Source organism: Sulfitobacter sp. JL08 (assembly GCF_003352045.1).
Classification (GTDB): domain Bacteria; phylum Pseudomonadota; class Alphaproteobacteria; order Rhodobacterales; family Rhodobacteraceae; genus JL08.
This window is the reverse complement of the sequence record NZ_CP025815.1, coordinates 3,016,211-3,072,398: the sequence shown is the minus strand read 5'-3', so window position 1 is coordinate 3,072,398 and position 56,188 is coordinate 3,016,211. Positions and strand designations below refer to the sequence as shown.

At 57.9% G+C, this 56,188-nt stretch carries 58 protein-coding genes and 1 tRNA gene (2 of these 59 cut by a window edge); 31 read left to right on the top strand and 28 right to left on the bottom strand.

Annotated features, from left to right (window positions below):
• Positions 1–1,414 carry the 3' portion of a phosphoenolpyruvate--protein phosphotransferase gene (gene ptsP / locus C1J05_RS15135; RefSeq protein ID WP_114870981.1) on the top strand. The gene continues 830 nt to the left of window position 1, outside the view, so the window shows 1,414 of its 2,244 coding nt (coding positions 831–2,244); its start codon lies off the left edge, out of view; its stop codon occupies positions 1,412–1,414.
• Between the two features lie 85 nt (positions 1,415–1,499).
• Here the strand turns inward: ptsP and C1J05_RS15130 are convergent, their stop codons facing one another.
• Together C1J05_RS15130 and C1J05_RS15125 are read right to left on the bottom strand one after the other, a co-directional pair.
• Positions 1,500–2,015, bottom strand: a complete 516-nt coding sequence (locus C1J05_RS15130; RefSeq protein WP_114870980.1) for a GNAT family N-acetyltransferase — start codon at positions 2,013–2,015, stop codon at positions 1,500–1,502.
• 45 nt (positions 2,016–2,060) lie between these two features.
• Positions 2,061–2,864 (bottom strand): phytanoyl-CoA dioxygenase family protein, encoded by an 804-nt coding sequence (locus tag C1J05_RS15125; RefSeq protein ID WP_114870979.1) that lies wholly within the window; start codon positions 2,862–2,864, stop codon positions 2,061–2,063.
• Between the two features lie 380 nt (positions 2,865–3,244).
• Here C1J05_RS15125 and C1J05_RS15120 point away from each other — a divergent pair, with 380 nt between their 5' ends.
• The 6 genes from C1J05_RS15120 to C1J05_RS15095 all read left to right on the top strand — a co-directional run bounded on the left by C1J05_RS15120 (position 3,245) and on the right by C1J05_RS15095 (position 9,640).
• Positions 3,245–4,252: an ornithine cyclodeaminase family protein gene (locus C1J05_RS15120; protein WP_254684616.1), complete on the top strand. Its 1,008-nt coding sequence runs from the start codon at positions 3,245–3,247 to the stop codon at positions 4,250–4,252.
• Positions 4,252–5,730, top strand: coding sequence for an aromatic amino acid ammonia-lyase (locus C1J05_RS15115; RefSeq protein WP_114870978.1), 1,479 nt, complete (start codon positions 4,252–4,254; stop codon positions 5,728–5,730). Before C1J05_RS15120 ends, C1J05_RS15115 begins: the two co-directional genes overlap by 1 nt.
• 80 nt (positions 5,731–5,810) lie before the next feature.
• Positions 5,811–6,674, top strand: a complete 864-nt coding sequence (locus C1J05_RS15110; protein WP_114870977.1) for an FAD binding domain-containing protein — start codon at positions 5,811–5,813, stop codon at positions 6,672–6,674.
• A complete protein-coding gene (locus C1J05_RS15105; protein WP_114870976.1) occupies positions 6,671–7,147 on the top strand; it encodes a (2Fe-2S)-binding protein in 477 nt (158 codons plus the stop codon). The genes C1J05_RS15110 and C1J05_RS15105 overlap by 4 nt, the downstream gene beginning before the upstream one ends.
• A 1-nt stretch (position 7,148) precedes the next feature.
• Complete coding sequence (locus C1J05_RS15100; RefSeq protein WP_114870975.1) at positions 7,149–9,392, top strand: xanthine dehydrogenase family protein molybdopterin-binding subunit; 2,244 nt, start codon at positions 7,149–7,151, stop codon at positions 9,390–9,392.
• A gap of 2 nt (positions 9,393–9,394) precedes the next feature.
• Complete coding sequence (locus C1J05_RS15095; protein ID WP_114870974.1) at positions 9,395–9,640, top strand: MoaD/ThiS family protein; 246 nt, start codon at positions 9,395–9,397, stop codon at positions 9,638–9,640.
• 14 nt (positions 9,641–9,654) lie between these two features.
• On the opposite strand, the gene C1J05_RS15090 is transcribed toward C1J05_RS15095, so the two are convergent.
• Positions 9,655–10,659 (bottom strand): DMT family transporter, encoded by a 1,005-nt coding sequence (locus C1J05_RS15090; RefSeq protein ID WP_254684615.1) that lies wholly within the window; start codon positions 10,657–10,659, stop codon positions 9,655–9,657.
• A gap of 234 nt (positions 10,660–10,893) precedes the next feature.
• On the opposite strand from C1J05_RS15090, the gene C1J05_RS15085 reads away from it, so the two are divergent.
• Entirely contained in the window at positions 10,894–11,475 is a 582-nt protein-coding gene (locus C1J05_RS15085; RefSeq protein ID WP_114870973.1) for a hypothetical protein, read from the top strand.
• Position 11,476: 1 nt separating this feature from the next.
• Here C1J05_RS15085 and C1J05_RS15080 read toward each other — a convergent pair whose 3' ends face one another.
• The 11 genes from C1J05_RS15080 to C1J05_RS15020 form a co-directional block, all read right to left on the bottom strand.
• Entirely contained in the window at positions 11,477–12,205 is a 729-nt protein-coding gene (locus C1J05_RS15080) for a helix-turn-helix domain-containing protein (RefSeq protein ID WP_114870972.1), read from the bottom strand.
• A 1,220-nt stretch (positions 12,206–13,425) separates the two neighbouring features.
• Positions 13,426–14,151 (bottom strand): aspartate/glutamate racemase family protein, encoded by a 726-nt coding sequence (locus tag C1J05_RS15065; protein WP_114870969.1) that lies wholly within the window; start codon positions 14,149–14,151, stop codon positions 13,426–13,428.
• Positions 14,148–15,590 (bottom strand): amidohydrolase family protein, encoded by a 1,443-nt coding sequence (locus tag C1J05_RS15060; RefSeq protein WP_114870968.1) that lies wholly within the window; start codon positions 15,588–15,590, stop codon positions 14,148–14,150. Before C1J05_RS15060 ends, C1J05_RS15065 begins: the two co-directional genes overlap by 4 nt.
• The gene (locus C1J05_RS15055; RefSeq protein ID WP_114870967.1) at positions 15,587–17,074 is read right to left on the bottom strand and encodes an amidohydrolase family protein; all 1,488 of its coding nucleotides are present in this window, start codon (positions 17,072–17,074) and stop codon (positions 15,587–15,589) included. The genes C1J05_RS15060 and C1J05_RS15055 overlap by 4 nt, the downstream gene beginning before the upstream one ends.
• On the bottom strand, positions 17,071–18,273 hold the full coding sequence (locus C1J05_RS15050; protein ID WP_114870966.1) for an amidohydrolase family protein: 1,203 nt from the start codon (positions 18,271–18,273) through the stop codon (positions 17,071–17,073). The genes C1J05_RS15055 and C1J05_RS15050 overlap by 4 nt, the downstream gene beginning before the upstream one ends.
• Positions 18,266–18,892, bottom strand: coding sequence for a flavin reductase family protein (locus C1J05_RS15045; protein ID WP_114870965.1), 627 nt, complete (start codon positions 18,890–18,892; stop codon positions 18,266–18,268). The genes C1J05_RS15050 and C1J05_RS15045 overlap by 8 nt, the downstream gene beginning before the upstream one ends.
• A complete protein-coding gene (locus tag C1J05_RS15040; RefSeq protein ID WP_205388968.1) occupies positions 18,892–19,944 on the bottom strand; it encodes an ABC transporter ATP-binding protein in 1,053 nt (350 codons plus the stop codon). The genes C1J05_RS15045 and C1J05_RS15040 overlap by 1 nt, the downstream gene beginning before the upstream one ends.
• Positions 19,941–20,924: an ABC transporter ATP-binding protein gene (locus C1J05_RS15035; protein WP_114870963.1), complete on the bottom strand. Its 984-nt coding sequence runs from the start codon at positions 20,922–20,924 to the stop codon at positions 19,941–19,943. Before C1J05_RS15035 ends, C1J05_RS15040 begins: the two co-directional genes overlap by 4 nt.
• A 14-nt stretch (positions 20,925–20,938) precedes the next feature.
• Positions 20,939–21,871, bottom strand: coding sequence for an ABC transporter permease (locus C1J05_RS15030; protein WP_205388964.1), 933 nt, complete (start codon positions 21,869–21,871; stop codon positions 20,939–20,941).
• A 2-nt stretch (positions 21,872–21,873) separates the two neighbouring features.
• Positions 21,874–22,839, bottom strand: coding sequence for an ABC transporter permease (locus C1J05_RS15025; RefSeq protein WP_114870962.1), 966 nt, complete (start codon positions 22,837–22,839; stop codon positions 21,874–21,876).
• Positions 22,840–22,945: 106 nt separating this feature from the next.
• The gene (locus C1J05_RS15020; protein ID WP_254684614.1) at positions 22,946–24,286 is read right to left on the bottom strand and encodes an ABC transporter substrate-binding protein; all 1,341 of its coding nucleotides are present in this window, start codon (positions 24,284–24,286) and stop codon (positions 22,946–22,948) included.
• Positions 24,287–24,724: 438 nt separating this feature from the next.
• Between C1J05_RS15020 and C1J05_RS15015 the strand changes: the two genes are divergently transcribed.
• On the top strand, positions 24,725–25,456 hold the full coding sequence (locus tag C1J05_RS15015; RefSeq protein WP_114870960.1) for a GntR family transcriptional regulator: 732 nt from the start codon (positions 24,725–24,727) through the stop codon (positions 25,454–25,456).
• Here C1J05_RS15015 and C1J05_RS15010 read toward each other — a convergent pair.
• Positions 25,453–26,325 (bottom strand): LysR family transcriptional regulator, encoded by an 873-nt coding sequence (locus tag C1J05_RS15010; protein ID WP_114870959.1) that lies wholly within the window; start codon positions 26,323–26,325, stop codon positions 25,453–25,455. The two genes, C1J05_RS15015 and C1J05_RS15010, sit on opposite strands and share 4 nt — an antisense overlap.
• Before the next feature lie 93 nt (positions 26,326–26,418).
• Here C1J05_RS15010 and C1J05_RS15005 point away from each other — a divergent pair, with 93 nt between their 5' ends.
• From C1J05_RS15005 to C1J05_RS21570, 5 genes are all read left to right on the top strand, one after another.
• Entirely contained in the window at positions 26,419–26,901 is a 483-nt protein-coding gene (locus C1J05_RS15005; protein ID WP_114870958.1) for a c-type cytochrome, read from the top strand.
• A 298-nt stretch (positions 26,902–27,199) separates the two neighbouring features.
• Entirely contained in the window at positions 27,200–27,844 is a 645-nt protein-coding gene (locus C1J05_RS15000) for a hypothetical protein (RefSeq protein WP_114870957.1), read from the top strand.
• A gap of 303 nt (positions 27,845–28,147) precedes the next feature.
• Positions 28,148–28,690 (top strand): hypothetical protein, encoded by a 543-nt coding sequence (locus C1J05_RS14995; RefSeq protein WP_162798103.1) that lies wholly within the window; start codon positions 28,148–28,150, stop codon positions 28,688–28,690.
• 185 nt (positions 28,691–28,875) lie between these two features.
• The gene (locus C1J05_RS14990; protein ID WP_162798102.1) at positions 28,876–29,487 is read left to right on the top strand and encodes a TIGR02466 family protein; all 612 of its coding nucleotides are present in this window, start codon (positions 28,876–28,878) and stop codon (positions 29,485–29,487) included.
• A 264-nt stretch (positions 29,488–29,751) separates the two neighbouring features.
• Positions 29,752–30,168 carry a hypothetical protein gene (locus C1J05_RS21570; RefSeq protein WP_205388962.1) on the top strand — a complete coding sequence of 139 codons (417 nt, stop codon included), beginning with the start codon at positions 29,752–29,754 and terminating at the stop codon, positions 30,166–30,168.
• 289 nt (positions 30,169–30,457) lie between these two features.
• Here C1J05_RS21570 and C1J05_RS14985 read toward each other — a convergent pair whose 3' ends face one another.
• On the bottom strand, positions 30,458–31,102 hold the full coding sequence (locus tag C1J05_RS14985; RefSeq protein ID WP_114870954.1) for a response regulator: 645 nt from the start codon (positions 31,100–31,102) through the stop codon (positions 30,458–30,460).
• On the bottom strand, positions 31,099–32,670 hold the full coding sequence (locus C1J05_RS14980; RefSeq protein ID WP_114870953.1) for a sensor histidine kinase: 1,572 nt from the start codon (positions 32,668–32,670) through the stop codon (positions 31,099–31,101). The genes C1J05_RS14985 and C1J05_RS14980 overlap by 4 nt, the downstream gene beginning before the upstream one ends.
• 368 nt (positions 32,671–33,038) lie before the next feature.
• On the opposite strand from C1J05_RS14980, the gene C1J05_RS14975 reads away from it, so the two are divergent.
• Entirely contained in the window at positions 33,039–33,407 is a 369-nt protein-coding gene (locus C1J05_RS14975) for a cyclic nucleotide-binding domain-containing protein (protein WP_114870952.1), read from the top strand.
• A gap of 161 nt (positions 33,408–33,568) precedes the next feature.
• Here the strand turns inward: C1J05_RS14975 and C1J05_RS14970 are convergent, their stop codons facing one another.
• Entirely contained in the window at positions 33,569–34,033 is a 465-nt protein-coding gene (locus C1J05_RS14970; RefSeq protein WP_162798100.1) for a hypothetical protein, read from the bottom strand.
• 410 nt (positions 34,034–34,443) lie between these two features.
• On the opposite strand from C1J05_RS14970, the gene C1J05_RS14965 reads away from it, so the two are divergent.
• From C1J05_RS14965 to C1J05_RS22020, 7 genes are all read left to right on the top strand, one after another.
• On the top strand, positions 34,444–34,920 hold the full coding sequence (locus C1J05_RS14965) for a hypothetical protein (RefSeq protein WP_114870950.1): 477 nt from the start codon (positions 34,444–34,446) through the stop codon (positions 34,918–34,920).
• Positions 34,921–35,028: 108 nt separating this feature from the next.
• Positions 35,029–35,274 (top strand): hypothetical protein, encoded by a 246-nt coding sequence (locus C1J05_RS21565; RefSeq protein WP_162798099.1) that lies wholly within the window; start codon positions 35,029–35,031, stop codon positions 35,272–35,274.
• Positions 35,275–35,440: 166 nt separating this feature from the next.
• Positions 35,441–36,232, top strand: a complete 792-nt coding sequence (locus tag C1J05_RS14960) for a hypothetical protein (RefSeq protein ID WP_162798098.1) — start codon at positions 35,441–35,443, stop codon at positions 36,230–36,232.
• Positions 36,225–36,548, top strand: a complete 324-nt coding sequence (locus tag C1J05_RS14955) for a hypothetical protein (RefSeq protein ID WP_114870948.1) — start codon at positions 36,225–36,227, stop codon at positions 36,546–36,548. The genes C1J05_RS14960 and C1J05_RS14955 overlap by 8 nt, the downstream gene beginning before the upstream one ends.
• Complete coding sequence (locus C1J05_RS14950; RefSeq protein ID WP_114870947.1) at positions 36,545–37,132, top strand: hypothetical protein; 588 nt, start codon at positions 36,545–36,547, stop codon at positions 37,130–37,132. The genes C1J05_RS14955 and C1J05_RS14950 overlap by 4 nt, the downstream gene beginning before the upstream one ends.
• A complete protein-coding gene (locus C1J05_RS14945) occupies positions 37,129–37,743 on the top strand; it encodes a hypothetical protein (protein WP_114870946.1) in 615 nt (204 codons plus the stop codon). The genes C1J05_RS14950 and C1J05_RS14945 overlap by 4 nt, the downstream gene beginning before the upstream one ends.
• Positions 37,740–37,874, top strand: coding sequence for a hypothetical protein (locus tag C1J05_RS22020; protein WP_302622778.1), 135 nt, complete (start codon positions 37,740–37,742; stop codon positions 37,872–37,874). Before C1J05_RS14945 ends, C1J05_RS22020 begins: the two co-directional genes overlap by 4 nt.
• Positions 37,875–38,118: 244 nt before the next feature.
• Here C1J05_RS22020 and C1J05_RS14940 read toward each other — a convergent pair whose 3' ends face one another.
• Together C1J05_RS14940 and C1J05_RS14935 are read right to left on the bottom strand one after the other, a co-directional pair.
• On the bottom strand, positions 38,119–38,934 hold the full coding sequence (locus tag C1J05_RS14940) for a tyrosine-type recombinase/integrase (RefSeq protein WP_114870945.1): 816 nt from the start codon (positions 38,932–38,934) through the stop codon (positions 38,119–38,121).
• Positions 38,901–38,974 (bottom strand) — tRNA-Cys (locus C1J05_RS14935). The genes C1J05_RS14940 and C1J05_RS14935 overlap by 34 nt, the downstream gene beginning before the upstream one ends.
• 154 nt (positions 38,975–39,128) lie before the next feature.
• Between C1J05_RS14935 and C1J05_RS14930 the strand changes: the two genes are divergently transcribed.
• The 3 genes from C1J05_RS14930 (at position 39,129) to C1J05_RS14920 (ending at position 42,557) form a co-directional block, all read left to right on the top strand.
• Positions 39,129–39,782: a protein-L-isoaspartate O-methyltransferase family protein gene (locus C1J05_RS14930; protein WP_114870944.1), complete on the top strand. Its 654-nt coding sequence runs from the start codon at positions 39,129–39,131 to the stop codon at positions 39,780–39,782.
• Between the two features lie 112 nt (positions 39,783–39,894).
• Positions 39,895–41,295, top strand: a complete 1,401-nt coding sequence (locus tag C1J05_RS14925; RefSeq protein WP_254684613.1) for a TolC family outer membrane protein — start codon at positions 39,895–39,897, stop codon at positions 41,293–41,295.
• Between the two features lie 74 nt (positions 41,296–41,369).
• On the top strand, positions 41,370–42,557 hold the full coding sequence (locus tag C1J05_RS14920) for a hypothetical protein (RefSeq protein ID WP_114870942.1): 1,188 nt from the start codon (positions 41,370–41,372) through the stop codon (positions 42,555–42,557).
• 12 nt (positions 42,558–42,569) lie between these two features.
• On the opposite strand, the gene C1J05_RS14915 is transcribed toward C1J05_RS14920, so the two are convergent.
• Positions 42,570–44,033, bottom strand: coding sequence for a cobyric acid synthase (locus tag C1J05_RS14915; RefSeq protein WP_114870941.1), 1,464 nt, complete (start codon positions 44,031–44,033; stop codon positions 42,570–42,572).
• Positions 44,034–44,109: 76 nt separating this feature from the next.
• Positions 44,110–44,430 (bottom strand): DUF6280 family protein, encoded by a 321-nt coding sequence (locus tag C1J05_RS14910; protein ID WP_008228933.1) that lies wholly within the window; start codon positions 44,428–44,430, stop codon positions 44,110–44,112.
• Between the two features lie 218 nt (positions 44,431–44,648).
• Between C1J05_RS14910 and efp the strand changes: the two genes are divergently transcribed.
• A complete protein-coding gene (efp, locus tag C1J05_RS14905; protein ID WP_114870940.1) occupies positions 44,649–45,212 on the top strand; it encodes an elongation factor P in 564 nt (187 codons plus the stop codon).
• Between the two features lie 64 nt (positions 45,213–45,276).
• Here the strand turns inward: efp and C1J05_RS14900 are convergent, their stop codons facing one another.
• The gene (locus C1J05_RS14900) at positions 45,277–45,711 is read right to left on the bottom strand and encodes an Lrp/AsnC family transcriptional regulator (protein WP_114870939.1); all 435 of its coding nucleotides are present in this window, start codon (positions 45,709–45,711) and stop codon (positions 45,277–45,279) included.
• Between the two features lie 105 nt (positions 45,712–45,816).
• Here C1J05_RS14900 and C1J05_RS14895 point away from each other — a divergent pair, with 105 nt between their 5' ends.
• The 3 genes from C1J05_RS14895 (at position 45,817) to C1J05_RS14885 (ending at position 50,383) form a co-directional block, all read left to right on the top strand.
• Positions 45,817–46,950: a type III PLP-dependent enzyme gene (locus C1J05_RS14895; protein ID WP_114870938.1), complete on the top strand. Its 1,134-nt coding sequence runs from the start codon at positions 45,817–45,819 to the stop codon at positions 46,948–46,950.
• Between the two features lie 75 nt (positions 46,951–47,025).
• On the top strand, positions 47,026–49,323 hold the full coding sequence (locus C1J05_RS14890; RefSeq protein WP_114870937.1) for a xanthine dehydrogenase family protein molybdopterin-binding subunit: 2,298 nt from the start codon (positions 47,026–47,028) through the stop codon (positions 49,321–49,323).
• Positions 49,301–50,383 carry a DUF2235 domain-containing protein gene (locus tag C1J05_RS14885; RefSeq protein WP_114870936.1) on the top strand — a complete coding sequence of 361 codons (1,083 nt, stop codon included), beginning with the start codon at positions 49,301–49,303 and terminating at the stop codon, positions 50,381–50,383. The genes C1J05_RS14890 and C1J05_RS14885 overlap by 23 nt, the downstream gene beginning before the upstream one ends.
• Here C1J05_RS14885 and C1J05_RS14880 read toward each other — a convergent pair.
• The 3 genes from C1J05_RS14880 to metF all read right to left on the bottom strand — a co-directional run bounded on the left by C1J05_RS14880 (position 50,380) and on the right by metF (position 52,900).
• Positions 50,380–51,435: an AbrB family transcriptional regulator gene (locus C1J05_RS14880; RefSeq protein WP_114870935.1), complete on the bottom strand. Its 1,056-nt coding sequence runs from the start codon at positions 51,433–51,435 to the stop codon at positions 50,380–50,382. The genes C1J05_RS14885 and C1J05_RS14880 overlap by 4 nt on opposite strands.
• 41 nt (positions 51,436–51,476) lie before the next feature.
• Positions 51,477–51,962 (bottom strand): PaaI family thioesterase, encoded by a 486-nt coding sequence (locus C1J05_RS14875; RefSeq protein WP_114870934.1) that lies wholly within the window; start codon positions 51,960–51,962, stop codon positions 51,477–51,479.
• 62 nt (positions 51,963–52,024) lie between these two features.
• The gene (gene metF, locus C1J05_RS14870; protein WP_114870933.1) at positions 52,025–52,900 is read right to left on the bottom strand and encodes a methylenetetrahydrofolate reductase [NAD(P)H]; all 876 of its coding nucleotides are present in this window, start codon (positions 52,898–52,900) and stop codon (positions 52,025–52,027) included.
• A gap of 96 nt (positions 52,901–52,996) precedes the next feature.
• Between metF and C1J05_RS14865 the strand changes: the two genes are divergently transcribed.
• Positions 52,997–53,902, top strand: a complete 906-nt coding sequence (locus C1J05_RS14865) for a LysR family transcriptional regulator (protein ID WP_114870932.1) — start codon at positions 52,997–52,999, stop codon at positions 53,900–53,902.
• Here C1J05_RS14865 and C1J05_RS14860 read toward each other — a convergent pair.
• Positions 53,899–54,939: an NADP-dependent oxidoreductase gene (locus C1J05_RS14860; protein ID WP_114872349.1), complete on the bottom strand. Its 1,041-nt coding sequence runs from the start codon at positions 54,937–54,939 to the stop codon at positions 53,899–53,901. The two genes, C1J05_RS14865 and C1J05_RS14860, sit on opposite strands and share 4 nt — an antisense overlap.
• Before the next feature lie 169 nt (positions 54,940–55,108).
• Between C1J05_RS14860 and C1J05_RS14855 the strand changes: the two genes are divergently transcribed.
• Positions 55,109–55,894 (top strand): inositol monophosphatase family protein, encoded by a 786-nt coding sequence (locus C1J05_RS14855; protein ID WP_114870931.1) that lies wholly within the window; start codon positions 55,109–55,111, stop codon positions 55,892–55,894.
• 21 nt (positions 55,895–55,915) lie between these two features.
• Here C1J05_RS14855 and C1J05_RS14850 read toward each other — a convergent pair whose 3' ends face one another.
• Positions 55,916–56,188, bottom strand: the end of a protein-coding gene (locus C1J05_RS14850; RefSeq protein ID WP_114870930.1) for a rhomboid family intramembrane serine protease. 471 nt of this gene lie beyond the right edge of the window; the window shows 273 of its 744 coding nt (coding positions 472–744); its start codon lies beyond the right edge, outside the window; the stop codon is at positions 55,916–55,918.

The following is a 56,188-nucleotide window of genomic DNA, read 5'->3' as shown; positions in this document are numbered from 1 at the left end:
GGCGGCGGTGGAAAAGGAACAATCGCTGGCGCGCAGCCGCATCGGACAGGCGCAGGATAGCTATCTGCGCGAACGGCTGAGCGATCTGGATGATCTGAGCAACCGGTTGCTGCGCATCCTGACAGGGCAGGGCAGCGAAACCGGCGCGGAAATGCCGGCTGATCCGATCCTGATCGCCCGCAATATCGGTCCGGCAGAGTTGCTGGATTACGGCCGGTCGCTGCGCGGGATCGTACTGGAAGAGGGATCCGTGGGCAGCCACGCGGCGATTGTCGCACGGGCGCTGGCCATCCCGTTGGTGGTGCGGGCGGGCCGGATCATCAGCGAAGCGCTGAACGGCGATCATGTCATGGTCGACGGGGATCAGGGTGTTGTGCATCTGCGCCCCGATGACAGCGTTGTCACCGCGTTTCGCGACAAGATCGCGATGCAGGCGGATGCGCTGGAACGCTATGCATCGATCCGCGACAAGCCTGCGGAAACCAGATGCGGTGCCGTGATCGGGATGCATATGAATGCCGGCCTGATGGCGGACTTGCCATCGCTGGACGGGTCGGGCGCCGAAGGTGTGGGCCTGTTCCGGACGGAATTGCAGTTTCTGGTGCGCAACAAGATGCCCACCAGAACCGAACTGGCCGCGCTTTATGCGCGGGTTCTGGATGCCGCGCACGGCAAACGGGTGGTGTTTCGCACGCTGGATATCGGATCGGACAAGGTCCTGCCCTATATGAAACCGACGGACGAACCCAACCCCGCGCTGGGCTGGCGTGCGATCCGTGTGGGGCTGGACAAGCCGGGGATCATGCGGATGCAGTTGCAGGCGCTGTTGCGCGCGGCCAACGGGCGCCCGCTGACCGTCATGTTCCCGTTTGTGGCGCAGTTCGAAGAATACCGCGCCGCGCGGGCAGAGGTGGACAAGACCATTGCGCGCGAAAAACGGCTGGGCCATGTGCTGCCGGAAACCATTGAAATCGGGGCGATGCTGGAAACCCCGTCACTGGCGTTCGCGCCGCAGAAGTTTTTTGATGAGGTCGAATTCCTGTCGATCGGCGGCAACGATTTGAAACAGTTTTTCTTTGCCGCGGATCGTGAAAACGAACGGGTACGGCGGCGCTATGATACGCTGAACGTCAGTTTCCTGAGCCTGATCGAAAAGATCGTGGAGCGCTGCGCTATCTCGAACACGCCGCTGTCGTTTTGTGGTGAAGATGCAGGCCGCCCGATCGAAGCGATGTGTCTGGCCGCCATCGGGTTGCGCACCCTGTCGATGCGCCCGGCCTCGATCGGGCCGGTCAAAAGCCTGTTGCGCCGTGTCAATCTGGACGAGGTACGCCAGGTGATCGCGGACGCGCGCCATCGCGGTGACATGTCGGTGCGTCCGGCGATCATGGAATATCTGCGCGCACAGGGGTAATGCGTTCAAACGGGATGGCCGGTTTTGGGCGCCAGTGTTGGATTTTCCGTATTGTTGGCAAAAAAGAACGGCAAGGGGGCGCGTATTACGGACCCCAGAGTGCCGGATCCATCCAAGGTGCGGGCAGTGAAAGCGTTCCTGCCTGTAACGGGGCCTGTTGCGCCAGCACTAGCGATTGCCATGCGTCCGCCCATGCATCGGGAACCGGACAGGGCGGCATCACATCGCGTTCCGGCATAAACTCGAAACGCCGGTAATAGGCCGGATCGCCCAAGACAAAAACCTGTGCAATGCCGATGGCGGCAAGCTGATCCAGCCCGGCACGCACAAGTTGGCTGCCCCGCCCCTGTTTCTGTTGTGGCGGCGCAACCGCCAGTGGCCCCAAAAGCGCGCCCCTTTGCAAGCCCGGTTGGGTATCGCCGAACGAGAACAGGAGATGCGCCATCAGGGTATCGCCCTGAAAACCGGCAAGCGACAGAAGCTGTGCATCGCAGGCCAGCAGACGGGTCACAAGCTGTGTCAGGTCTTCCTCCGGGAAGGCCTGCGGGTAAAGCGCCATGATCTGCGCCATATCGCCGGGGGTTGTTTCGCGGATGATCATCGGGTTTCGGTGGCGGTGCTGTGAGGGACGGCGCGCAGGGCAGGGCTATGCATCACGGGTGTAAAGCACCGGAAACCAGTCTTCGCGCAGGCGTTGCCCGTCTTGCATGTCATGGCCCGGAAACGGTGGTGAGGTCGGCCCCGGACGGGACACATAGCGCGCATCATCCCCGACAAGGCGCAGGGAAAACGCGCGGCGCCGGGCGGTGCTGGTATTGCCGCGCGCGCCGTGCAGTACGTGGTAGTGAAAGGCCACAGCATCGCCCGGTGCCATATCCCATTCGCGGATATCCATGCCTTCGGCGTCGGGGTCCGGTACGGGCATGTAATCATCTTCGTTGGGATAGAAGCTGGTTTCGGACAACCAGCGCGTCGGTAGGACCGGTTTGGGCCACATGTGGCTGCCCGCGACGCAGCGCAGGCTGGCCTCTTTCACCGGATCGACGGGCGACCAGAAGCTGACGGTCTGGCGGCCTTCTACGAAATAATAGGGGCCATCGCTGTGCCACGGGGTGGGTTTGGACGTGCCGGGTTCCTTGACCAGAACGTGATCGTGGAACATCTGCACTCGGTCCGATTGCATCAGGTCTGCGGCCACTTCGGCGGCGGGGGATCGCGCGATAACGTCCTGAAACGGGGTGATGCGCTGCCAGTTGCAGTAATCATCAAAAAACCGCCCTGCTTCGCCCTGTTTCAGGTTTTCAGCGGCATAGGGGCCGGGATCGGCCATGTTTTGGGCAATACCGTCGCGCAGGGCATCGACATGATCGGCGAACAGGCCGCGAATGATGACGACGCCGTCCTTCTGGAAGGTGTCGATGTCGGATTGCGAAATCAGGGGATTTGGCATGGAATGCTCCGCTAGCAGGATGGCGCGACTGTGTGGCCTGCTTTGGCGAAAGTCCAGAGTGGTGTGTGGCGTTTTTTAGATGGAAAACTATAGAGGTGAGTGGGGGATAGCAGCACGTAATGCGATTTATATGCTCGAAATTTAGGGAAATAGCCCGAATTTTTTTCACAAAAGCGATTATATGCTGTTTTTACCCACATTGCACCAGATGGCGCGCAGCGCGGGCTTTAAATGCGCTGCCTGCGGTTGGAAATCCTGCGCGGAAGGGCCCTGAATGCAGTCCGGCGATAAATCAAGGCTGGACCTTGGCTGGCGGAACCGATTGAAGTTGCGGCGAAAGGTTCTGCCTGACCTGACCGCGATTGCAAAAGGAACATGCCATGACAATGCCCCCGGTTTATTTCGACTATCTCAACCGGTTCGATATCGAAGATCTGGCGCTGACGGACGCCGAAATTCTGGCTGCGATCGAAGACAGCCTGACCATGCAGGGCCGCGGCGAGACCGAGATTGAACCGCGCACCCATATCCGCCCGCGCGCCGGCGTCGAGGGGCATTTCAATGTCTTGCGCGGCTGGATCGGCGGCGAGATCGACAGCGCGGGGGTCAAGGTGGTGGGCGACTTTGTCGACAACTACAAGGACGGGCGGCCCAGCGAATACGGGCTGCTGACCCTGTTTGATCCGCGCAACGGCGCGCCAAAGGCGCTGGTGGATGCCACCGGCATCACCGAAATGCGCACCGGCGCGATCACTGCGCTGGGCGCGAAATATCTGGCCCCTAAAAACCCCAAGGTGTTGGCCCATATCGGCGCACGCGGCACGGCCTACTGGAATATCCGCCTGCTGTGCCACCTGTTTGATTTTGAAGAGGTGCGCGTGCATTCGCGCCGCCCCGAAAGCCGCGAGGCCTTTGCCGCGAAACTGGAGGCCGATCTGGGGCGCAAGATCGTGGTGACGGAGGATTGGCAAAGCTGTCTGGAAGGCGCCGACATCATGGTCGAGGCATCGCGCCTGCCCGAGCCCAAGGTGATGTTCAAAACCGAGTGGGTCAAAAAGGGCGCGCTGGTCATTCCCTATGGCACGATGTCGACGGTCGAATTGAACCTGACGGATATCATGGACAAGGTCGTGATGGACGACTGGGGGCAGGCGCACGGGATTTTCGGCGCCTTGCGGGCGCATGTGGACGCGGGCAAGCTGACGGCGGACAATTTGCACGCCGAATTGGGACAGATCGTGGCCGGGGTGAAACCGGGACGGGAAAGCGCGGATGAAACCATATTGTTCTGGCATCGCGGGCTGTCTTTGTCCGATATCGCGCTGGGCCATATGATGCTGGGCAAGGCCGCCGCAATGGGAATCGGCCAGCGGCTGAGGTTTGCGTGATGATGCTGGGCGCGGAGCCCGTCACGCTTGAGGCGTTTGCCGCGCTGCTTTCACGGCGCGGGCAGCTTGATGTGCAGGACGATGTGCGCGCGCGTCTGGCAGAGGCGCGCCGTGTGGTGGATGCCGCCGCTGCGGGGGCGGCGCCGGTTTACGGGCTGAACACCGGATTGGGGGCCAATCTGGGCCACCGGATTGCACCCGAGGATATTGCCGTGTTCCAGCACCAGTTGATTGCGGGGCGGGCGTTGGCCACGGGCGCGCCGCTGCCAGAGCAGACGGGGCGCGCGGTGCTTTTGGCGCGTATTCTGTCGGCCTGTGCGGGACATTCGGGAATGTCGCTGCCGGTGTTTGATCATTTATGTGCGGTGTTTGCGACTGGGCTTTCGCCTGTTGTGCCGCGCTATGGGTCGATCGGGGCGGGGGATCTGACGCAGAACGCGGTATGGGCGCTGGCACTGTTGGGGCAGGGCGATATCTGGGTTGATGGTGTCCTGACAGAGGCGGGCGCGGCGCTGGAAGGGGCCGGTCTGACGGTTCCGGAGTTGCAGCCAAAAGATGCGATGGCCCTGATCAATCACGGCGGGTTGAGTACCGCACTGGCCGGCGAGGCGCTGTTTCAGACCCGACAGAACCTGCGCCAGTCGCGTGCGGCAACGCTATTGTCTTACACAGGCTACGGGGCCAATCGGGATATTTTTGCGCCTGAAATCAATGCGCTGCGCCCTGCGCCGGGTCAGGCGGATGTGGCAGCATGGTTCGGGGCGCAGATCATGGACACCGAAAATGCGCCGCGCCGCATTCAGGATGCGCTTAGCTTTCGGGTGGTGGCGCCGGTTCTGGGCGCGGCGGTGGATGCCGGCGCGCGGGCGGCCGCGATCTGGCAGGATGAGGCGAACGGTACATCCGACAGCCCTGTGGTTCTGGGCCGTCAGGCAATGGTATCGACGCCGAATTTTCATGCACCAGCCCTGGCGCTGGCACTGGATCATGTGGCGCTTGCGATGGCCATGGTGGCCAATGGGTCGGTTCAGCGGATACAGCGGATGATGAACCCCGATCTGACCGGATTGCCAAAATACCTCAGCCCGGTGGGCGGGGCATCGGCGGGGATGGTGCCGTTGCAGAAAACGGCGGCGGCCCTGCTGGGCGATGTGCGCCGCCACGCCATGCCTGCCGCGCTTGATCCGGCACCGGTGTCGGATACGGTCGAGGATATGGCGGCGATGACCCCCGCCGCGGCGATCAAGCTGGGTGAGCAAGGCGTGCCCTTTGCATTGCTGTGCGGGGCCGAGGCGGTGGTGGCGGCGCAGGCGATGGATTTGCGCGGTACCTGCCCCGCCGGTTTGGCGGGCGAATTGTATGCGGCGTTGCGCGCAGAGGTGGCGATGGTTCAGGCTGACCGGCCTTTGGGTGGCGACATTGACGTTGCAAGCCGCTTGCTGGCGCGTGTCTGCGCGCAAGAAACATGTGAAATCTGAAAATGGGGACTACCTGAGCCTCAGGTTTAATCGTACAAAAATCTCGGCTAGACTGTCAGCGAAAGACGCAGGGGGATCCCATGAAATTCGAACGACCGCAAAATCTGGAAGAGGCATCGGCAATTCTGTCCAAAGAACAGGGTATCACCCGTATTCTGGCGGGGGGCACCGATGTGCTGGTGCAGTTGAAATCAGAGGTTGTTGAACCCGACCTGATTGTCGATCTGAAACATCTGGACGGCATGCGCGCCATTACCGAAGAAGACGGTGGATATCGCATCGGGGCTGCGGTTTCAGGTGCGCAACTGGGTGAACATGGGGGCGTCAGCGCGATGTGGCCCGGTGTGGTCGAGGCGATGGAACTTATCGGATCAACGCAAGTGCAGGGGCGCGCCACGATGGCGGGCAACCTGTGCAACGGATCACCCGCCGCCGATAGTGTGCCCGCGATGTTTGCAGCAGATGCCATGGTGCGCATTCACGGGGTCAAGGGCACGCGCGACGTGTCTGTCATGGATATTCCAAAGGGGCCAAGCAAGACGAACCTTGAAAAGGGCGATATCATCACCTCGGTGTTTCTGCCGGCGCGGCCTGCACGGGCATCGGATGCGTATTTGCGCTTCATTCCGCGCACGGAAATGGACATTGCCGTTGCCTCGGCCGGCGTGAGCGTTGAGCTGGACGCTGATGGCACCTGTGTTGCGGCGCGGGTCGCGGTGGGGGCAGTGGCCCCGACGGTGGTTATGGTGCCCAAGGCGGGTGCGGCGCTGGTGGGCACCAAACTGGATGATGCAGCCGTGGCCAGACTGGTGGCCGAGGTCGAGGCGGTGTGTTCCCCGATCACCGACAAGCGCGGCACAATCGAATTTCGGACAAAAACGGCAGGCGTGTTGGCAAAACGCGCCGCCCTGATCGCCTATGCGCGTGCGGGAGAAAGATCATGAAGAATTTCCACGTTTCCACGACCGTCAACGGCGACGAGGCCGAGTTTATCTGCGCCCCTGATGAAACGCTGCTGGATGCGCTGCGCGACCGTCTGAACCTGACAGGCGCCAAGGAAGGCTGCGGCACAGGCGATTGCGGTGCCTGTAGCGTGATGCTGAATGGCCGTCTTGTCTGTTCGTGCCTTGTGCTGGGGGCCGAGGCCGACGGCGCCGAGATTGAAACCATCGAAGGCATGGCCGACGGGGACAACCTGCATGTGTTGCAGCGGGTCTTTATCGAAAAGGCGGCCTTGCAATGCGGTGTCTGTACGCCGGGCATTCTGGTTGCGGCCAAGGCATTGCTGGCCAAGAACCCGGATCCGAGCGAAACCGAAATCCGGTACTGGCTGGCGGGCAACCTGTGCCGCTGTACCGGCTATGACAAGATCATCAAGGCGGTTCAGATCGCCGCGGCAGAGATGAGGAGCGCATAAGATGGCCTATGACGCACAAAACCAGCGCGAATTCAAAATCGTAGGGACGCGGGCCAAACGCCCCGACGGGATAGACAAGGTGACGGGCAAGGCGCTGTATGGCGCGGATATGTATGCGCCCGGAATGCTGTACGGGCGTATCCTGCGCAGCCCGCATGCCCATGCGCGCATCGTGTCAATCGATGCATCTGCGGCCCTGGCCCTGAACGGCGTCAAGGCGGTTGTGACCCATGCCGATCTGACACGTCCCGATGATGAATATCTGGCGGATATTGCTGACAATTGTCTGGCGCGGGACAAGGCGCTTTACGACGGGCACGCGGTGGCGGCTGTTGCGGCGGTCAGCCGCTCTGTGGCCAAGGCGGCGATCCGTCTGATCAAGGTGGAATACGAAGTGTTGCCCCATGTCACTGATGTGGACGAGGCGATGAAGCCCGGTGCGCCCGTTGTGCAAGAGGGGCGCGCGGACGAATCTGTTGGCGCGGATATGTCCCAGAACGTCACCAGCCATTTCGAATTCGGGCACGGGGATCTGGACGCCGGATTTGCCAAGGCCGACAAGATCATCGAACGCAGTTTCAAAACCGCGGCCACGCATCAGGGCTATATCGAACCCCATGCCTGTCTGGCGTCGCTAGGTCCGGACGGGCGGGGTGACTTGTGGTGCTGTACGCAGGGCCAGTTCATGGTCCGGTCGGTCTGTGCACCGCTGTTGGGCATGGACGCCAGCCAGTTGAAGGTGACGGCATCGGAAATCGGCGGCGGGTTTGGCGGCAAGACAACCGTGTTTATCGAACCTGTCGCGCTGGCGTTGTCGCGCAAGTCGGGCAGGCCGGTGAAAATCGTCATGACGCGTGAAGAAGTGTTCCGCGCCACGGGGCCGACTGTGTCGTCATCGACCGATGTGAAAATCGGCATGACAAAAGATGGCCGGATCACCGCCGGGCAGGCGCGTCTGCGCTATCAGGGCGGTGCGTTTCCCTGTGGAACCGTTGAATTCGGTGCGCAATCGGCCTTTGCCGCCTATGATCTGGAAGCGGTGCGTACGCTGGGCTGGAATGTGATGACAAACCGCCCCAAAGAGGTGGCTTATCGCGCGCCCGGTGCGCCCATGGCGATTTACGCGGTGGAAAGCGTGGTGGACGAGCTGTGTCAGGATCTGGGTCTTGATCCGCTGGATGTGCGCCTGAAAAACGCCGCCCGCAAAGGAACGTTGTCGTCCTATGGCCCCACATTCAACGAAATCGGGCTGGTTGCAACGCTGGAAGCGGCCAAGGCACATCCGCATTACACTGCCCCCCTGGGTGAAAATCAGGGGCGCGGTTTGTCCTGCGGCTTCTGGTTCAATTTCGGCGGAAACACCTGTGTGTCGCTGAACATCGATTCCGACGGCACGATCAGCGTGGTCGAAGGCAACCCCGATATCGGGGGATCGCGGGCATCGATTTCGATGATGGCGGCGGAAGAGCTGGGCGTTCCGCTGGACAAGGTGCGCACGGTCATCACCGACACAAATTCGATCGGTTACAACGATGTGACCGATGGCAGCCGTGTGACCTTTGCGGTGGGGCTGGCCACGATCAAGGCGGCGCGTGCCGCGATCAAGGAAATGTGCGCCCGTGTTGCCAAGATCTGGGGCATTGACGAAGAGGCGGTGATCTGGGAAGACGGCGCCGCCAAACCGTCTGGTCCGAATGCGGGTGATTTCGATCCGATGACACTAGCCGAGATTGCGGCAATTTCGGACAATACCGGCGGCCCGATTGCGGGCCATCACGAGGTGAATGCCGATGGTGCCGGTGTCAGTTTCGGTGTGCATCTGGTGGATACCGAAGTGGACCCCGAAACCGGAACCACAAAGGTTGTGCGCTATACGATTTTTCAGGACGCGGGCAAGGCGGTGCATCCCGACTATGTCGAAGGCCAGATGCAGGGTGGTGCGGTGCAGGGCATCGGCTGGGCACTGAACGAAGAGTACATCTATGGCGAAGACGGCCGCCTGCAAAATCCGGGCTTTCTGGATTACCGGGTGCCGGTGGCATCGGATCTCCCGTCGATTGAAACGGTTATTCTGGAGATTCCCAATCCGGGCCATCCTTATGGTGTGCGCGGTGTCGGGGAAACGCCGATTGTGCCGCCGCTGGCCGCGATTGCAAACGCGGTGTCGCGCGCAACCGGTGTACGCATGACGGAACTGCCGATGTCGCCGCCCAAATTGCTGAAGGCGATGTCAGACAAGGGCTAGGCATGGTTCAGGTAAAGCTTTGGGGGTCTTTGCGCAGCCTGGCCGATGGTCAGGCGGTTGTCGAGGTCGAGGCCAGGAACTTTAAGGAACTGCTGGACCAGCTGGTGGAATTACATCCCGCACTTGAACCGCAGATCAAGCGCGGGGTGTCCCTGGCGCTGGACGGAGTGATTTACCGCGATGCGTGGTTTACGCCCTTGTCCGACAAGAACGAGATTGTGCTGCTGCCCTACATGGTGGGCGGTTAGGGAAAGGCCCGCGATCAGATCCGCATCAGCATGCGTTCGCGGTTGAAAATGTAAAAACCTGTGACGACGATTATCATGGTTCCAAGAACCGTCCACATATCGGGGAAATGCCCGAAAATGATCCATCCGTAAAAGGTGCCCCAGATAATCAGGGTGTACTGCACGGGGGCGACGACCACGGTCATCCCCACCTCGAGCGCCTTGACGAACAGCAATTCCGCCAGCGCGGCGAACCCGGCGACACCGATCATCAGAAGAACCTGATTAAAGGTTTCGGGCGTTGTCCAGAAAAAAGGCAGGGGCACGGTAAGCACGATGATGCTGACAAAGGCGGTGTAGGTGATCGTGGTGGCAACTCCATCCTGCACAACCAGATTGCGCGACAAAACCTGCCGGACGGCAAAGCAGGTCGCGGCCAGCACCACCAGCAGCATTGCAGGGTGAAACGAAGCAAAGCCCGGGCGAATGATGATCAGGGTGCCGATAAAGCCGACGATCACCGCGCTCCAGCGGCGGATGCCGACAGGTTCCCCCAGAAACAACGCGCCCATTGCCGTGACCATGATCGGCGCTACGAAACACACCGCGACCGCATCCGCCAGAGGCACAAAGCGCAGGCCGAACACGAAAAACGTGGCCGTCATCAGGGCCAGAACACCCCGAACGACCTGCAGTGGAATGTTGCTGGTGCGCAGGATCTGGCCGCCCTTCATCGCCAGCAGAACCAGGGCACCCAGCAACAGACCCATCTGGCGGGTCCACGCGATCTGCATCGGATGAAACGCTTCTGTCAGCACCTTGACCTGTGCATCGGAGGCCGCCACCAGAAAAAATGCAAGCGACATGTACATCATGCCCAGAACGCCGTCTGGAAGGGATCTGAAAAGCGTTCTGTTGTTTTGCGGTCCGGTGTTGGCGCGCACGCCGTTTACGTAGAATCCGGGGTTGGTGGACGGGCTGGCAACCGCGCGGGCGGACGCATCGGAATCCTGCGTATTATGATCGCCTGATGGTTGCATTAAAGTTTAGATATACACTTCTACCGAATGGTTCCAGCCGTTTGTCCTACAAATTCCGGCGTTTAGCAACTTGGTAAACACAGTTTGCAAAAAACTTTCCACGAACCGGGATGACGATTGTGCCTGACTCGCTTTGTGCTATCAATGCCACAGGTGTGGGAGCTGAACTTGGAATTGAGTATTTCGAGGCGTATTGTCCAAGCGACAGATACGGTACGAAATGCGGGGTACGACGTGTATCAACCGCATTGTGCCGAGGATGTTCTGGATCTGGTACGCCGAACCGGACGAAAATATCAGACGCCAATGCTGTCTGTGGCACGGAATGATTTTACCGACGCAGAAGCCATCTGGCTGTTCCTGATGCATGGCGACAAGGTGATTGGCGGCTTTGCGTCGAAAGCCGTTGATCTGAGGAACGAAAGTTTCGAAGACTATATGCGGCGAACCAGCAAACATCAGTATAATCGCAACGAAGACCCGATTGAACGGGTGTCACCTGTGATGAACAAGATGATTTACGGCCGCCATGCCTATCTGGGCGAACTGGAGCTGCACGAATCCTATCGTGGCAAGCGCAGTGTCGTATCGGCCTTTGCCAAGATCGTGATGGGGATCACGTTTCTGCGCTGGCCCGAGATCAATTGCGCCTATGCGTTCATTGCCGAGCACCACAGGCGGTTGACCTATGATTACGGGTTCTGCTGTTCGATGCTGAACCCGATCACATGGAAAGACCCCGTTCCCGACGGGCGCCGCAGCGATCATACTCTGGCATTGATCACACGGGATCAGTTTTTCGACGAATGGCGTTAAGTTAAAGCGACAGTTGTTCCGCGTGCAGCAGGGTGACATCGCCGACACCCTTCATCTTGACGCGCCGGATCAGGCGGCGGTAGCGCACGGTGATTTTCTTGCCGTCGATCATGCCTTCAAAGGTCACATCGTCAAACGGAAAAGATTCCTGGCTGACGCGCAGATGGGCGGCTTTGACATTGTCCAGAATGGTTGAATTGAACGTTGTCAGGCGGCGTTCGAAATGGTTTTCATCCTGAATTTCCAGCAGCCGAGTCGACAGGCTGACCGGGCCAAGCTTGAGCGGTTTGGGGATATTTTCGTCGGGAGACATCGGTTGGTAGATGTCGACAGCCTGGCATATCCCGTCGAGATCGGAAATCTCGCCGCCCTGTTCATCGATCCAATCCATCACGTCCTGTCCGCGCAGGCGGCCGTATTTTTCCAGAATGTGCATCCGCACGAATTGTGTGACCGAAGGCGCAAAGCTTTTCGGCAGGTCCGGGATCATCGGATCCGGCTGGATCGACAGGATCGTGTTGTCGCGCGAAAAGTATTTATGCGGTATGTTGAAAGCGCAACATATCGCATCAATGGTCTTCCACGGCAGATCTTGCCCCTTGTTCAGCTGCTTGTTCAGCGTGCCGAATTTCAGGCCGGCATGGGCCGCGAATTGCGGCCGGCTTAACCCTAGGGTTTCTCGGATTCGTTCCGCTTTTGCAGCGGGAGTGATCTCTGGCGGTTCAATCATTCCGTTAGTGTACAATTTTACACCTATGTGTGTCAAGCTTGACACAAAGCGCGAATCCAGTAACAACGTCAGCGTGTACCTGAGGTGGGTCAGGGCCGCGCTGCTAGAGTCTCATAGCATCCGAGAGGGGAAGGTGAGAAGGTTTGTTGCCTGTTTCATTTTCATTAGTTCCTCATTTTCCCCTCTCACTGCTCGCGGCGCCACTTTTCAGGTGACCACAACATATCGTGCTTTGATGGTGGAGAATCGCATGTTGTACTGGCTCTGATATCAATAGATCGCTTCAGGTTTTTCCTGCCACCGTTGAATCTCCATTCTGCTTTGCACGGCTAAGCCCCTAAAACCTAGAGTAATTCTTGCGGTAGTGTAAAAGTGTACACCTATAAGTTTCTTTATTGACACCTGACGCGCAACTGTGTCATAAGGTGAGTGTCCCAGAAAAGTTCGTTTGCCGTGTTGCGCTGTTTGCAGCGGGGTGTTGTTAACCAGTTACCTATGTGGAATTTGCCTGTGACCAATTTTACCCAGTATTCGGTTCCGCAACAATCATCGCTGTATGATGATGTTGATCTTACCGAACCGATGCGCCCAAGTCGCACAATCAGCATGTCCGATATGCTGGCTATTATCGCGGCGTTCTGTGGTGCAGTTACGATTTGCACAGTGCTGATAAAGCTATGGTTTTGAGTATGAGTTCGGGTGTGAAAAAGATGACGTGCAAGACTGGCCCGGCACGTGCAAACGAAACTTTTCGAAGTGTTGCGTTTGATCAGTTGAAGAGTTTTGAAGAAAAGACATTCTGAAACCAAAAGACACCCTGCCGAGGCAGAGTGTCTTGGGGTGTAGTTAGTAACGAGTTTGAAAAAGAGTATTTCTTCGTATGGAGAGGGTGGGCTCTCCATACTTTTTACATTCTTCTGTCTATGTGGCAAAATTATGGCACATTGGCCGTTTTCTTTAAAATTTGGTTAACAAAACAAGGCGCGCTTCGGCACGCTAACGTTGTTTGATGGGGTTTTCGCCCTGAACCAACGCGAAAATCGCCAGGATAAACGTGGCGAGACGCATTGTGGTAACTCATTTGGGTTGACCCATTCAGAATGCGGCTAAACAGATTTTTGACCACGTTTCTTGACCTTGATGTGCGTGGATTTGAAGCCCCGCGTTTTCTGATGCAGATGAGTGATTGCCTGGATCGTTTTGAGAGATCAACTGTTGCCCTAGTGTCTTGCCGCAGCGTTCGACAGTGTTGCCATGTCATCTGATTCAATAGCATAAGCGCCGACTTTGGATGTGAGTAACCCCGCCGAGAAAAAGGCTTCGGCCATCGCGACTGCGCAACCGATACCATCAATCACGGGAATGCCGAATTGTGTTGAAATACTCTCGGCCAGATCCGTCATGCCCGAACATCCCAGCACAACCGCGTCAGCGCCATCCTGATTAACTGCAGCCTTTACCTGCGCTTCGATCCGTGTCCGTGCGAGTTGTGGGTCACGCTCCAGTGCCAGAACCGGCACATCTGCAGCCCGTATCCCAGCGCAACGCGCCGACATTCCGTATTTCTCAAGATTTTCGTACAACCCAGCGACGGAGCGGGGGAGAGTCGTAATCACGGAAAACCGGCTGGAAATCATGCTTGCTGCGTGAAATGAAGCCTCGCCAATGCCGATGACAGGCCCGGTTAGCATACACCGCAATGCGTCTAGGCCAGTATCATCAAAACAGGCAATGACCGTAGCGTCGGCATCGCTATGGCGCTCTGCAACGCCCAGAATTCCGTCAAGACTGCGCGCAATATCCAGATATCCCTGAATACTGGCCGGTCCGGTTTGAGGTTGCTCCGTGACAACCTCCGTACCCGGTCTTGCAAAACGCCGCGCGACCGCGTCGATCTTATGGGTCATCGTGGTGGTGGTGTTGGGGTTGATGACGAGCAGCTTCATTGCGGGTTCATCCAGTTCTGAGAGCGGTTGTTTTGCCAGAGTGTTTCCGGTTCGGAAAGCAAATGTGACAGGCCAGCATCCTTGATTGCACGGGCCGCGGTGCTTGCCGCGTCGTCCAGAACCGTTTCGGTATCCAGTGTTTGCGAAATCCGACCACGCAATACGAATTGGCCATCCACAATTACACTGTCGACATCGGCCGCCGTGGCAAAATGGGTCAGCTTGTGCAGCGGCATATTCGGTGGATAAAGGTGAGGCTTGCGCAGGTCGACAAGAACAACGTCAGCTTTCTTGCCAATTTCGAGTGATCCAATTTCGTCAGCAAGGCCAAGCGCTCGGGCTGCATCGATCGTCGCCATTTCCAGTACCTTGCCTGGTGGCATCCATGACGGATCGGCAAAATGTCTGCGATGGTAATGCATGCATTGGGCCATATGGCGGAACATGTCATACCCGCGATCCGGCGCTGCCGCATCAGACCCCAACGCGACGGTGACGCCTTCACCAATCAGTTCAGGGACCGGACAGCGGCCCAGAATGGACATGATGGCGCTGGGATTGTGAACGATGCTTGCGCCACTGCGTTTTACGGCATCGATGTCTTCTTGGGTCAGGTCCACCGAATGTGACAGAAGCGCATGCGGCCCCAGCACGCCAAATTGTTCTGTAAAGGCAATCGTGCCGTCGCGATGTCCGTCCTGGGTGAACAGCACGCCGCGACGCGTACAAAGGTCGCCAACAGCTTCGGACATGCGGCGGATTTCGGGTTCGGGCACAGTTTCACGATCATTGCGACCGTAGACCGGCATGATGACACACAGGCCGGTCCGCGCGCCAAGGACATCATTGCGGCGCGCGATCAGGTCTTCGCTGACTTCCATCTGTCGGTCAAAGTGAACCTGCTTATCGGTACCATCCAGCCCGCGGTAGGTGCGCGGAAAGGGGGGGCGGCCCGGGCCGACGGCCAAAACCGTTCGCAACCCGCTTTCGCGCGTAACATCGCAATGGGCATCGCCAAACGCGGGATCATCGGTGCGGTAGATATCCGCGCCGCCGCCCAGCAGGGTCAGGCAGGTCGTAACACCCGACATCAGCCGCTCCAACTGGGCTAGCCGCGCTTCGGCCTGCCAGAATGACAGATCGGAATGGCGCGCATAAATTGTTTCGCAAGCTGCGAACCAGGCATCGCCATCGCCTGCGCCCAGCGACCTGATCAACCCGTGACCGGCATGGGAATGGCTGTCAATAAGGCCGGGGATCACCGCCATACCGTGCGCGTCGATAACCTGTTTTGCAGTCTGCGCCAAAGGCGCCAGATCGGTATTGCTGCCAATTTCCGTGATGCGGTCTTTTGTAATGGCCAGCGCGCCGTTCTCGATCACCCTGCGGTCAGGATCGACAGTGACGATCGTTGCATTGCGGATCAGAATGTCGGTCATGATGTGGCCTGTCGTATTGGAAAACTGGGAGCGAAAATCTCTTCAACAGGCGGATGTTCAAAAGTACGGTCCGGGTATTGTGCAACCATTCCGTCAAATTGGATCTGCGCCTGTGCACGCATGGCGACAGGATCGCAATCGGGCATGGCGCCGTTCTTCATAACGATACGTCCGTCGATCACGACAGTGCGCACATCGCGCCCCGACCCGTTCAGCAGAATGGTCTGGATCGGGTCGATAACCTGTCCGATCGCGGGATCATCCAGCGCGATCACATTGATATCTGCCCGTGCACCGGCGACAAGTCGACCAAGGTCATCCCGGCCCAGAGCCCGCGCGCCCCCAAGGGTTGCGGCCGTGTAAAGATCCGCAGCCGAGGTCTTTTCGGCATCGCCTGCCAACCGTGCGGTCATAAGACCCATCTGCATGTTCAGGATCATGTCGGGCGGGTGGGTGTCTGTTCCCATGCCGATGACTATGCCTCGGTCGCGGTAACCGGCTAAGCTTTGCAACATGCTACCGCCCCGCGCCATGACCAGCGGACAATGGGCAAGGGCCGCGCCGCTGTTGGCCAGTATGTCAAGGTCAGGGGCAGAATGGGAAATTCCGTTGACGCCCGAGATATAGGTCAGGTGCGGCAGGATTGCGCGCGGCGACAGAAACCCAAGATGATCCAGCCATTCCGGCGGGCTTTTCCCATGCAATCTGAGGACGCTGTTGTATTCAAAAGCCGATTGGCAGCAATGAAGGCGGACGGGAACGTCCAGATCGCGCACAGCCTGTGCCGTGCCGCGCAAAAGGTCGGGCGTGCAGGTTTCGATCCGGTCTGGAGATAGCATAGTGCGGACCAATCCGCCCGCTGTGTTTTCGAACGTTTCGCAAAACCGACGTGCTTCTTGCAGACCGGCCAAGCCACGTGGTTCATCAAAGTGAAAGGCGATTTCGCCGGCTTTTTTTACATATGTGTTGCCGCTGCGATATGCGGGGCCGAGGTAAACGCGCAAGCCCAGATCTGAGGCGGCTTCGGCAGCGCCTTCGAATTCGTCCCATGTTTCGCCCCATGCACGGTAGAAAAGGGATGCGATCGGCAGCGCGGTCGTGATGCCATTCCGGATCAGCCGCGTGAAGGCATAGCGCTTTTGCCACCGCAATTCTTCGGGTGTATACATTTCGCGCGGGCCAGCCTGCATGTAGCTTTCCGGCCAGACACGGCCTTTTTTCCACGCGGGCTGATTATCAAGACCCAGGACGGTCGTGTCGAGATCGGACAGCGCGTCAAGGTCAATAAATCCTGGGCCGATCAGTGCGGCGCCGCAATCGATCCGCTGGTCGACGTTCCCCGGAAAACCATGGCCGACGAATACGATCGCGCCATCTTCGAACACAACTTCTCCGAAAGGCAGCAGAACATGGCCGCCGTTTTCGTATCCGACAACCCATTCAGCTGTCATCAGGATACGGCCCTTTTCGCGACGGACCTTCATGGCATCCTGCTTTGCGTTTGGCCATTCCGGGCGACGATACGCCCACCCTTGAGAACCAACCGGCGTGGTGGATGCGAAACGACCGCATGGGTTACGCTTTCTGCGTCGACCAGAACCAGATCGGCCCGACTTCCGTTTGTCAGCCCATAGTCTTTCAGGCCGATCATTTGAGCGCCTCCGAAAGTGCAGCACCAAAGGGCGTGTTCAACATCTGCATCGGCGCGCAGATTATTGCGCAGGCCCAATAGCATTGCCCGCTCCAGCATGTCCGCATTGCCATAGGGGCCCCAAGTGTCGCGGATGCCGTCAGATCCGGCACACAGTGTCACCCCTGCCTCGCGTAAATCCGTGGCCAACGGCACCGGGCGCGATGGCGTTGCGACAGTGGCAATGTGAATGCGTGCCTCTGCCAATCGCTGAACAAGGGCGCGGGCACGATCACGGTCGGGCATGCCGAGGCAAAACGCGTGGCTGATCGTGACATTTCCCTGCCTGGCATGAGCCAAGGTGCGGTCAATGATCATTTCCATGCTGAACGCTCCAAGTTCGCCCGGTTCGTGCAGATGAATGTCAATCGGTTTACCGTGCCGTTCCGCCAGCTCGAAAACCGCGTCAAGATGCCCTTTGGGGTCGGCGTCTATTCCACAGGGGTCTAACCCGCCCACAACATCGGCGCCAACGGCAAGCGCCTGGTCCATCAGTTCCAGTGTGCCCGGACGGCTCATCAAACCTGACTGTGGAAAAGCCACAGTTTCAATGTCGATCTGTCCGGCCAACTCATCGGCAGTGCGCAGCACGCCTTCCAATCCAGCCAGTTTGACGTCTGTATCAATGTCCACATGGCTGCGGATCACGGTTGATCCGTGCCCAAGCGACAGCAGAGCCTGTCGGGTGGATTGCCGGTGTGGATCAATGTCCCATTCCGCGCGCAACCGGCGTTCGGTATCGATCTTATCACGCAATGACGGGCCGGCTTGATGCATGCGCCACCCCATGCCCCAAAGCGATTTGTCCAGATGAGTATGAGCTTCGACCAAACCGGGCAGCACTAAGGCGCCTGCTCCATCTTCAACGGCTACACCAGGAGCAGGTGACTGCCCCGGCTCGATACGGGATATGCGCCCGCCTTCGATCAACATATCTGTCTGTTCTGCGCCCCAAGGGCGCACGTTCTTAAGCAACAGGGTTTCATCAGCCATCGCATTCTCCGGTCTCGAGCGTTTTTGTGGCCGTCAGAACGAACTGCCTGTCTGCCACGATGTAATTATCGGCGTGCAAGCGGGCGATGGGTTGATAGACTTCCGGGCGCACATAACGGCCCTGATCGTCCAGACATGCATCACGGACGTGCATTTGCACAACTTCGCCCAGAACGATTGCTCGGCGGGGATAGTCGATCACCTGGCTCAAGCGGCATTCCATCGAAGCAGGGGCCTCGGACACGCGCGAGGGTGCGACCTTGAGAGACGCTGCATGGCTTAGACCGGTCAGAGAAACTTCGTCCACATCGTCGGGAAACCCTATGCCGCAGTCCACCATCTGTTGCGCAATAGCGAGGTCGCAAAGGCTGACAACAAATTCACCACTGCGCCGGATGTTGCGCATGGTCTCTTTCTCGGTTCCGTCAGGTTTGGCCTGAATGCCCAGAATGATAATAGGTGGATCCTGCGAGAAGACGTTGAAAAAGCTCATGGGAGCCGCGTTTGGGGTGCCGTCTGCGCTGATGGTTGAAACAAGCGCAATGGGTCGCGGTGCAACAAAGCTGCACAGCAGGCGATAGCGATCGTTTGGCGGAAGTTGTTCGAAATCGAACTCCATCAGGCGATGCCCCTTGCAGGTTCGGGTTTGGTTTGCGTCGTGATGCGCCCTTCCAAAACGGCATGGCACGCCACTTTGGTTTCACCTGCGCGCTTTATCAAAGCGGGCGAGGTTGTACGGCATGTATCGTTTGCCAAGGGACAGCGCGGATTAAAGGAACATCCTGGCGGGGGCGCAATCGGGTTCGGAACTTCGCCGATCACCGGTACGCGGTTGCGATGGTGCATGGTGATATCCGGCACGGTGTCCATCAGGAGCTGTGTATAGGGATGCTCGGGCGCAGAGAAAATCTGTTTGGCTGGACCTGCTTCGACCAGACGCCCCAGATACATCACGCCGACATAATCGGACATAAAGTCTACCACAGCGAGATCGTGGCTAATAAAAAGATAGGTCAATCCCAATTCGTCCTGAAGATCGCGCATCAGATTGAGAATTTGTGATTGGACTGACACGTCCAGCGCTGAAGTCGGCTCATCACATACAAGAAAATCGGGGCGCGATGAAATCGCCCTTGCGATGGAAATCCGCTGACGTTGGCCGCCAGAGAATTCGTGCGGGAATTTTTCGCCATCGCGGGCAGACAACCCGACCATTTCCAGCAATCGGCCAACTTCAGCACGTTCTTCAGTACGGTTTGACGTGATGCCAAAGCTGCGCAGTGGTTCGGCGATGATGTCACGCACGCGCCAGCGTGGGTTCAAGCTGGCAAAGGGGTCCTGAAAAATCATCTGAATCCGTCGGCGGTAATCGCCGCGATCAGCGGCTCGCAGATTGGTCAGATCGGCGCCTTCAAACCGGATCGTCCCATCGGTCGGTCTGTGCAGACCGACAACCAGCTTGGCAACGGTTGATTTTCCACAACCACTTTCACCAACAAGACTGAACGTTTTGCCACGCGGAATAGCGATGTCCAGCCCGTCAACCGCCCGCAAGTGGCGTGTCGGCGCGCGTTCGATAAGCCTGTTCAGAAACGGGGGTGACAGATCGAATACCTTGCTGACACCTTGGACTGAAAGCAGGGGCTCGTTTGGCTTTGCGGTCGTAGTCATGCCAGTTCCTCCTGAAAAAGATGGCAGGCAACTTTCCCGCTTTCGACGGAAAGGGGTGCTGGTCGCTCGCGCCGGCATACGGCCATTGCCTTTGAACAGCGCGGGTGGAACGCACACCCGTCAGGTAGATCTGTCAGGCGGGGCATAGAGCCTTCAATCTGGGTCAGGCGACGGTCTTTGCCGCCGATGCGCGGAATGGATTGCATCAATCCGGCGGTGTAAGGGTGGTGAGGGTTTTTGATGACCTTTTCAACGGGTCCGATTTCGACAACGCGCCCGGAATACATAACCGCGACGCGGTCGGCGGTTTCCGCGATAACACCCATGTCATGTGTAACCAGAATGACTGCGGCACCATGATCCCGGCACATCTTGCGCAACAGATCGAGGATCTGTGCCTGGATCGACACGTCAAGAGCGGTGGTTGGTTCATCCGCAATGACGAGAGATGGATTGGCGCAAAGTGCCAGTGCGATAACCACCCGCTGCCGCATTCCACCGGAAAACTGATGCGGGTATTGATCCACGCGCGCATCTGGCGCCGGAATGCCGACTTCTTCCAGCAACCCGATTGCGCGCGCCCGTGCCGCGTCACGGCCCAACGGCAGATGCGTTCGTATCGTTTGGACCAGTTGCTGCCCGACTGTCATAAGAGGATTTAGGCTCGTCAGTGGATCCTGAAAAATCGCGCCGATCTTGCGGCCACGCAAGCGGCGCATCTCTTCTGTGGACAGCGTGTCGATACGCTGGTCTTCAAAATAGATTTCGCCTCGGTCAATGCGTCCGGGGCGCTCCAGCAACCCGGTGATTGCACTTCCGGTAAGCGATTTACCTGCGCCGCTTTCACCGACCATGCCCAGAATTTCGCCCGGTGCCAGATCAAAAGTGATGCCATCAACTGCGCGAAGCGGCCCGCGACGGGTATCGAAACAGATTGCCAGGTCGCGTACGCTAAGCAAGGGGCATTTAGTCGTTGTCATGTGTATTATCCTTATCAGCGCAGTTTCGGGTTCAGCGCGTCGCGCAGCCAGTCACCCAGCAGGTTCACTGCCAGCACAAGAACGACCAGCGTCAGCGACGGAAAGATCACAACCCACCACACGCCCGAAAACAGGTATTCGTTACCCACACGGATCAGCGTTCCAAGGGATGGGTTGGTGGGCGGCATACCGACGCCAAGAAAAGAAAGTGTCGCTTCAATCAGGATCGCCATGGCAAGGTTGATGGTGGCAATCACCAGAACCGGTCCCATCACATTGGGTAGGATGTGGCTGAACAGTATCGCGACGGGGCGGCGACCGACCAGTTGAGCAGCATAGACATATTCCCGCGACCGTTCGACCATGGTGGAACTGCGCACTGTACGTGCATACTGGACCCAGGTCGTGATTGTGATGGCAAAAACCAGAACGATCAGGGCGGCGCTGTCGTGCATCTCTCGCGGAAGCGCGCCGCGGGCAATACCGCTGATCAGCAGCGCAACAAGGATTGTCGGAAAGCTGAGCATGACGTCAGCGATACGCATAAAGAACGCATCGACCAGACCGCCGAAATAGCCGCTGATCAGTCCGATCACAATGCCGATGACCATCGCCAGAGCCACGCTGACGAAACCGACAAAGAGCGAGATGCGCGAGCCGTACAGAATGGCAGAAAGCACATCGCGCCCCTGATTGTCAGTGCCCAAAATGAACCTTGGGTCACCGCCTTCAATCCAGAATGGGGGCAATTCGCTGTCCCAAAGGTTCAATGTCGAGACATCGAAAGGCGTATGTGGCGCGATCCAGGGTGCGAGCAGTGCAGCCAGAACGATCACCAGCGTCACAACCGCGGCGATGACCGTGACGTACGAAGTGCGAAAGCTGTAGAACAAATCACTGTCAAGGATCGCTGTAATGCGCGACTGCGGGTAGGATTCCATCGACATTATCAAGCCTCCTTCAGGCGCGGATCAATCGCGAAGTAAAGCAGATCGACAATCATGTTGATTGCGACGAAAACCAACGCGACCATGACCAGATAGGCGGACATGACCGGGATGTCGGCAAAGCTGACTGCCTGTATGAATAGCAGCCCCATTCCGGGCCACTGAAAGACTGTTTCGGTGATGATGGCGAAGGCGATCATCGAGCCCAGTTGCAATCCGACGATTGTAATAACAGGCATAAGCGTGTTGCCGAGCGCGTGCCCGAAGTTTACCGCACGGTTGGTCAGTCCGCGTGCGCGGGCAAAGCGAACGAAGTCCGAGCGCAACACCTCCATCATTTCGGCGCGTACCAGCCGCATAATCAGGGTGACCTGAAACAATCCCAGCATGATTGACGGCAAAACAAGTGATTTGAGTCCGCTTGTCGTCAGAAAGCCGGTACTCCACCAGCCGATTTGCACGGTATCGCCGCGTCCAAATGAGGGAAGCCAGTTAAGCCATACAGAAAAAACAAGAATAAGCAGGATGCCGGTGACAAAAGTTGGTACCGAAATACCCACAAGAGAAAGCATCTGTAACGTGTTACTGAGAACCCCCTTCGGATTAAGGGCAGTATAAATGCCCATCGGAACCCCCAGTAACAATGCAAAGATGGCCGCGGCCAAAACCAGTTCGAGCGTTGCAGGCAGACGTTCGGCGATCATGTCTGCAACCGGACGCTTGTTACGGTAAGAGAGCCCGAAATCGCCCTGAGCGGCACCAGTGACGAAACGGGCAAATTGTACAGGAACGGATTGGTCCAGTCCGAGTTGTTCCCGCAATTGCAGCCGATCTTCGGACGACGCGCTTTCAGGGAGCATGCTGTTTACCGGATCACCGATGAACCGAAACATTGTGAAAGCGATGAGTGCGACGGCAAGCATGACCAGAACGGACTGGATCAAGCGCTGCAAGACAAAGGCGATCATGATGGTCTCCTGTCCGGCTGGTTTGTGCCGGGTCAATTGCAATCTGAGGGGAGTGCTCCGCGCGCTGGGAGCGTACGCGCGGAGCAAGTTGGTCAGCGGGTCGGGTTTATTCGACCTTAGCGTACCACAGTCGGGGTTTGTTGTCGGCAGTGAGTGGAATGCTCACGCCGTCACGCACGGCCCAGGCCAGTGGTTGCTGATGCAGTGGGATGATTGCCACGTCGTCACGAGCTATCTTTAACGCTTCGGTCATCATCGCGTTGCGTTTTTCCGCATCAAGTTCTGTCGCAACCTGAGTAGTCAGAGCATCGATCTTCTCGTTCGAGTAACCGCCGGGGTTCCACGCCCCCATCCGATCACCCGGAGTATGCAGCAGTGCCGATAAAACACTGTAGGTATCCAGCATTGGCAATGTCGCCCAGCCCACCATGTAAATGTCAGAACCACCCGCCAGCACTTTTTCGAAGTGCTTTGACTTCGTTTGAGCATTCAGGCGCGCTGTAACACCGATCCGTGACCACATGGCGGTGACAGCTTGGCAGATTTCTTCGTCGTTGACATAGCGATCGTTGGGGCAGTCAAATCCGACTTCAAAACCGTCGGCATACCCGGCGTCAGCCAAAAGGGCCTTGGCTTTTTCAAGGTCGACTTCGGGGCGAATGTCTTCTGCTGCGTCATAGCCCGGTACCGGAGGGGCGACCAAGAGGCCGGCATTGCGTGAGCGATCCCGCATGATCTTATTGCGGATCAGATCCATATCGATCGACCGCCACAGCGCGTCGCGCACCCGCTGATCCTGCAGGGGGTTGGAATCGGTCAGGTTGGAATCTAGCAATTTGTCGCCTTGGTTCATGCCCAGCATGATCGTGCGCAATTCCGGTGCAACGATGACGGCTACCCCTTCCGCACGATCAATCCGTTCGATATCTTGCAGGGGCGCAGGCGTGATGAAATCCAATTCGCCGGACAAAAGGGCTGCTATGCGTGTGGCGTCAGAACCGATCGGGCTGAATTCGATCCGCGTCAGGTTATGCTGAGGTTCGTCCCACCAATTTTCATTCACTGTCAGTACTGTGCGAGCATCGGGCTGACGGCTTTCAAGTATGAATGGGCCGGTGCCGTTTGAATTTGCAACGGCAAAATTTTCACGTCCGCTGCGCATGTCGGCTGGCATCAACGCATCATGTTCAGCCATCCATTCCTGATCCAGGATCAAGATATTGGTCAGATAGTTAAGCACAATGGGATCTGGTCCGTTCAACACGAGATCAACAGTGTATTCGTCAACTTTTTCGACAGACTTCAGACCGGGTATGTTGCTTTTCACCGGTGATGTTTCGTCGCTGGCACGCTGCAACGAGGCGACCACGTCGTCTGCTGTGAACGGGTTGCCGTTGTGAAAGCTGACGCCTTCACGAAGTTTGAAGCGCAGGCGCGCCGGTTCCACAAACTCCCACGAAGTCGCCAGAGCGGGTTCCACTGCCAGATCCTGATTATAGCGCACAAGACCTTCATAGACGTGGTTGAGAAATCCGATTGTGTTGCTTTCGGTCATTGAATGCGGGTCCATCGCCGCAATATCGGTGGAATCGGCCATACGCAGGGTATTGCCTAAGGCCGCACCGGCGAGACCCATGGCCAAGGCTGTCGCTGCCACGCCAAGTTTTAGGGGGACACGTACGTTCATGTTTCACTCCATGTTGATCAATTGGGTTGCAACGCTTCTTGTGGCGCCTTTCGAAGAGCGTTGCAGGAACGTATACAATAATCAAGAAAAATCGTATACAAAGTTTGCATGCGTTACGGTGTGCGATTTTCTTTTTTTGGTTTTGCCCTATAAGAATACAGAGTTAGGGTGAAAAAGACTGGTACTGGAGCCTGCGAAATGAACAAGACATTCGCCGAGACGGCGGCGGGGATAGGCCCGAAATCCATTGCCGGTGGCACAGAGATTGACCGAATCTACGCGCATATCTTCGATGCGATCGTGGGGCATCGTCTTCAGCCCGGAACGCATCTGAAAGAAGACGAACTGTGCGAAATCTACGGTATCGGTCGAACACGGATGCGGACCGTCCTGTCGCGTCTTGCTGCCGACCATGTGGTTGAACTGGTCGCCAATCGCGGGGCCTTTGTGGCCCGCCCGACGGTCGAGGAAGCCCGCGAAGTGTTTCGCGCCCGCCGTTTGCTGGAGGGCGACCTGATCCGCCGTGCCGCCGAGCGCCGCGATCCTGCAATGCGCGTGGCCTTGGAAGAACACATGGTGTGCGAGCGCGAGGCCCGTGATGCAGGCGACGTCAGCCGCGTGATCCGACGGTGCGGACGTTACCATCAGGTTCTGGCCGATCAGGCCGAAAGCCCGATCATGGCGCGCTTTGTGCGCGAGTTGATTGCCCGTTCGTCACTGATCATTGCGGTGTACGAGACGAAAGCCCCTGACAGTTGCGAAATCGATGAACACCGCGAACTGTCAGATCTGGTCCTGAGCGGCAAGGCGGACGAGGCCGTCACATTGATGGACAGGCACTTGCGCGGAATTGAAGACAGGTTGGTTCTGGACAACAGGGAAGCCCCACAAAGCGAGTTGATCAGTAGCTTAGGAACCTTCGAACGTTAATTTGTGTTTGAACAGGTAGAAGGGTGTTGATCAAGTTTGGCCGATAAATGGGCTATCACGCTTTTTCTTACGGCGCGGATCCTTGGGATGTCTCTCAAATCCTGATGTGACCCCACCCAAACCGGAACCCGGATGTCCGGCATCTTGTCGGGCAAATGAACAAGGTTCGGAAGGCTTTCACCGACAAAGGTAGGCAGGATTGCAATTCCTGTGCCGTTCTGGGCCATGCGCGACAAGACTGTAAAGCTGTCGGAACCCGATCCCAGAGCCTCGCCTGGAATGTTGTTGGATAACCAGTTCGCGGCCGCTGACCTTGCCAAGGGGCCTTTCAGCCCAAGCCATTTATCAAGGTCTTGCGATGTCCCGAACGCCCGGAAAACAAGGTGGGCCGCGGTTTCCGCGATCATGTCTTCTGGTAATGACATGGCTGGGCGTACGAACAAATCAGCCTCCATGCGCGCGAAATTGACGTGGCTGTTATTACTGAGCAATTCGATTTCGAGCTGTGGAGATTCTAGTTTTAGCGTGTTTACGACGTCCGGAAGCAGATATTGGGAAATCGTATCGGTGGATGATATCCTGACCACACCGCTGAGCAGTGGGTTGGCACCTTGCATCAAACGTTCAACAGTCAGGACGCCGTTCTCCACCTCTCGGACAGCCTGAACCAACGCTTCTTTGCCTGGCATCAGCCGGTAGCCATTGGCGTTTTTGTCAAAGATGGGCCCGCCGTATTGGGTTTCAAATGCTGCAATCCGGCGTAGGACGGTCGCGTGATTCACGCCCAGATCGCGGGCGGCGGCGCTGACAGACCCTGCCTCGATCACGGACAGAACGTATTTTAAGTTATCCCAGCTTGAGCTGTGCATAAATAGATAAAGCCTCTGCGTTTTTTCTCACTATCTTCGATTATTCACACAGCTAGACTTATTCTCTTACTGATTTTTTTTGGAGGGAAGCACATGAAATCGGGGATGCTCGGGATTGGTGGAATTGTGACTGCCGCCGTTATCGCTACTTCGGCTCTTGGCGATGGTCACGAAAATAAGGCCATCCAGGCGGCAGTCAAAGCACGACAGTCGCAGATGATACTTTATTCATTCAATCTTGGCCTATTGGGTGGAATGGCCAAAGGGGACATCGAATATGATGCAACTGCTGCAAGTGCAGCGGCAAGCAATCTGGCGGCTTTGTCGCAGTTGGATCAATCGCGTTTGTGGCCGCAAGGCTCTGATACCGAAGCGCTTGGTGCGGACAAGACCCGCGCGCTGCCAGCGATATGGCAAGCCGATAGCACCGCGGGTGAAAAGGGTATGGCGCTGGTCACCGCTGCCATCGCGATGGAAGGTGCCGCAGGTGGCGGTCTGGAAGCGCTTCGCGGTGCAATTGGGGAGGTAGGTAAGTCATGTGGCGGTTGCCACGATGATTATCGCCAGACCGAGTAACACCTGACTGGTACGCTTTGAAGGAGGCTGGACCAGAGGTGAAATCTCGACGGTCGGCAGGTGAGTGAGACACGTGCCGACCGGAAACTCAATTGCGCGAGTTTCCTTTGACCAATGAATTCCTCACCACGACTATGATTATGGTCTCAACGATTATGGTCTCAACCGATTAAAGCCTGAAACCTGCGCGGCATCGGGCAATCAATGTTTACCTTGTTGTCCTGCCACAGCTTTTCACAATCCGTTCCCGTTCCCGCTTTTATGGTATTGTTAAAGCTCAAAACGAAAGGATGAAGCGATGAAAATATTGAAAAGTGCTGCGCTGCTGCAAATGGCGCTGATCACTCAACTTGGCATGGCACAGGCACAGGAGCATCCGATGGGCTTCTTCGTGACCAGCATCGGTTTGGGCGATGGGGCAAATCTGGGTGGACTGGACGGTGCCGACGCGCATTGTGATGCACTCGCAACCGCGGCGCGAATCGAAGGGCGCACATGGCGCGCTTACCTCAGCACCCAAGAAGACGGCAAACGTGGCGTTTCTGCCCGGTATCGTATTGGAAGTGGTCCGTGGTATAATGCGCATGGTGAACTGGTGGCAAGTGATCTGGACGAACTGCATCTAAGCCCCAATATCATCAAACGGACTGCGGTTGATGAAAATGGCAAAAAGATCAACGGTGTTGGCGACAATCCCAACGAACACGACATTCTGACCGGGTCCATGGCCGATGGAATGGCTTACTTCCCATGGGCCGAAGGTGATCATACCTGTTCCAATTGGACAAGCAACGGCGAGGGCAGTGCACAAGTGGGTCACCACGATCGCCATGGCGGTGGCAACACATCGTGGAATTCGGCACATGGTTCCAGGGGATGCGGGCAGGAAGCGCTCAATGGCACGGGTGGCGCAGGGCTGTTTTACTGCTTTGCCGCCGATTAAGGCACTTGATCATTGAAGTGAAAAAAAGACGCGGCCTGTTCCTTTTGTAGAACGTGCCAAAAGGTGCTCTTTGGCACAGGTAAATGCAAAACGCTGGAACCGCATACCAACGCGTTAAAATCGGCCGTTGGCCCGATGGAGTCGCTTTGCGGCCAATTGCTGCGGCGGTATCAAAGCCAGCCTTTCAGACTTTCGTCTGAAATCAGGTCAGACTTTCGAACAGCAGTTGTTGGACGTTCTACAGATGCCGGGCGGGTGTTTGAACCCCATGGTGGGCGTATCTTTCAACAATGGAGACCGAACATGACACGCTCGAAACTTCTTCTAACCACTTCCCTTTGTATGGTTCTATCAGCACCGGCATATGCATCGGGCAAATCTTTTGGCCAGATTGACACGAACAAAGACGGTTCACTCAGTCGGAGCGAACTTGCGACTGCGTTCGGCACGCGCGGTGCAGATGGTGTTCTTGATCGAGATGACCTGAACAACGATGGCGCAGTATCGTTGGCCGAGGCTAGATCGTCAGGTAGCGACAGCGAAAGTGATGACAGCGAAAGCGACGACAGCGAAAGTGATGACAGCGAAAGTGACGACAACGAAAGCGATGACAACGAAAGCGATGACGGCGGCGAAAGCGATGACGGCGGCGAGGGCGGCGATGATAGCGGCGAGGGCGGCGATGATGGCGGTGAGGGCGGCGATGATGGCGGTGAGGGCGGCGATGATGGCGGTGAGGGCGGCGATGATGGCGGCGAGGGCGGCGAGGGCGGCGATGATGGCGGTGAAGGCGGTGATGATGGCGGCGAAGGCGGTGATGATGGCGGTGAGGGTGGAGACGACTAAACAACAGTCCGCACTTTTCTGAACCAACTGACAAGTAACCGACTGGCATTCATTGGAGGTCAGTCGGCAAGGCAGGAACATTCGAATAGCAATTAAAGTTCCGGGAGCCGTATCTTAGTCGTCGATTTCAATACCGTCGGGAACTTTTGCCGGTAAACAAAACCTTCTCAAGCGAAGAAACCATCATGATCTCAGAAACCAAATTCGAAAAACTGTTTTCCTCACCGTTGTTCCGGTACGACGTTGCAAATCACGAAGCTCTCAGTGCAGAACTGCTGGCCGAAGGCGCCGCAATGCGTCGGGAAGATGATGGTGTTGTCAAATCGAACCGTCGCGGATGGCATTCGACTGGAAATCTCTTCACGAGGGATGCGGACTGCATCACCGAACTGCGCGTCGCAGCAGAAATGGCGGTTCTCAAAGCGACACGCAAGATGACGAACAAGGTTGATCCAGAAACGCTGAAGATGAAGCTTTTTGGTTGGATGAACGTTAATCCAAAGGACGGATACAATGCGCCGCATACCCACCCCGGTGCGCATTGGTCAGGTGTGTATTACGTCTCGCAACCGGAGATCAGCGAAGGTTCTTCAGGTATGATCGAGTTCGTGGCCCCGCGTGCTGACTTGCCGCAATGGGAAATTCTGAAAACCAATGCCTTTCGTTTGAAAAAGTGCATTAGACCGGCTGCGGGCGAAATTATCCTGTTTCCTTCCTATTTGGTTCATTGGGTCTATCCAAATGAGGTAGAAGCAGATCGGGTCACGGTCGCGTTCAATGCAACTTTTCGAAAGTAACCACGGTTCGGGGAACCCTGTCGCTGAGGTGCTTGAACGATCTGCTAAAACTCAAGGACTATAGTCCGATGAAAAATTGCTAGCGTGCTTTAACGTCAAGTCGCGAAAGATGTGGACAAAGAGGAACCATGAGACTGACGGCAACCGCCAAATACCTAATTCTGTCGATCTTGTTCGTGGTCTTCCCATTCCGATTGGAAATGGACCAGGCGGGAAAATTCACCCTCGTAATGCCCTACGCGCTTGCAAAGAGTGGCTCCGGCAGTGATGGCGATGGAGAGGGCGGCGACGATGGAGGCGATGGCGAGGGGGGCGATGATGGCGAAGGTGGCGACGACGGAGGCGATGGCGAGGGGGGCGACGATGGCGAAGGTGGCGACGACGGAGGCGATGGAGAGGGCGGCGATGACGGCGAAGGTGGAGATGACGGAAGCGATGGCGAGGGTGGTGACGACGGCGAGGGAGATGACAGCGGAGACGATGGCGAAGGTGATGATGGCGAAGGTGATGATGGCGGGGAGGACAGCGAAGGCGAATCTACTTCCGGAAGTCGTGGCGAGAGGTCAAGCCCCAGCAAGATGCAGAAGCTTTCTGACGGCGCCCGGGTGTTTTTTTCAGATGGTAGCTGGGAAGAAGTCAGAAGTGGGCTGTTCACGCATACAGATCGCAACGGCCAAGTAAGAGAACGCCGACCTGCTCGGGGTAGTGATCTGGCACGTCTACGCGCTTACTTTGGAGGGCACCAAGCCCAGACTGCGACAGAGCCACCCAAAATCAACTCTCGAGCGGTAAAGGCCATCTATCGCGGGCGGAATGTAGAAATACTTTACGCCAATGGTTGGCGAGAACTGATCGAGTTCGGAAGATTCAGATTGGTTGATCAATATGGCAGAGTGGTGGCATCGCGCTCCGCCACTCAGGCAGATCGGACGCGACTCAACCGATTTAGGAAGTAGTGATCAAACAGATATCAATTCGATCCATTTTTCCACGCATCATGGGCAATCAGCGCAGCTTCGACCCGGTTTCGTGCCTGTAGTTTGCTAAGTATAACTGTCATGTAATGTTTGACCGTTTTTTCCTGAAGTCTTAGCACATCCGCAACTTCGCGATTGCTTTGGCCCGTGGCCACCAGCCGCAAAATCTCTTCTTCGCGTTTCGTGAGATCATCAAGCGGATTTTGGGTTTTCTGGTTTGGTGCCTGCATCATCTTAAGCACCTGTGCCGCAAGGCCCGGTGATACATGCGGATCACCCCGCGCGATCCCTCTCAGGACACGGCGCAACTCTTCTGCAGACACACCTTTAAGCAAATACCCTATGGCGCCCACCTGCAAGGCCCTGGCAACGTCTGTATCATCTTCAGATACGGTCAACATCGCGACATGGGTAGCCAGTTGGCCAGCAACGATTTCTTTGGCGGCCTCTATACCACCCCCGGGCATGGACAGATCCAACAAAGCCACGTCCGGAGTGTGTTTTCTGGCCAGAGCAACCGCCTCACCAGCAGACGCGCCAACTCCGAGGACTTCGAAATCGCCGGTCTCGGACAGAGTCGTGACCAAGCCATCGCGAAAAATCGGGTGATCGTCTGCAACAATCAACTTGATAGTCATGCGCTTTCCTCGTTTGGGATATGCAGCGTCAGGGTCGTGCCTAGTCCAATTTCGCTTACAATTTCCAGTTTGCCGCCGATGCTTTCAGATCTGTCCTTGAGGCCGTTCAGGCCCTGTCCACCTTCATCGTAGAGGCGCACGGCTTCGTTCATGTCAAAGCCACTTCCCTTATCCTTGACAGAAATCCTTAGGCCCTCGATTGAACTTTGGACGAACACTTGGGCCTGTTCGACTCCGCCATGTCGAAATGCATTGGAAAGCCCTTCTTGCAGGAACCGATAAACGCAGAGCTTATCGGCATAGCTCAACCACTTTAGTTCAGGCCCTTCAAAGGTGACATCAATAGAGTTGCCCGATTGAGTTTCCCGTTCGGTTACGGCCCGCTTTACAAGGCTTGGCATATCCAACTCGTCCAACTCTGGCAAAGCTAGCCCACGTGAAATTGCGCGGATTTCTTCAAGGGCACGATCAATGGATGATCTGACATCGTCGCGGGTGTTGGGCGCCGCATTCTCTTGAAACGCGGAATCCAGGCGCAATGCCGCGAATGACAGATGCTGTGCTGGCCCATCGTGCAAGTCAGAACCCACGCGACGAATGGTCTGTTCCAATTGTGCCGTTGCACGCTGGTTCGCAGTGATCGCGCGGCGCCGAAGGGCGTTCTTCTGGGCGACAAGCTGCTCGGACTCAGTTAGCCGTTTTTGCAACTCGCCACGCTGTCGTTCGATGGTTTGACCCCCAGCTTTTACGATGCCAATAAGCAGGAGGCCGCTGGCGATAAAAGCAGACCCTACGACGAACCATGTTGTGCGCCGGGCGTTCCGCAATTCTGCCTGAAGTCCATCGGCACGCTCGTAGAACTCTGCAACCGCAATGATTTCGCCACTAAAAACCTCATGTATGGGGCTGTAGACCTCCAGGAGGGGCACGCCGAGCATCGCTTCCGTTGCATCTTCCTCGTCGTTCAGATCTCCGAATGAAGCTGAAACATCTCCCATCCAAGCCGCTTGCAAGTCGTCGGACGGAGTAAACTTTTGTCCAACAAGGCTTGGGTCTGAGGAATGAACAATCAATCCTCCTTGTTTCCAGATTTTGTAAGACACGACACGTTCGCTTAACGCAGTGCTTGCAAACACTTCGATCATTGCTTGCTGTGCCGGTTCAGAAAGCGTTGTACCGGATGCTAATTCTTGCGTGAGAGGTGATATGAAACTCTCGACATAATTTGCGGCGAGGATCGCAAAGTTCTGTACGGCCGCGTGTTCGATCCGGCGGGATACCCATGACCCGACCAAGATCATCGCCACAACCATCACTGCGCCCCCCGCCAGAACAAACTGGCTTGGCAAGGTCAAACGCCTCCAATGTCGCGACATTGTCGATACTTTCATATAAAGCAATTTACCTAAAGTATGCTTCTTCGAAACGGACTTTCGTCTGATGTGAGCATACACTTTGATGGCTTTAGATGCTAAAGCGTCTGAATAACCGAGCGAACGAGGCCGACTGTCCTTCTTTGAACAATTCGAGACAGTTGAGCAGTTCTGCAATTTGAGGCTTTGGCTCATCTTTGATTGAATTTATGCGTTTTCGGTTAAGTGGCGCAAGCGCCGGTCGGGTAGGGGACAGAGCCCCGATTTACCCCATCGTATAACCGGACACTGAATTTGGTGAACTTTGCTACCGCTCAATCACAGATTTTAAGAACGCGATTGAAACCAAGGTTTAAGTCGAAGACTTTTGATGATGATAACCGGGTTGTGGACTCGGAAAGCCTAGCTTTGGAGCCGAAGAAAACACCGGACGGAGAAGACTTTGGTTCCTTCGGATTCAGTGTCCGCTATACCAAGCGTGATGGAACCGATGTTATTCCATTCGTCTTGGAAGGCATCTAGGCTATTCTGGACCGGAACAGCCTGTTGTTTTGAGGACAAAGATGCCGAAAATTCGGAGTTTTACGGCGCCGCAAGGCAAGATCATCTTTCAGCCCGGGCATTCGTGTCCCGGGTTTATTGTTTTGTCCAACGGCTCAATCAAAGTGACCTTGACTGGAGCAAGTGGTCGCGAAGTCGTTCTGTACAGGGTTCGGCCCGGGGAGGCTTGTCTGCAAACTCTGTCCTGCCTAAGGGCCGCGCTTCGTTCGCACCAGCGCCAGTGGATTGCAGCCCGAAATGCAAATTGCGAACAACTGTTTTCTTCAAGTATGGACTTCATGAGCACGCGTGATGCAGCATTATGCTTGTATGGCTACAACGAAGACAGAATTTACAGCCTGATAGACAACCCCCTTTTTATTCAAAGGTAGACTATGCAAGGGTCGGTCGGCTTCGTCCCGCATGTCGGTCACTCAAAAGAAGCATCGCGAAGGTCCGCTCTGACCAGCTTCGCCGTTTCGCAACATGACCGCTTTGGGGCTGTTTCCCGACTTCGGACATTCAAGCGGAGTGCAGCGAAATCGGACTTCGCTCACCGACTGTCTGGAGTGGGTCCCACAGTGAGTATGTTGCCGTTGCTCCAAACCAGCGCTTCATAGCAGACCTCTGCACCTGCGCCGCCACACCAACCACCATCGCGACCGATCAAGAGAATCCTATCAGGACCCCATTCGATGAGCCTCCAGCCCGTGGCCTGCCATGATCTGATGGTACCGTCCACTATCAGATTCAGCATGCAGCCGCCGGTGCCGCAGTAGAGCGATGCAGCAGAAGAGCAGGCATACTCGCTTTCATCAACAAGCTCGGCGACCACTGTGCCAAATTGCGAGCGAAGCTCTATCTCGGCCACCGCATCGCCCGCATCAAATTCACCGTTGTTCAACGAATGGCAGTCTGCGGCAGCGCGCTCGATCAACTCCTGAACCTCAGGCGACGCTGCAAATGCTGAAAAGGTGCCGAAGAGAACTGCGATCAAAGCGCCAATCAGTACTCGCATTGCGCCCATCTCCCCCAAAAAATTCCTCCGCCTTGATATTGAGGCAAGTCCGCCATTGCCGCAAGCCCAGCATCAGTTCAGGCTTGTCGGACCTTTGGATGGCGCGCCGTTTTCTCAACGGTCGGATTGCCCCGCTTACTGCAAGTTCGCGACCCGCGCGGCGAGGGTCGGATATTGCATATTTGCGTCTTGAGGTATGTGGCCGCTTTGACCTGCTTTGCAGTGCGGGTAGTCGGGGCGTAGCGGCCAGCACAGGGGAGGGCTATGAAAAAGAAATGCCGAGGGGGTTTCACACCGCACGGGGGTCAAGAAAAACCTAAAACGAGCACGGTTTCCAAACTGGAATATTTTATTCATCTTGGTAAAATAACGCATTCGCGCGCTGAGACGCGCAAAAGGAGACAACTGCGATGGTCGATCAAGCTGATGGCGTGAACAAGGTTGGAACGCTGGTGAAGCTGGCACGGAACGCGGAAAAGTTACATCAATGGCCGGACGAGATTGGGATCACACCAACCGAGCTTCCCGCTTTAAGTTTATTCCACAAAATGCAAGGTCAACGTGCGTTTTCCGACTGGTCCGCGATGGACATCGTCGAGCTTGCCCGTCTCGCGAAGATGACGGCCCTGTACGAACAGCAATGGGCCACTTACGTCGCGGAAGGGCCGATCATCATGGGAGGCCGCCGCAATACAACGCCGATCCAGAATCCTCGCGGTCGTGTTTGTACGGACCTGTCCGCTTCGATCAACACGCTGGCACGCCGCTTGAACCTTAACGGGCTGTCAACCAGCGAGAAGCGGTCCATGTCGAAGCGGTCGGAAGCTGAGAGCGAGATGAGGGCAACGCACGAGGGCAACAGCGCCGATGATTTGAGCCTGATCTAATGACCCGCCTCCGCCCACCAAAGCGCATCCAGGACGCCGCCAAGGCCGACGTGGACCGCGAGCGCGAACAGCGGCTTCTGGAGCAGCTTAAAAAGGAGCAGGCCCGACGTGTGGTACAACAGAACAACAGATCAGATTCTGGATGATATTGAGACCGGAGACTTACCGGTTAGCGAGCTTAACTCGCAAATGCTGACCGACCTTGTCGCCGTCCTCGAAGCGCGTCTGGCCGATGTGCATTTCGATTCCGCCATCAACCTGATCGGCGCGATCACCCGCATCAAACTCCGCCGCGGGGATATTGCCGACGCGAAACAACTCCTCGCGGATTTCGGCTTTAATGTCGACGTGTAGCTCTCAGATATACAACAATAATTTTACTAGACTCGACTCGCTCCGCGCGCCATCTTTGCCGTGTCCGATGATCGCCGACTGGCAGACCGCACCTGCCGACGGGCCGAAGACTCGGACGCCCAACATACACTCAGCGGCAAATGCCCTGCAGGACAAGGATGCGATTATGATCGCCAGAAAACCACCCAGCCGAACGCTGACGTTTGGCAAATCCACATTCACCCTCAATCCCCGCGTCTGTCTTGCCCTGTCAAAACAGGCCGTTTCCAACGCCCGCAAGCTGGCCCGCACCATCAAGGACAGCGACGATCCGCTTGCCGATCTGGAAGCTGGTCACGTCGAGCTTGATTTGTTGCTGGCTCTCCCCGACGCCCTAGACGCGTTTGCAAAGGATATGTCCGCCGCCGCCGATGTGCTGGCGGGGGAACAGATCGAAGGCACACCGGGCGAATTGACGGATTTGGCGCTAACCGTGAAAGCGCAAACAGACGGTCTCAGAGCCGCAGCACCGGACATCGACATCGTTGACACGCAGACGGTCCAAGATGGCCTGCGCGCAGCAGCCAAAGCCCTCAACGAGGCGTCGGGCACCGTGACCACCCGCATCGGTCAGGTCGACCGTGATCTGCGCCTCGCAACGGGCCTTGCGATGACGGAAAAGCACCTTGATCCGCTCGAAGTTATGGAAAAGTACGAGGTGCCGAAACACTGGCCCGAGTTCGAACCAGTTACCCCTGAAATCGAACACCCTGCCGACATCATGACCCGCCTTGACCCGACCTATCGCAAAGAGGTTCGCGCTTGGGCAGAGGAGCAGGTTCTTGAGCAGATGCGCAAGCATGCTCGTCTGTGTTTACACAACGACGGAAAAGCTGTTGAAGGCGAGCGCGAACGCAAGGCCAGTATCCGCCGCAAGGCACTTCAGAAACAAGCAGCGGAGGTCTGGGCCAATGTCTGATCCGACAGAAGACTGGAAAACTTTCATCACGAAACGCGCTGAGAAAATCGCGGTGGCGAACGATCAGGTTATCCTTGACAGTTTAGGCCGTATTCTGGGCGAGGAGCGCAACCTGACAAATTCTCAGATCAAGGATGTCGGGAACCGCATTGACCAGATCAACGGTGTGGAGATCATCAAATCCGCCGCCGCGTCCATTATTCTGGGCAATGTCGGCGCACTGCAATCTGTTGTGGATGAGGTAACCCTGAAGCGCTCGGTGTTGGCCACCGATGAGAAGGACGCGATCCCGCTGATCCGCAAGGTGCTAGGATGACCCGCCGCATCGGAGATCACGAACTTTATCACGCCCTCGGCGCAGCATGTGCCGCCGTGCAGCGTGGTTTGGATGTAGCGACCTATGATGCTGCGATTTTGCACGCGTCGGCCACCTCAGAGGCAGGTGAATGTGCTGTCGAACTACCGGACTTTGATCAGGCCCGCAGCGTGATGCAACTGGCCGCATATGGCCCCTGCGCCGCCTATGAGGGTGATGTGATCGAACTGGCGCGCAAAGGGAAGCCGGAAGATTTCCGCAAGGCGGGTGATCTGTCCGATCGCGATCTTGAATTGGGTGTGGATGTGCAGGCCACCGACGTGGCCGTCAACATTCTTGCCACTCAGCATCTGGTCAAGCGTCTGAAGGTATCCGGATTTGCAAAGCTATCGAAGACCCTGCGTGATGTGGGGAACCAGAATGTCGAACCGCTTATGTTGTCGGACTTCGTCCCGCGCTCTGCAGCCCTTGCTGCTGTCCGCGTGGCCCGCAAACGGTTGGATGATTACATGGACCCGCCGGTCGAGCGCGCCGAGGCGCACAAAATGCGTGTGAAAGACCTGATCGGGAGGAAGCTGCGATGAAGGATATCACGGCAACCGCCATTGACCTGATCAAACATGAATATCTCCACCTGATCGCAGACATGTCACTGGCGCGGGTGTTCGGTCATCCTGTCCCTGACGATGACACACGCGCCGGATTTTGCGTGTGCGGTAACAACGGTGAGGCGCAATGTATCGGCGGCTCGGAGGACGGTATCGGCTGCGTCTCGGTCGTGGTCGCCGAGGCCGCTCGGAGAGGTGGGACGACGACGGACCTGTTGGTCAATACGATGGTCAGCGAAGAGGACGTGCTTGCCGTCATGCGCTGGAAAGCGGACGCCGATTCAAAGGTAAAAGTCGCCGCTGCAACCGCCATCGGAATGTGGATGCACGCGCAGGACATCTGGTCCAAAATGAACTACCCCGTCAATGTTGCGCGCGGTACTATGATGGTGGATGCCCCGGCATTATACGAGGCGGTTATGCACGCCCCGTCGATTGTCACGCTGGCTCGACAATTGCCGCATGCCGCGTTTGTGGAAGCTATAGCCGACGAGTCCCTTGCGATTGGCACCCTTCCGGACGTTGAAATGGTCGGGATACCGCACGCCGACTGGCCGTATAGGGTACAGGACGTGGTTTTCCAATGACCAGCACCATCAAACCACTGCGTGCCAAGACCGCGCTTGCCGAGCTGGAACGCCGCTTGGCCGAGGCCAAGGCCGCCGGACTGGTGCGCGCCGCTGCAGCTCTGCGCGCAGAAATGCGGCGGATAAAGTGAGATGGACGCCGAGGACTTTGCAGACGAGATCGAGACGCTGACGGGCCGTGAAGTGTCTTGCGCGGGGTCAAATGATCACGCCACCGCATGCATGCAGTTCGACCACGATACAAAGACAGGTGGCCGTCGCTGGCCGTTCGGTCTTGTGGTGAAGCGTGTGGATGATGATGCCCCTGAGTTTTACGTTTGCACCGTTCCCGCCGTCGTGGCGCGCGACAAGACGATCCTGACGCGTGACCTGATGTCAATGGTTCAGCATGCGGTCGATGTCCGCCTCATCTTCGCCAGCCTCCGCCAGATGCGTGGCAAACGACCGTCTGATGTCGTGCAGGCGGTAGGAGAGAGGCACACCGGCCTTGCGGAACCAGCGCCGCTTGAAATGGGCTGTGGTGGCCATGTTGAACCCGTGGCAGTGAAAGGTCGCCAAGGTCAGACCACGCGTCCCAAGCGTCACGATATGGGGCGTTCCGGTTTTGCTGGTTGGCAGGTGCATGTCACCTTGATGCAGCCGCTCGTGGTGGAAGTTCATCACATCGCCGTGCCGCTGCCCCGTGAGGATCAGCAACCGCCCGTAGGTGGCCCATGGCTCGTCCATGCGCCCCGCATGGTGGTAGAGGGTCCGCAGCAGCCGCACGGAGAGCACGTCGTCGCGTGACGTCTCTTTGCCAGCCAACAAGGTCGGGTGCAGCGTGGTGTAGCCGTAGGCGCGCCCCCACTTCCAGAAATGGGTCACAGCCGCCCGGTATCGGTTCCGGGTGCCGCCCTTCCATCGGCCCAACACGTTGCTCAGTGTCACGTTGTCGATCTCGTGCATCTGTCGATGTGAAAACGGCGCAACGATTCGGGCCAGTTGGGTGTAGCGTTCGGACCCCGTCCGCAGCCCCGTAAGGTGATCTTCTCTGTATGCCTCAAGGGCCAAATCAACGCGCACAGTCGTGCCTCCAAAATCCGTGGACACCTGTGTGTCCGGTTTTGTTTCGTTGATTCTTTGTTTGTCTTCCAACGGCTTAGCAGCCGAATGCAACTTGGAGGCGAGTACCGGAATCGAACCGGTGTACACGGATTTGCAATCCGCTGCGTCACCACTCCGCCAACTCGCCTGAGATCGCTGTGGTTTCGCCGGATTAGCCGATCTGTTGCAGGGCCGCAAGTCAGTAGCTGCGTTTTGCCACGACGTGCGTTGCGAACCGTTGCTGTGCCGAACAAGATGTGCGACACCTGACCCACCAGATTCCGAACGATTGAGTTTAGATTATGCCAGATTATGCCGCACGACGCACGATGATGGTGGACACGCAAGTGCGCCCTTCGGACGTGACCAAGTTCCCGATCATTGACGCCATGCTGGCCGTTCCGCGCGAAAAATTCGTGCCGGCGAACAAGCGCGAGGCCGCCTATATGGGCGAAAACATCGATCTGGGGGGCGGGGCGGTTCTGATGGAACCCAGAACGCTGGCGAAAATGCTGGATGCGCTTGATATTTCCGGAAACGAACTGGTTTTGGATATCGGCTGCGGCTACGGCTATTCATCAGCCGTAATTGCGCGGATGGCCGAGGCCGTTGTCGCGGTTGACAGTGACGACGAACGTGCGGCGGATACGCAGACAACGCTGACGGAAATGGGCGCGGACAATGTGATCGTACAGGCCGGTGTGCTGGCCGAGGGCGCGCCGGAACACGGCCCCTATGATGCCATCACCGTGCAGGGCGGGGTCGAGCAGGTACCGCAAGCCATTCTGGATCAGCTGAAAGAGGGCGGTCGCATCGCCTGTCTGTTCATGGATGGGGCGCTGGGTGTGGTGCGCATCGGCTACAAGATTGACGGAGACGTAAACTGGCGGTTTTCCTTTAACGCGGCGGCACCGGTTCTGGCCGGGTTCGAGCGCGAAACTGTCTTTTCTCTTTAGCGCGGTGTAGCGTTGCATTGCAGGTTGAAGGTCGACGCAAACCAAAGACAATCCTGAAGGGGTTTGACATACCATGGTGAATGCATTCCGCAGCAAAATCAGGAATTTATGCGTGAAAGGCATCTTTGCGCTGGTCGCAGTTTTGATGGTTCTGGGGGGCGCGCCTGGCAAGGGCAGGGCAGAGACACTGGCCGATGCGCTGATCGGCGCCTACACGCACAGCGGATTGCTGGATCAGAACAGAGCTTTGCTGCGCGCTGCGGATGAGGATGTTGCCCGCGCGGTATCTGCCTTGCGCCCGATCATCAGTTGGAGCGCGGCAATCGAAAACGGATCGGTTTACGGGCGCAGTACCCTGACACCCACGATCACCGACAGAAATTCGACCAATCTGTTGCTGGGACTGAACGCAGAAATCTTGCTGTATGATGGTGGCAGCAGCAAACTTGCGGTCGAGGCGGCAAAGGAAACATTGCTTGCGACCCGCTATAATCTGGTCGCGATCGAGCAGGATGTGTTTTTGCGGACAGTGTCCGCCTTTTTTACCGTAATCAGCGCGGCAGAGTTCGTCGCCTTGCGGCAAAACAACGTGCGGCTTATTTCGGAACAACTGCGCGCCGCACAGGACCGGTTTGAAGTGGGTGAAGTGACGCGTACGGACGTGGCGCAGGCAGAATCGCGTTTGGCGGCGGGCCGGTCGGGGCTGGCGGTGGCGCAAGGCGATTATTTTATCGCGGTTGAAGAATACAAGAACGTCGTCGGGCGGGCACCGGGCAATCTGGTTGCGCCGGGGCGGTTGCCAAGCATACCGGGCAACATCGACAGCGCCAAGAACCAGGCGGTGCGCGGGCATCCGTTCATGTTGCAGGTCCAGCGCGAAGTGGCCGCAGCAGAACTGAATATCCTGCGGGCTAAATCGGATATCCGCCCCCGTATCACTCTGGACGGGCGGATCGCGTCGGATGACAAGCTGGGATCCAGCAATTTCGGCCAGTCGGCATCGGTCGGGCTGCGGATGAATCAGGTGATTTACGGAGGCGGTGCTTTGTCGGCCAGTGTGCGGCAGGCGATCGCATTCCGCGATGCGGCGCGGGGCAATCTGCACCGTGTGCGCCATGATCTTCAGCAGAACGTGGGCAACGCTGTTGCGCGGCTGGCTGTGGCGCGGGCTGCGCTGGAATCATCGGAACAACAGATCGTTGCGGCCCGAATCGCATTTGATGGCATCCGGGAGGAAGCGGCACTGGGCGCGCGGACAACGCTGGATGTGCTGGACGCGGAACAAGAGCTTCTGGATGCGCAGGCAACGCGGATTTCGGCGCAGGCACAACAGTATATCGCGGCTTATGCGGTGCTGTCTTCGATCGGAACGCTGACTGCGGACGGGCTGAACCTGGCGGTACAGCGTTATGATCCGGCGGCGTATTACGATCTGGTAAAGGACGCGCCGACCGCGTCCAGCCGTCAGGGCAAGCAGCTGGACAAAGTGCTAAAGTCGCTGGGGAAAGAATAACAATTTTCTCTATCTGTTGTGAGACTTAAATCCAGCCGTTAGTATTGTTCAAAAGCGATTGTGGAAGTGAGTGTATGCCAGACCCAGTAAACCGCGCCGAAGTTGAGGACGTTTTGTCTTCGATACGCCGTCTTGTATCGAGTGATGTTCGCCCCAAAGAGGTGGCGGCCGGCACTGGGCCGGATACAGCGCCGGGCCGGTTGGTTCTCACGCCTGCGCTGCGGGTGCAGGATGACGACGAAACCAAATGGGCCGAAACGCATCCCGAACCGGACGAGGCCGAAGCGATTGCCGACGCGCCTGATGCGCAGGACGCATCCGGCCTGACAGAGGACACGCACGACGAAACGGCAGGGCAAGCCGCGCCCGCGCAAGCGGGTGAAGCGCCGCAGGCCGATTCGCAGAATAGCAACCGGAACGCAGGGTATTCGGCGCAGGCCGGCGGGTCGGCAAGCAGTTCGTATTTCTTTCTGAACCATTTGCGCAAAGAGGCGCGTCAAACTGCGCCAGATCAGGAATGCGCAAAGGACAACCGCCCGACCGAAGACGATGCGCCTGAAGATGAAGGGGCGCAAGCAGCTGAAAACACAGTGGAACAGCGCGTGGAAGATCACGATACACAGTGGGACCAGCCCGAAGCTGTGTCAGAAGATCAGTATGCGGACAGCGACGAAACGCCCGATCCGGAACAGGACGAGACGGCCGAGAGCCTGTTTGACAAGACCGAAGACGTGGCACCCGATGCACCTTTGGTATTCCGCCGTGCCTCGACCAAGGAATTGACGGAAAAAATTGCCGCACTGGAAGAAGTTATCGCCAAGACCCCGGACCAGTGGGAACCGGATGACACCGGCAAGGACGATTATTCCGGCACCGAAGTCGAGGCGATGGAGTGGGAAGATCACGAAGATCAGACCCCGCCGGAAGCGGCCGCAGCGGACACCACAACGGTTTTGCATGACATCGATGCCGATCAATCGGGCAACGTTGAACCTGCATTTGAAGCGCAAGACCCGCAAGCAGAGCAGGACGAGGATGTATTTGTGGCGCAACCGCAATTCCGCCATCGGGGCGATCCGATCGACTTTGAACAGGTTGATGAGGGTGATGCGGTTCTGGACGAAGAATCCCTGCGGGAACTTGTCAGTGATATCGTGCGTCAGGAGTTGCAGGGCAGGCTGGGTGAACGGATTACCCGCAATGTGCGTAAACTGGTGCGGCGCGAAATCCAGCGTGCCTTGGCCGAACTGGATCTGGACTGAACACCGGCCCGGTTAACGGGGCTGCGGCCTGACCTCTGTTGCCAGAGCAAACAGTGCATCAATATCCATGTGGCGTTCAAGATGCTGGGCCAAAGCGTCCAGCGCGGTTTCGACCGTCTGATCATAGCTGTGATCCGACGCGACTCCGTGATTTGCAAGAAAAGCAGCACGAAACCTGTCGGATGCGAACAACCCGTGCACATAGCAGCCGCGGACAAGGGCGTTGGCACTGGCGGCCCCTGCGGGTTGGCCGCTGATCGTCAGCCAGGGGCGCGCGCAATCGGGGCCGGTGGTCTTGCCCATGTGAATTTCGTAGCCTTCGACAGGGGCGCCGCTGTGGTAGTCATGGCCGGAAACCTGCGTGACCTGTTTGTGCGGTTCCAGAACGGTGTGCACATTGAGATGCCCCAACCCCTCTACCGTTTCCGGCGGCCCTTCGATGCCCAGCGGATCTGAAAGGGTTTGCCCCAACATCTGATAACCGCCGCAAATGCCCATAACCTGCCCGCCACGGCGGATATGGGCGGCCAGATCAACATCCCACCCGGCACTGCGAAACGCGGCCAGATCGGCCAGTGTGGCCTTGCTTCCGGGGATCAGAACCAGATCGGCATCCCCGGGCAGGGCCGTGCCGGGTTCGATAAAGGCAACGCTGACACCGGGTTCCTGTGACAGGGGATCGAGATCGTCGAAATTTGCGATGCGGGGCAGGCGGGGCACGGCGATCCTGAAATCGCCACCGGATTTGGAGGCGATGTCCATCACGTCTTCGGCGGGCAGGTGCGCGGCACCGTCAAACCATGGGATGACACCAAGACAAGGCCAGCCGGTTCGCGCAATGATATCGCTTAGCCCGTCATCAAAAAGGCGAACATCACCACGAAACTTGTTGACCCCAAACGCTTTTATCTGTTTCAGGTCGGCGATATCCAGTACCGCCGAAGTGCCGACAATCTGCGCGATGACACCGCCTCGATCAATATCACCGAACAGGACAACAGGTACGTCTGCAGCCGTGGCAAAGCCCATATTGGCAATGTCGCCGGCACGCAAATTGGTTTCAGACGGGCTGCCGGCGCCTTCGATCAGGACAAGATCACAGGCTTGTGCAAGGCGGTAAAAACTGTCCAGTACATCGGGCAGCAGGTTGTGTTTGTGCTGGCCGTAGTTCTTGGCCAACTGCATCCCGCGCACCTTGCCCTGTACGATGACCTGCGCGCCTGTCGTGCTTTGCGGTTTCAAAAGAACGGGGTTCATATCGATGTGCGGGGCAACACAGGCCGCACGCGCCTGCAGTGCCTGCGCGCGCCCGATTTCGCCGCCATCCGGTGTGACAGCGGCGTTGTTGGACATGTTTTGCGGTTTGAACGGACGCACGGACAGGCCGCGGCGCACAAAGGCGCGCGCAAGGCCCGCCACGATCATGGACTTGCCGACATTGGTGCCGGTGCCTTGGATCATTATGCATCGCGCCATTGTGGCCCTTTCGGTGTGCCACCAAAAAACGCGCCCCAAAGGCGCGTTCCAGGTCGTCTTGAACTGACGTGGTCGCTTAGGCGGCTTCGGCCTGCTGGGCAGCGTTGCGGCGTTCGCTTTCTTCGCGCGACAGGGCGACAGACGTACGCACGCCCTTGCCGACGAAATCCATCAGCCCGGTCACGACACGTTCGTTCGGGTCGATGCCCGCGCACGACAGCACCTCGCGCCCGTCACGGGAACGGGCCCAGCGGGCGATCTGTTCAGGACCATTGCCATACTTCTTGTCGTCGGCGATGGCGTCGTCCAGTGCAGCCAATACGACAGCTGCGAATAGTTTGCGTGCACGGTTGCCTTGCTCGTTATTAAAGGCTGTGCCGTCAACGAAATCTTTCATCTCGTCATCCTTGTTTTTCTTGCTCTTGCATTTTCGGCGTGGCGTTTCTTATGAAGCATTAGTTTCGATTCGGATACCCCGTAAACGCATAACACCTATGCGCTTGTCGCATGGCTTTCTGCATATGCAGCACGAGATATGGTTGTCTTGCCAGCCTCTATCCCGCCAGATATAGGTGCGATCAACTTTTCATCAACCTTTTGCCATGGTTTCTGCACATGCCTAAAATTAACGGAAACGAAATCCGCCCAGGGAATATACTGGAGCACAATGGTGGTCTGTGGGCCGCTGTGAAAGTCGATCACGTCAAACCCGGAAAGGGCGGCGCGTTTGCGCAGGTGGAAATGAAGAACCTGCGAAACGGATCGAAACTGAACGAAAGATTCCGCTCTGCCGACAAGGTGGAACGGGTGCGTCTGGAACAAAAAGACCAGCAATTTCTGTATGAAAACGATGGGATGCTGGTTTTCATGGATGCGGAAACCTATGAACAGGTCGAAGTTCCCGCTGATATTCTGGGGGAACGCCGTCCGTTCCTTCAGGACGGTATGACCGTTGTGGTCGAGTTTCATGAAAGCGAGGCGCTGAGCGCGTCGCTGCCACAAAAAGTGGTGTGCAAGATTGTCGAGACTGAACCGGTGGTCAAAGGCCAGACTGCGGCAAATTCGTTCAAGCCTGCGATCCTTGATAACGGTGTAAAGATCATGGTTCCGCCCTTTGTCGGTCAGGACGAAGACGTGGTGGTGAACACCGAAACGATGGAATATTCTGAACGCGCGTGACGTGACGTCATTTTCAAAAGGCGGCCTTGGGGGCCGCCTTTTTTTGTCGGAACTGCTGCGAATCCTAGATCACGCGGTCCAGTTTTGTTGCCAGATGGATCAGGCTTTCCGAACTGCGCACGCCGCGCGCCTCGCCGATGCGGTCCAGCGTGGCGTCCAGTTCTTCGGTTGATCCGGCGGAAATCTGTACCATCAGATCAAAGCGCCCCGCCGTGGTGTGCACCACTTCGACGCCTGACAGCGATCGCAGCCGGTCCAGAACGGCGGGGCCACTGCGCGGTTCGATGCTGACAAGGGCCGTCGCGCGTAGGCGCGGGCGCAGATGCCCGCCTGTGCGCAGCGTATAGCCCAAAATCGTACCAGTCTTTTCCAGACGTTCGATCCGCGCCTGCACTGTGGTGCGTGCCAGCCCCAGACGCGCGGCCAGTGTGCTGACAGGCAGGCGCGCGTTTTCACGCAACAGGCGCAGCAATTTCGTATCCGTTTCGTCGATTTGCATCAATTAGCCTTCGATATGCCGATCAATGACTCTGAATTAACATAAGTGATACGTTGAATCGACAATGAAACAGAAGAAACTGGAAAAAAACAGACGAGGTTAAAGATGCAGCAGAACCCGACACTTTGGCGCGATCCGGCCACACATCTGGCGCGCGAACAGCCGGACCAGCCGGTTTTGTATTTTGATCCGGCATTGTTGCAGGCAACGGCGCGCCAGTTTCAGGGCGGCTTTGACGGGTTGGTGACCTATGCGGTCAAGGCCAATGACAGTGCTGTTGTGCTGGACAATCTGGTGGCTGCCGGACTGACCGCTTTTGATGTCGCATCGCCTGCTGAAATGGCGGCCGTGCGCCGTGCTCTGCCAAGTGCCACACTGCATTACAATAACCCTGTCCGGTCGGCTGCAGAGATCACTGCGGGTATCGCCGCCGGTGTGGCCAGCTGGTCTGTCGATGACATGGGCGAATTACGCAAGTTGCATGCGGTGCCGCGTGACTGCGAGGTTGCAGTGCGCTTTGCCTTGCCCGTGTCGGGTGCGGCCTATGATTTCGGTGCCAAATTCGGGGCAACGCCCGAACGCGCGGTGGAATTGCTGCGCGCCGTTGCCGAAATGGGCTTTGCGCCGTCCCTGTGCTTTCATCCGGGCACCCAGTGCGAAGATCCGAATGTCTGGGCGGTCTATATCCGTGCGGCTGCGGAGATCACGAAAACGGCAGGTGTGACAACCGGGCGCCTGAATGTGGGGGGCGGGTTTGCCGCGCACCGCGGGCCGGTTGTGCCCGATCTGGATGCTGTTTTCCATGCTATTGACGGTGCTGTCACCGATGCTTTTGGCGCGCAGCGCCCTGATCTGCTGTGTGAACCGGGCCGCGCGATGGTGGCCGAGGCGTTTTCGCTGGCTGCGCGGGTCAAGGCCGTGCGCGCCCCCGATCAGCTGTTTCTGAACGATGGTATCTATGGTGGGCTGGCCGATCTGCGCGACATGGCGCTGTCGCATCGTGTGCGTGTTTATGCGCCGGATGGACAGTTGCGGGAGGCTGCGCCGCGCCCGCGCGTGGTATTCGGACCAACCTGTGACAGTCTGGATCGGTTGCCCGACGGGTTGCCGCTGCCGGATGACCTGCAGGCGGGCGATTATGTTCTGTTTGACGCCATGGGCGCCTATTCGATCGCGATGAGCACTGCGTTCAACGGCTATGGCCTGCGCGATGTGATCAGTACACAAAGCCTGCGCTGATCTGCGCGCCATCTGCTGGACACTGGCGCACTTGGGGCTAGTGTCCGGACGAGCGCAGAAGGCAAAGGGCAGATCATGGAAAAATTCGGGAAAAGCCAGCCGGTGCGGCGGGTCGAAGACCTGCGGTTTCTGACGGGTGGCGGTGGATATATTGATGATGTGGCGCCTGCGGGCGCATTGCATGCCTATGTGTTCCGCTCGCCCGTGGCGCATGCAAGGATCATATCCCTCGATCTGGAAGAGGCGCGCGCCGCTGACGGGGTGCATCTGGTTCTGAGCAGTGATGATCTGGATGCCGCCGGCATCACCACGGCAATGCGAGCCACAATTCTGGACAATCGCGACGGAACCAAGGCCGCCGCGCCGGTGCGGCCCTTTCTGGCGCGCGGGCGGGTGCGGTTTGTCGGCGATCCGGTTGCGATGATCGTGGCGGACAGCCACGAACAGGCGCGCGACGCCGCCGAGTTGATCGCTCTGGATTACGAAGAACTGCCTGTCAAAACCGATGTCGGCCCGGGTGGCGCGCCCCTGCATGACGAAGCGCCCGACAACCGCGCCTTTGACTGGGGCATGGGTGATGAAGCGGCGACCGATGCGGCCTTTGCCGCGGCGGCGCATGTGGTGCGTCTGAATGTGGCTGACAACCGGATTATCGTGAATTCCATGGAGCCGCGCGGCTGTTTCGCTGATTGGGACGGCAACAGATTACACGTGGCGTTCAACGGGCAGGGGGTTTGGGGCCTCAAGGATCAGTTGTGCGCGATGACGGGCTTGCCGCCCGAAAACGTGCGCGTCACCATCCCCGATGTAGGTGGCGGGTTTGGCATGAAGGCGATGCCCTATCCGGAATATTTCGTGGTGGCGCAGGCCGCGCGGATGCTGACCCGCCCTGTGCGCTGGATGTCCGAGCGGACCGAGGCGATGCTGAGCGACAATGGCGGGCGCGATCTGGACTCTCTGGCGGAACTGGCCTTTGACGAGAACCACAAGATCACGGCTTATCGGGTGCGCACCAAATGCAATCTGGGTGCCTATAATTCGCAATTCGCCCAGCCGATCCAGACCCTGCTGTTTTCCAAGGTTCTTATGGGCTGTTACGATGTGCAAACCACGTGGTTGCAGGTGGAAGGCTATTACACGAACACGGCGCAGGTTGATGCCTACCGCGGCGCGGGCCGCCCCGAGGCGATTTATGTGCTGGAACGGGCGATGGACCGCGCGGCACGCGAACTGGGCGTTGATCCGTGGGAGTTGCGGCGGCGCAATTTCATTCCTGCGGGTGCGTTTCCCTATACGTCGGCCACCGGCGAACTTTACGATGTTGGTGATTTTCACAAGGTGCTGGCGCGGGCCGCGGTCGAGGCGGATGCCGCCGGTTTTGCCGCGCGCAAGGCGGCGGATGGCGCGCGGGGCCAGCTGCGCGGGCAGGGCTTGTGTTACTATATTGAAAGTATTCTGGGCGATCCTTCGGAAGGTGCCAAGGTGGTCTTTAACGCGGACGGGACAGTGCATATTCTTGTGGGCACACAATCAAACGGGCAGGGGCATGAAACGGTCTATGCGCAGTTTCTGGCGGACCAGACCGGTATTCCGGCGGACCGCATCCATGTGGTGCAGGGCGACAGTGATCTGATTGCCAAGGGTGGTGGCACAGGCGGGTCACGGTCTGTGACGGTGCAAACCCATGCCACGCTGGCCACAGCTGACACGATGATCGCCGCATTTACGCCCTATCTGGCAGATAAGATGGGGGTGGAAAGAGAAGATGTTGTGTTTGACGATGAAACATTTCGCGCGCCGGGGTCGAATATGACCCCGACCCTGCTGGAAGCGGCCGACATGGCGCGCGCGGACGGGCGCACCGATTTGCTGGAGCACGAGGCGCGCGCCACTTTGCCGGCGCGATCCTACCCGAACGGTGCGCATGTCGCGGAAGTTGTGATTGATCCGGAAACCGGCGTGACGCGGGTGGATAAGTACTGTGTGGTGGACGATTTCGGGAATCTTATCAACCCGATGCTGGCCGAAGGTCAGGTACATGGAGGTGTGGCCCAGGGTCTTGGTCAGGCGCTGAGCGAGCGGGTGGTCTATGATGAAGATGGCCAACTGCTCACGGCAAGTTTCATGGACTACGCCATGCCAAGGGCCGATGATCTGCCCATGATTGGCTTTCGCTCTGAACCGGTGCCATCGACGGCCAATCCCATGGGGATGAAAGGCTGCGGTGAGGCCGGGACAGTCGGGTCCATGGCGGCGGTGGCCAATGCGGTGCAGGATGCGCTGTGGAACAAAGGTGTCAGGCAGGCGGACATGCCGTTTACGCCATTACGAGTATGGGAATTGTTACAGGATGCAACTGAACTGGCTGACTAATGCATTTTCGGCGTGGCTGCGGGCGCGGTTGTCGCGCGCCCGGTCAAGCAAACCGCGCGGGCGCGGCCCTGTCAGCCATGTGATCATTCTGGACGGGACGATGTCCACGTTGGAACCCGGCTATGAAACCCACGCCGGACAAACCTATAAACTGTTGCGTGAAATGAACGGCGACGTGTCGCTTTATTACGAGGCGGGGTTGCAGTTCATGGATTGGCGCGCCGCGCCTGATGTGATGATGGGGCGCGGGATCAACCGGCAGATCAGGCGCGCCTACGGGTATCTGGCATCGCGTTATCGCCCCGGTGACAGCATTTATCTGATGGGATATTCGCGTGGTGCCTATGCGGTTCGGTCGCTGGCGGGTGTTATCGACATGGTCGGGCTGGTCAAGGCGGAGCATGCGACCGAACGCAACATCCGCGAGGTTTACAGGCATTACCAGTGCAATCCCGGCAACAGCTTTGCGGCCGCGTTTGCCCGCGCCTATTGTCACGCGCAGACCGAAATCGAGATGGTCGGCGTCTGGGACACGGTCAAGGCGCTGGGCTTGCGGGTGCCGCTGTTGTGGCGGCTGGATGCAAAGCGCCACGATTTTCACAACCACGATCTGGTGCCATCGGTAAAACACGGGTTTCACGCCCTTGCGCTGGATGAAAACCGCGAGGTTTTTACCCCTGTCTTGTGGGAGTGCCCGCAGGAATGGAACGGCCGGGTGGAACAGGTGTGGTTTCGCGGCACACATGGCGATGTCGGCGGGCAACTTAGCGGGTTTTACCCGGCGCGGCCCCTGGCCAATATTTCCTTTGTCTGGATGTTGGAGCGCGCACAGGAATGCGGTTTGCCGTTGCCGGAAAACTGGGCCAGCCGGTTTCCGACCGACCCCGATGCGCCGTCCGTCGGGAAATGGCGCGGCTATGGCAAGATGTTTCTTTTGCGCCGTGTCCGTGTGGTAGGGCAAACACGCTGCGAGCGGTTGCATGAAACGGTCAATGTTCATTCTGATACGCTGTCGAAATCGGCGCTGATGCTGGCCGAAGAAGGGCCGCAATCCGGTTAGGGCAGGCTGCGATCCTTGGGGGCGCGGGCCAGAACGGCAGGTACCAGCACGGTCAGGAACAACAGGCGCGCCACGTGGCATGCGGCCACAAAGCCGGGATTGGCGCCCAGTACAACGCCCATCACAACCATGGTTTCCAAGCCGCCGGGCGCAAAAGCGATCAGCACATGCGCGACGGGCAGGCCAAGCGCATAGGCCACGGGCACCGCGGCCGCCATCGCAAGCAACACGGTCAGCAGGGTTGTGGACAACCCTGCAACCAGTGTTTTGCGCAATGCTGCCAGGTGGATGCCGGAAAACCGGGTGCCGATCAGTGTGCCCATGACAACAAACATCGCGTGGGTGATCTGGGGCGACAGAACACCCGGCGCACGTTCAGAGAGATGCGCGGCCGCCGAAACGATCATCGCGGCGATCAATAGCGCGGCGGGGGCATTGGCGCGTTTCAGGATCAGGCCAAACACCAGAGACAGACAGAACAGTACAATCGCGTGATCCACCCGCATCAGCGGCGCGGACGAGGCAAAGGCCGTATCAATCCGGATCCCGAACGCTAGCGCGGCAAAGGGCACGCATAGTGTAAGCGCCAGCAGGCGGACCGACTGCACCACCGCGACGCGGCTGATATCGACCTTCATGCTTTCGCTGAGGCTGATGATATAGCTGAGATGGCCGGGGCTGGCGGCCAGAACGGCGCTGCGGGGATCAAACCCGAATACCCGGACCAGCAGGTCGCGGCACAGGATCAATGTCAGGATCAGCATGAAAGCCAGCATCAGAAACGCGATCGGCCAGCGTATGAAGGCGTCTGCCGCCTGCGGATCAACGCCCGCGCCGATGCTGATGCCGATCAGGATAAACGCAAAATCCCGAACCACAGGGGCAATCGCAAGGTGCAGCCCGGTCAGGGTGGCAAGGCTGATCAGTAGTGCCGGTCCGGTCAGAAGATAGACCGGCAGACCGATCCAATAGCCGATCAGCGCCCCAAGCGCGCCGGCACCCAGCGTATAGGCGGTGACAAAGATGTCGCGAAAACCGGGCCAGTAAGACATGGTTCACGGCTAGCATTTCTGATCCCGCGCCGGAAGCGGGATTACGCGCCGCCGAAGTTCATGATGATGCAGGTGGTTGATCCGGTGGCATAAAGCCTGCCGTCTTCGACGCCTCGGATTTCGCCATGGGCAACGCAGGTCGAACGGCCCGCGTGATCAACAATTGCGGTGCAGTTGACCAGCATACCCAGCGGGATCGCGCGGGTGATGTTTATCTTGTATTCCAGCGTCGTATAAACCGAACCCTTTGGCACTTTGGTCATGACCGCGCAGCCCAGTGCGCTGTCAAGCAACGTGCCATACCATCCGCCATGCACTGCGCCCACGGGGTTGGTGACGTTGAATTCCGGTGTGCCGCAAAACGTGACCTGTCCGTCTGCAACCGCGTGAACGCGTATGCCCATGGTCTGCGCGATGGCAGGTGCGGGCAGGTGCCCGTTCAGGATGGCTTGCATGAATTCAAGGCCGGACATCGACAGAAGTGTTTCACGATCGGCCAGATCGTCCGGTTTCTGGGCAAAATGCATCGCTGGGCCTGTTTTGCGTGTGTTTGCGCCACGCTAGAAAGGCCCGCGATCAGGTGCAAGCCCTAAGCAACATGGCGCAATTGCACGCGCGGGGTGATCCCCAGTGCGTGACATACATCGCGCGTCAGTTCCGGCCGGTTCAGCGTGTAGAAATGCAATGTGTCCACGCCGTTTTCCAGCAACTTGTCACAGAGTTCGGTGCAGACGGCGGTGGCCAGCAGATCGGCGCGGTTGTCGCGGGTCGCCTTTTCGAACGCGGAATCGAGCCATGCGGGTATGGTAGTACCGCAGCGCCGCGCGAACGCGCGCGCGCCGGCCCAGTTTTCGATGGGCAGGATACCGGGCGTGATCGGCGCGGTAATGCCGGCATCGGCGCACGCGTCGCGAAACCGCAGGAACGTGTCTGCCTCGAAAAAGAACTGCGTGATGGCGCTGTTGGCTCCGGCGTCGATCTTGCGTTTCAGCCAGTTGATATTGGCTGCCATATCTGCCGCTTCGGGGTGTTTTTCGGGGTAGGCCCCCACACGGATGTTGAATGTTCCGGTGTCCGCCAGCGCGCTGATCAGGTCACAGACGTTGTCGAACCCGTCGGGGTGGGGGGTGAATTTTTCAGTGCCCTTGGGCGGATCGCCCCGCAAAGCCACGATATCGGATACTCCGGCAGCGGCGAAATCGGCGGCGATCTTCAGGGTTTCGGCGCGTGTGGCATCGACACAGGTCAGGTGCGCCGCCACGTTCAGGCCGGACGCTGTGTGCAGCGTGGCCACGGCATCGCGGGTAAGATCGCGTGTGGTGCCGCCTGCGCCGTATGTGACGGACACGAAATCAGGCTCCAGCGGGGCAAGGGATTGCACCGTATCCCACAGCCGGAACGATCCGGCGAGGTCTTTGGGCGGAAAGAATTCGAACGAAACGGCGGGCGGTGTGCGGTGTGTCATGATGGGATACCTTTATGTGTTGACCCCTTGTGGCAGCGCACCGAGTGTGAGACAATTTCATAATATTCAAGTATAACATGAGTTGGATTTGTATTCATGCATATCGAATTCCGTCACCTGCGCACCATCAAGGCCATTCACGAGGCGGGCGGGCTGGCCCGCGCGGCAGAGCAGTTGCACATCACGCAGTCGGCCCTGTCGCATCAGATCAAGGGGCTGGAGGACCAGACCGGGGTGGAACTGTTCATTCGCCGCTCCAAGCCGATGAAGCTGTCGGCGGCGGGATTGCGGCTGCTGCGACTGGCCGAACAGGTGTTGCCGCAAGTCGAAGCCTTGCAACACGAATTTGCCAATCTGCGCGGCGGCACCACGGGGCGCTTGCACATCGCGATCGAATGCCACGCCTGTTTTGAATGGCTGTTTCCGGTGCTGGAAGAGTTCCGCAAGCGCTGGCCCGATGTGGATGTGGATATCCGCCCCGGTCTGGCGTTTGACGCAATGCCCGCGCTGGACAAGGAAGAGGTTGATCTGGTCGTATCGTCCGATCCCGAAGACCTTGCAGGCGTGGATTTTGTCGAACTGTTCGATTACGCGCCGGTTTTCGTCGCGTCCTCGGCGCACCCGCTGTCGCAAAAACCCTATATCGAGGCCGAGGATTTTCGCGGCCAGACCCTGATCACCTATCCGGTGGAACGCACACGACTGGATGTGTTTTCGCAGCTTTTGATTCCCGCCAAGGTCGAACCTGCCGCGATCCGGCAGGTGGAACTGACGGCGGTGATCCTGTTGCTGGTTGCATCGAACCGCGGCGTTTCGGTTCTGCCGGACTGGGTTGTGCGAGAGGTCAAATACAACTCTGATTACGTGACCCGCCCGCTGACGGAAAAGGGGATCACCCGCCGCTTGTTTGCCGCCGTGCGCAGTGCGGACCGCACCAAGCCCTACATGGCCGATCTGATCCGGTTGGCGCGGGTTGAGGCACGCAAGTTGCAGGCGGTCTAGGCGATCTTGACCAATTGCTTGCCGATATTCCTGCCTTCTAACAAACCGATGAAGGCGTCCGGCGCGTTTTCCAGCCCGACGGTGATGTCTTCCAGATAGGCAATATCGCCTTTGGCCACCTTTGGCCCGACTTCGGCCAGAAAGGTGGGCAACCGGTCCCAGTGGTTCGAGATGATAAAGCCATTGATCGACATGAACTTGACCAGTGCGGCGCTCCAGAGAGCAGGGACAGTCAATCCCCCGGACGGGGCGTTGGCCCCCAATCCGCCCGTATTGTACCAGCTGATCATGCCGCAGATCGGGATACGTGCATGGGTGTTCAATAACGGGAACACCGCCTCAAGCACTTTGCCACCGACGTTTTCGAAATAAATGTCGACGCCATCGGGGCAGTGGGCGGCGATGGCCTTGCGCAGGGTCGATGAGGTTTCGTGTGCGCGGTGATCAACGCAGGCATCAAACCCGAACCTGTCGACGGCCAGCGCGCATTTTTCAGGGCCGCCTGCAATGCCCACGGCACGCAGCCCCATTGATTTGGCCAGTTGACCCACCATCGAACCGACAGGGCCGGTGGCCGCGGCGACAACCAGCGTTTCGCCTTTTTTCGGGCGGCCATATTCCATCAACCCGTGCCAGCCGGTGAACCCCGGCATCCCCAGAACACCAAGGGCGGCGGTGATCGGGCCATGTGCTGGATCAAGTTTGCGCAAGGCATTGGCGGGCTGCACGGCGTGGGTGGCCCAGCCCATATAGCCCATAACAAAATCGCCCGGTTCAAACCCGGACGCGTTAGAGGCAATCACCTCGCCCACGCCGCCCCCTTCCATCGTGCCGCCAACCGGGATGGGGGCGGCATAGGATTTCCCGTCATCCATCCGCCCGCGCATATAGGGATCAAGGGATATGTAATGCACTTTGACCAGCACCTCGTCCTTGCCGGGTTCGGGCATCGGCTGTGCCTCGTGGCGAAAGTTTTCTGCTGTCGGTGCGCCGGTGGGACGACTGGCCAGGGCGATACGAAGCATCTGTTCGGGCATGGGTGACTCCTGTGCGATATCCGCCATCAGTGTTGACCGGATGGCCCCTGATCGCAAGCGCATGCACCGTGACGCGGCGGCTGCACCGCCGGTATGGTGTCCTCGGCCCTTGGCAAGCGGGGTTTCGGGGCGTATACGCGCGGCCTGACGTGACAGGAGAACCCCGAAAATGGTCGGCAGCGCCAATCTGAACATCATGATGAAAACGGCCCGCAAGGCAGGCCGTGCCCTGGCCAAGGATTTTCGCGAGGTCGAGAACCTGCAAGTGTCGATGAAAGGCGCGGGCGATTTTGTGTCCAAGGCCGATATCGCGGCTGAAAAGATCATAAAAGACGAATTGATGGGCGCGCGGCCCACCTATGGCTGGCTGGCCGAAGAAGGCGGCGCAGAAGAGGGCGCAGACCCGACCCGCCGCTGGATCGTGGACCCGTTGGATGGCACGACCAATTTCCTGCACGGATTGCCCCACTGGGCCGTTTCGATCGCGCTGGAACACAAGAGCCAGATCGTGGCGGGTGTGGTCTATGACGCGTCCAAGGACGAATTGTTCTTTGCCGAAAAGGGTGCCGGCGCATGGATGAACGAAACCCGTTTGCGGGTGTCGGGGCGCAGCCGGATGATCGAATGTATCTTTGCGACCGGATTGCCCTTTGGCGGGCGTGCCGATCTGCCGGATACTTTGAAGGATCTGGCGCGTGTTCTGCCTGCTTGTGCGGGCGTGCGCCGGTTCGGGTCTGCCGCGCTGGATCTGGCCTATGTCGCCGCCGGCCGGTATGACGGGTTCTGGGAACGCAGCCTGAATGCGTGGGACATGGCGGCGGGCCTTTTGATCGTACGCGAGGCGGGCGGGCTGGTTGAACCGCTGAACCCCAAAGGCGACATTCTGGAAGATGGTGAAATCATCTGCGCAAACGAACCGATTTTTTCCGGGTTTGCGAAAGTCATCCGCGGCTAAGGCGCCTTTACCGCTTTGACGCTACCTGCGCCGCACCTTGGGAATGCGGCTGGGGCTAAGCTTGTATTTTGCCTCGGGATGGGGTGGGTGGCCGTCGGTTTCGTACCAGAACGATCTGCCGCCGCGCCAAAGCCACAGTGGCAGTGTCAGAACAATCCCGACGATGAAACCGCCCGCATGCGCCCAGTGTGCAACGCCGCCGACATCGGGATCGGACAGGATCGCGCCAACGAACTGCATCACGAACCACAGTGCCAGCATGATCCATGCCGGGATCGGGATGATGCGGAAAAA

Bases quoted from the DNA above. Each gene is read 5' to 3' on its own strand.
- C1J05_RS15130 (WP_114870980.1), bottom strand. From the start codon at position 2,015: ATGATCATCCGCGAAACAACCCCCGGCGATATGGCGCAGATCATGGCG.
- C1J05_RS15125 (WP_114870979.1), bottom strand. From the start codon at position 2,864: ATGCCAAATCCCCTGATTTCGCAATCCGACATCGACACCTTCCAGAAG.
- C1J05_RS15120 (WP_254684616.1), top strand. From the start codon at position 3,245: ATGACAATGCCCCCGGTTTATTTCGACTATCTCAACCGGTTCGATATC.
- C1J05_RS15115 (WP_114870978.1), top strand. From the start codon at position 4,252: ATGATGCTGGGCGCGGAGCCCGTCACGCTTGAGGCGTTTGCCGCGCTG.
- C1J05_RS15110 (WP_114870977.1), top strand. From the start codon at position 5,811: ATGAAATTCGAACGACCGCAAAATCTGGAAGAGGCATCGGCAATTCTG.
- C1J05_RS15105 (WP_114870976.1), top strand. From the start codon at position 6,671: ATGAAGAATTTCCACGTTTCCACGACCGTCAACGGCGACGAGGCCGAG.
- C1J05_RS15100 (WP_114870975.1), top strand. From the start codon at position 7,149: ATGGCCTATGACGCACAAAACCAGCGCGAATTCAAAATCGTAGGGACG.
- C1J05_RS15095 (WP_114870974.1), top strand. From the start codon at position 9,395: ATGGTTCAGGTAAAGCTTTGGGGGTCTTTGCGCAGCCTGGCCGATGGT.
- C1J05_RS15090 (WP_254684615.1), bottom strand. From the start codon at position 10,659: ATGCAACCATCAGGCGATCATAATACGCAGGATTCCGATGCGTCCGCC.
- C1J05_RS15080 (WP_114870972.1), bottom strand. From the start codon at position 12,205: ATGATTGAACCGCCAGAGATCACTCCCGCTGCAAAAGCGGAACGAATC.
- C1J05_RS15065 (WP_114870969.1), bottom strand. From the start codon at position 14,151: ATGAAGCTGCTCGTCATCAACCCCAACACCACCACCACGATGACCCAT.
- C1J05_RS15060 (WP_114870968.1), bottom strand. From the start codon at position 15,590: ATGACCGACATTCTGATCCGCAATGCAACGATCGTCACTGTCGATCCT.
- C1J05_RS15055 (WP_114870967.1), bottom strand. From the start codon at position 17,074: ATGAAGGTCCGTCGCGAAAAGGGCCGTATCCTGATGACAGCTGAATGG.
- C1J05_RS15050 (WP_114870966.1), bottom strand. From the start codon at position 18,273: ATGGCTGATGAAACCCTGTTGCTTAAGAACGTGCGCCCTTGGGGCGCA.
- C1J05_RS15045 (WP_114870965.1), bottom strand. From the start codon at position 18,892: ATGGAGTTCGATTTCGAACAACTTCCGCCAAACGATCGCTATCGCCTG.
- C1J05_RS15040 (WP_205388968.1), bottom strand. From the start codon at position 19,944: ATGACTACGACCGCAAAGCCAAACGAGCCCCTGCTTTCAGTCCAAGGT.
- C1J05_RS15035 (WP_114870963.1), bottom strand. From the start codon at position 20,924: ATGACAACGACTAAATGCCCCTTGCTTAGCGTACGCGACCTGGCAATC.
- C1J05_RS15030 (WP_205388964.1), bottom strand. From the start codon at position 21,871: ATGTCGATGGAATCCTACCCGCAGTCGCGCATTACAGCGATCCTTGAC.
- C1J05_RS15025 (WP_114870962.1), bottom strand. From the start codon at position 22,839: ATGATCGCCTTTGTCTTGCAGCGCTTGATCCAGTCCGTTCTGGTCATG.
- C1J05_RS15015 (WP_114870960.1), top strand. From the start codon at position 24,725: ATGAACAAGACATTCGCCGAGACGGCGGCGGGGATAGGCCCGAAATCC.
- C1J05_RS15010 (WP_114870959.1), bottom strand. From the start codon at position 26,325: ATGCACAGCTCAAGCTGGGATAACTTAAAATACGTTCTGTCCGTGATC.
- C1J05_RS15005 (WP_114870958.1), top strand. From the start codon at position 26,419: ATGAAATCGGGGATGCTCGGGATTGGTGGAATTGTGACTGCCGCCGTT.
- C1J05_RS15000 (WP_114870957.1), top strand. From the start codon at position 27,200: ATGAAAATATTGAAAAGTGCTGCGCTGCTGCAAATGGCGCTGATCACT.
- C1J05_RS14995 (WP_162798103.1), top strand. From the start codon at position 28,148: ATGACACGCTCGAAACTTCTTCTAACCACTTCCCTTTGTATGGTTCTA.
- C1J05_RS14990 (WP_162798102.1), top strand. From the start codon at position 28,876: ATGATCTCAGAAACCAAATTCGAAAAACTGTTTTCCTCACCGTTGTTC.
- C1J05_RS14985 (WP_114870954.1), bottom strand. From the start codon at position 31,102: ATGACTATCAAGTTGATTGTTGCAGACGATCACCCGATTTTTCGCGAT.
- C1J05_RS14980 (WP_114870953.1), bottom strand. From the start codon at position 32,670: ATGAGCCAAAGCCTCAAATTGCAGAACTGCTCAACTGTCTCGAATTGT.
- C1J05_RS14975 (WP_114870952.1), top strand. From the start codon at position 33,039: ATGCCGAAAATTCGGAGTTTTACGGCGCCGCAAGGCAAGATCATCTTT.
- C1J05_RS14970 (WP_162798100.1), bottom strand. From the start codon at position 34,033: ATGCGAGTACTGATTGGCGCTTTGATCGCAGTTCTCTTCGGCACCTTT.
- C1J05_RS14965 (WP_114870950.1), top strand. From the start codon at position 34,444: ATGGTCGATCAAGCTGATGGCGTGAACAAGGTTGGAACGCTGGTGAAG.
- C1J05_RS14960 (WP_162798098.1), top strand. From the start codon at position 35,441: ATGATCGCCAGAAAACCACCCAGCCGAACGCTGACGTTTGGCAAATCC.
- C1J05_RS14955 (WP_114870948.1), top strand. From the start codon at position 36,225: ATGTCTGATCCGACAGAAGACTGGAAAACTTTCATCACGAAACGCGCT.
- C1J05_RS14950 (WP_114870947.1), top strand. From the start codon at position 36,545: ATGACCCGCCGCATCGGAGATCACGAACTTTATCACGCCCTCGGCGCA.
- C1J05_RS14945 (WP_114870946.1), top strand. From the start codon at position 37,129: ATGAAGGATATCACGGCAACCGCCATTGACCTGATCAAACATGAATAT.
- C1J05_RS22020 (WP_302622778.1), top strand. From the start codon at position 37,740: ATGACCAGCACCATCAAACCACTGCGTGCCAAGACCGCGCTTGCCGAG.
- C1J05_RS14930 (WP_114870944.1), top strand. From the start codon at position 39,129: ATGCCAGATTATGCCGCACGACGCACGATGATGGTGGACACGCAAGTG.
- C1J05_RS14920 (WP_114870942.1), top strand. From the start codon at position 41,370: ATGCCAGACCCAGTAAACCGCGCCGAAGTTGAGGACGTTTTGTCTTCG.
- C1J05_RS14915 (WP_114870941.1), bottom strand. From the start codon at position 44,033: ATGGCGCGATGCATAATGATCCAAGGCACCGGCACCAATGTCGGCAAG.
- C1J05_RS14910 (WP_008228933.1), bottom strand. From the start codon at position 44,430: ATGAAAGATTTCGTTGACGGCACAGCCTTTAATAACGAGCAAGGCAAC.
- efp (WP_114870940.1), top strand. From the start codon at position 44,649: ATGCCTAAAATTAACGGAAACGAAATCCGCCCAGGGAATATACTGGAG.
- C1J05_RS14900 (WP_114870939.1), bottom strand. From the start codon at position 45,711: ATGCAAATCGACGAAACGGATACGAAATTGCTGCGCCTGTTGCGTGAA.
- C1J05_RS14895 (WP_114870938.1), top strand. From the start codon at position 45,817: ATGCAGCAGAACCCGACACTTTGGCGCGATCCGGCCACACATCTGGCG.
- C1J05_RS14890 (WP_114870937.1), top strand. From the start codon at position 47,026: ATGGAAAAATTCGGGAAAAGCCAGCCGGTGCGGCGGGTCGAAGACCTG.
- C1J05_RS14885 (WP_114870936.1), top strand. From the start codon at position 49,301: ATGCAACTGAACTGGCTGACTAATGCATTTTCGGCGTGGCTGCGGGCG.
- C1J05_RS14880 (WP_114870935.1), bottom strand. From the start codon at position 51,435: ATGTCTTACTGGCCCGGTTTTCGCGACATCTTTGTCACCGCCTATACG.
- C1J05_RS14875 (WP_114870934.1), bottom strand. From the start codon at position 51,962: ATGCATTTTGCCCAGAAACCGGACGATCTGGCCGATCGTGAAACACTT.
- metF (WP_114870933.1), bottom strand. From the start codon at position 52,900: ATGACACACCGCACACCGCCCGCCGTTTCGTTCGAATTCTTTCCGCCC.
- C1J05_RS14865 (WP_114870932.1), top strand. From the start codon at position 52,997: ATGCATATCGAATTCCGTCACCTGCGCACCATCAAGGCCATTCACGAG.
- C1J05_RS14860 (WP_114872349.1), bottom strand. From the start codon at position 54,939: ATGCCCGAACAGATGCTTCGTATCGCCCTGGCCAGTCGTCCCACCGGC.
- C1J05_RS14855 (WP_114870931.1), top strand. From the start codon at position 55,109: ATGGTCGGCAGCGCCAATCTGAACATCATGATGAAAACGGCCCGCAAG.